Source organism: Empedobacter sedimenti, from assembly GCF_030005555.1.
In the GTDB taxonomy this organism is placed as follows: Bacteria; Bacteroidota; Bacteroidia; order Flavobacteriales; family Weeksellaceae; genus Empedobacter; species Empedobacter sedimenti.
On sequence record NZ_JASCQG010000012.1, the window covers coordinates 1 to 57,671 of the forward strand.

Annotated in this window: 51 protein-coding genes and 1 riboswitch (1 of these 52 running past the window's edge); of the genes, 21 read left to right on the plus strand and 30 right to left on the minus strand. The window is 32.1% G+C overall.

The window, feature by feature from the left end:
- Window positions 1-593: 593 nt before the first annotated feature.
- From QHG34_RS11690 to QHG34_RS11705, 4 genes are all read right to left on the minus strand, one after another.
- A complete protein-coding gene (locus QHG34_RS11690) occupies window positions 594-1,535 on the minus strand; it encodes a YihY/virulence factor BrkB family protein (protein WP_282630392.1) in 942 nt (313 codons plus the stop codon).
- A 92-nt stretch (window positions 1,536-1,627) separates the two neighbouring features.
- Window positions 1,628-3,232 carry a pyruvate dehydrogenase complex dihydrolipoamide acetyltransferase gene (locus tag QHG34_RS11695; protein WP_282630394.1) on the minus strand — a complete coding sequence of 535 codons (1,605 nt, stop codon included), beginning with the start codon at window positions 3,230-3,232 and terminating at the stop codon, window positions 1,628-1,630.
- A 5-nt stretch (window positions 3,233-3,237) separates the two neighbouring features.
- On the minus strand, window positions 3,238-4,242 hold the full coding sequence (gene pdhA / locus QHG34_RS11700) for a pyruvate dehydrogenase (acetyl-transferring) E1 component subunit alpha (protein WP_282630395.1): 1,005 nt from the start codon (window positions 4,240-4,242) through the stop codon (window positions 3,238-3,240).
- A gap of 56 nt (window positions 4,243-4,298) precedes the next feature.
- A complete protein-coding gene (locus QHG34_RS11705) occupies window positions 4,299-4,772 on the minus strand; it encodes a cytidine deaminase (protein WP_282630396.1) in 474 nt (157 codons plus the stop codon).
- 107 nt (window positions 4,773-4,879) lie between these two features.
- Between QHG34_RS11705 and QHG34_RS11710 the strand changes: the two genes are divergently transcribed.
- Window positions 4,880-6,406, plus strand: a complete 1,527-nt coding sequence (locus QHG34_RS11710; RefSeq protein ID WP_282630397.1) for a YifB family Mg chelatase-like AAA ATPase — start codon at window positions 4,880-4,882, stop codon at window positions 6,404-6,406.
- Between the two features lie 51 nt (window positions 6,407-6,457).
- Here the strand turns inward: QHG34_RS11710 and QHG34_RS11715 are convergent, their stop codons facing one another.
- Entirely contained in the window at window positions 6,458-9,370 is a 2,913-nt protein-coding gene (locus tag QHG34_RS11715; RefSeq protein WP_282630398.1) for a VIT domain-containing protein, read from the minus strand.
- 237 nt (window positions 9,371-9,607) lie between these two features.
- Between QHG34_RS11715 and QHG34_RS11720 the strand changes: the two genes are divergently transcribed.
- Window positions 9,608-9,781, plus strand: coding sequence for a hypothetical protein (locus QHG34_RS11720; protein ID WP_282630399.1), 174 nt, complete (start codon window positions 9,608-9,610; stop codon window positions 9,779-9,781).
- 67 nt (window positions 9,782-9,848) lie between these two features.
- Here QHG34_RS11720 and QHG34_RS11725 read toward each other — a convergent pair whose 3' ends face one another.
- Window positions 9,849-10,823, minus strand: a complete 975-nt coding sequence (locus QHG34_RS11725) for a PhoH family protein (RefSeq protein WP_282630400.1) — start codon at window positions 10,821-10,823, stop codon at window positions 9,849-9,851.
- 74 nt (window positions 10,824-10,897) lie between these two features.
- Here QHG34_RS11725 and QHG34_RS11730 point away from each other — a divergent pair, with 74 nt between their 5' ends.
- From QHG34_RS11730 to QHG34_RS11750, 5 genes are all read left to right on the plus strand, one after another.
- On the plus strand, window positions 10,898-11,749 hold the full coding sequence (locus QHG34_RS11730; RefSeq protein ID WP_282630401.1) for an SAM hydrolase/SAM-dependent halogenase family protein: 852 nt from the start codon (window positions 10,898-10,900) through the stop codon (window positions 11,747-11,749).
- A gap of 30 nt (window positions 11,750-11,779) precedes the next feature.
- Window positions 11,780-12,325, plus strand: coding sequence for a CopD family protein (locus QHG34_RS11735; RefSeq protein WP_282630402.1), 546 nt, complete (start codon window positions 11,780-11,782; stop codon window positions 12,323-12,325).
- 1 nt (window position 12,326) lies between these two features.
- On the plus strand, window positions 12,327-13,055 hold the full coding sequence (locus QHG34_RS11740; protein ID WP_282630403.1) for an ABC transporter permease subunit: 729 nt from the start codon (window positions 12,327-12,329) through the stop codon (window positions 13,053-13,055).
- Window positions 13,056-13,059: 4 nt separating this feature from the next.
- Entirely contained in the window at window positions 13,060-14,730 is a 1,671-nt protein-coding gene (gene gldG, locus QHG34_RS11745) for a gliding motility-associated ABC transporter substrate-binding protein GldG (RefSeq protein WP_282630404.1), read from the plus strand.
- Window positions 14,731-14,837: 107 nt separating this feature from the next.
- On the plus strand, window positions 14,838-17,465 hold the full coding sequence (locus tag QHG34_RS11750; protein ID WP_282630405.1) for a T9SS type B sorting domain-containing protein: 2,628 nt from the start codon (window positions 14,838-14,840) through the stop codon (window positions 17,463-17,465).
- A 54-nt stretch (window positions 17,466-17,519) separates the two neighbouring features.
- On the opposite strand, the gene QHG34_RS11755 is transcribed toward QHG34_RS11750, so the two are convergent.
- Window positions 17,520-17,870 (minus strand): 4Fe-4S dicluster domain-containing protein, encoded by a 351-nt coding sequence (locus tag QHG34_RS11755; RefSeq protein ID WP_282630406.1) that lies wholly within the window; start codon window positions 17,868-17,870, stop codon window positions 17,520-17,522.
- Between the two features lie 62 nt (window positions 17,871-17,932).
- Here QHG34_RS11755 and QHG34_RS11760 point away from each other — a divergent pair, with 62 nt between their 5' ends.
- Window positions 17,933-18,994, plus strand: coding sequence for an acyl-CoA reductase (locus QHG34_RS11760; protein ID WP_282630407.1), 1,062 nt, complete (start codon window positions 17,933-17,935; stop codon window positions 18,992-18,994).
- A 44-nt stretch (window positions 18,995-19,038) separates the two neighbouring features.
- Here the strand turns inward: QHG34_RS11760 and QHG34_RS11765 are convergent, their stop codons facing one another.
- On the minus strand, window positions 19,039-21,129 hold the full coding sequence (locus QHG34_RS11765; RefSeq protein WP_282630408.1) for a TonB-dependent receptor domain-containing protein: 2,091 nt from the start codon (window positions 21,127-21,129) through the stop codon (window positions 19,039-19,041).
- 113 nt (window positions 21,130-21,242) lie between these two features.
- On the opposite strand from QHG34_RS11765, the gene QHG34_RS11770 reads away from it, so the two are divergent.
- Both QHG34_RS11770 and QHG34_RS11775 read left to right on the plus strand, forming a co-directional pair.
- Window positions 21,243-21,674: a hypothetical protein gene (locus QHG34_RS11770; RefSeq protein ID WP_282630409.1), complete on the plus strand. Its 432-nt coding sequence runs from the start codon at window positions 21,243-21,245 to the stop codon at window positions 21,672-21,674.
- 14 nt (window positions 21,675-21,688) lie between these two features.
- Complete coding sequence (locus tag QHG34_RS11775; RefSeq protein WP_282630410.1) at window positions 21,689-22,165, plus strand: hypothetical protein; 477 nt, start codon at window positions 21,689-21,691, stop codon at window positions 22,163-22,165.
- Between the two features lie 54 nt (window positions 22,166-22,219).
- Here QHG34_RS11775 and ftsY read toward each other — a convergent pair whose 3' ends face one another.
- The 6 genes from ftsY to QHG34_RS11805 form a co-directional block, all read right to left on the minus strand.
- Window positions 22,220-23,182 (minus strand): signal recognition particle-docking protein FtsY, encoded by a 963-nt coding sequence (ftsY, locus tag QHG34_RS11780; protein ID WP_282630411.1) that lies wholly within the window; start codon window positions 23,180-23,182, stop codon window positions 22,220-22,222.
- Between the two features lie 118 nt (window positions 23,183-23,300).
- A complete protein-coding gene (locus QHG34_RS11785) occupies window positions 23,301-23,450 on the minus strand; it encodes a DUF4295 domain-containing protein (protein ID WP_135835248.1) in 150 nt (49 codons plus the stop codon).
- A 14-nt stretch (window positions 23,451-23,464) separates the two neighbouring features.
- A complete protein-coding gene (rpmG, locus tag QHG34_RS11790) occupies window positions 23,465-23,647 on the minus strand; it encodes a 50S ribosomal protein L33 (RefSeq protein ID WP_084018523.1) in 183 nt (60 codons plus the stop codon).
- A gap of 11 nt (window positions 23,648-23,658) precedes the next feature.
- Window positions 23,659-23,895, minus strand: a complete 237-nt coding sequence (gene rpmB, locus QHG34_RS11795; RefSeq protein WP_282630412.1) for a 50S ribosomal protein L28 — start codon at window positions 23,893-23,895, stop codon at window positions 23,659-23,661.
- 77 nt (window positions 23,896-23,972) lie between these two features.
- Window positions 23,973-25,634, minus strand: a complete 1,662-nt coding sequence (gene lnt / locus QHG34_RS11800; protein WP_282630413.1) for an apolipoprotein N-acyltransferase — start codon at window positions 25,632-25,634, stop codon at window positions 23,973-23,975.
- Between the two features lie 55 nt (window positions 25,635-25,689).
- Window positions 25,690-27,333 carry a M1 family metallopeptidase gene (locus QHG34_RS11805; RefSeq protein ID WP_282630414.1) on the minus strand — a complete coding sequence of 548 codons (1,644 nt, stop codon included), beginning with the start codon at window positions 27,331-27,333 and terminating at the stop codon, window positions 25,690-25,692.
- Between the two features lie 616 nt (window positions 27,334-27,949).
- On the opposite strand from QHG34_RS11805, the gene QHG34_RS11810 reads away from it, so the two are divergent.
- Together QHG34_RS11810 and dnaK are read left to right on the plus strand one after the other, a co-directional pair.
- Window positions 27,950-28,276, plus strand: a complete 327-nt coding sequence (locus QHG34_RS11810) for a tRNA-binding protein (RefSeq protein WP_282630518.1) — start codon at window positions 27,950-27,952, stop codon at window positions 28,274-28,276.
- A gap of 249 nt (window positions 28,277-28,525) precedes the next feature.
- Window positions 28,526-30,427, plus strand: coding sequence for a molecular chaperone DnaK (dnaK, locus tag QHG34_RS11815; protein ID WP_282630415.1), 1,902 nt, complete (start codon window positions 28,526-28,528; stop codon window positions 30,425-30,427).
- A gap of 141 nt (window positions 30,428-30,568) precedes the next feature.
- Here the strand turns inward: dnaK and QHG34_RS11820 are convergent, their stop codons facing one another.
- Entirely contained in the window at window positions 30,569-32,962 is a 2,394-nt protein-coding gene (locus QHG34_RS11820; protein ID WP_282630416.1) for a TonB-dependent receptor, read from the minus strand.
- 339 nt (window positions 32,963-33,301) lie between these two features.
- On the opposite strand from QHG34_RS11820, the gene QHG34_RS11825 reads away from it, so the two are divergent.
- The 5 genes from QHG34_RS11825 to QHG34_RS11845 all read left to right on the plus strand — a co-directional run bounded on the left by QHG34_RS11825 (window position 33,302) and on the right by QHG34_RS11845 (window position 44,672).
- The gene (locus tag QHG34_RS11825; protein ID WP_282630417.1) at window positions 33,302-39,301 is read left to right on the plus strand and encodes an alpha-2-macroglobulin family protein; all 6,000 of its coding nucleotides are present in this window, start codon (window positions 33,302-33,304) and stop codon (window positions 39,299-39,301) included.
- A 111-nt stretch (window positions 39,302-39,412) separates the two neighbouring features.
- The gene (locus QHG34_RS11830) at window positions 39,413-40,477 is read left to right on the plus strand and encodes a DUF6263 family protein (protein ID WP_282630418.1); all 1,065 of its coding nucleotides are present in this window, start codon (window positions 39,413-39,415) and stop codon (window positions 40,475-40,477) included.
- 2 nt (window positions 40,478-40,479) lie between these two features.
- On the plus strand, window positions 40,480-40,737 hold the full coding sequence (locus QHG34_RS11835) for a hypothetical protein (RefSeq protein ID WP_282630419.1): 258 nt from the start codon (window positions 40,480-40,482) through the stop codon (window positions 40,735-40,737).
- A complete protein-coding gene (locus QHG34_RS11840) occupies window positions 40,727-43,372 on the plus strand; it encodes a YfhO family protein (protein ID WP_282630420.1) in 2,646 nt (881 codons plus the stop codon). The genes QHG34_RS11835 and QHG34_RS11840 overlap by 11 nt, the downstream gene beginning before the upstream one ends.
- Window positions 43,373-43,379: 7 nt before the next feature.
- Window positions 43,380-44,672 (plus strand): glycosyltransferase family 4 protein, encoded by a 1,293-nt coding sequence (locus QHG34_RS11845; protein WP_282630421.1) that lies wholly within the window; start codon window positions 43,380-43,382, stop codon window positions 44,670-44,672.
- A 25-nt stretch (window positions 44,673-44,697) separates the two neighbouring features.
- Here the strand turns inward: QHG34_RS11845 and QHG34_RS11850 are convergent, their stop codons facing one another.
- Window positions 44,698-45,639: a S41 family peptidase gene (locus QHG34_RS11850; protein WP_282630422.1), complete on the minus strand. Its 942-nt coding sequence runs from the start codon at window positions 45,637-45,639 to the stop codon at window positions 44,698-44,700.
- Between the two features lie 224 nt (window positions 45,640-45,863).
- On the opposite strand from QHG34_RS11850, the gene QHG34_RS11855 reads away from it, so the two are divergent.
- Window positions 45,864-48,128, plus strand: coding sequence for an NADP-dependent malic enzyme (locus QHG34_RS11855; protein WP_282630423.1), 2,265 nt, complete (start codon window positions 45,864-45,866; stop codon window positions 48,126-48,128).
- Window positions 48,129-48,207: 79 nt separating this feature from the next.
- Window positions 48,208-48,903, plus strand: a complete 696-nt coding sequence (locus QHG34_RS11860; protein ID WP_282630424.1) for a hypothetical protein — start codon at window positions 48,208-48,210, stop codon at window positions 48,901-48,903.
- 46 nt (window positions 48,904-48,949) lie between these two features.
- On the opposite strand, the gene rplQ is transcribed toward QHG34_RS11860, so the two are convergent.
- The 14 genes from rplQ to rpsH all read right to left on the minus strand — a co-directional run bounded on the left by rplQ (window position 48,950) and on the right by rpsH (window position 56,253).
- A complete protein-coding gene (rplQ, locus tag QHG34_RS11865) occupies window positions 48,950-49,426 on the minus strand; it encodes a 50S ribosomal protein L17 (protein WP_282630425.1) in 477 nt (158 codons plus the stop codon).
- Window positions 49,427-49,437: 11 nt separating this feature from the next.
- On the minus strand, window positions 49,438-50,430 hold the full coding sequence (locus QHG34_RS11870) for a DNA-directed RNA polymerase subunit alpha (protein ID WP_282630426.1): 993 nt from the start codon (window positions 50,428-50,430) through the stop codon (window positions 49,438-49,440).
- 22 nt (window positions 50,431-50,452) lie between these two features.
- Complete coding sequence (gene rpsD / locus QHG34_RS11875) at window positions 50,453-51,055, minus strand: 30S ribosomal protein S4 (RefSeq protein ID WP_282630427.1); 603 nt, start codon at window positions 51,053-51,055, stop codon at window positions 50,453-50,455.
- A gap of 44 nt (window positions 51,056-51,099) precedes the next feature.
- On the minus strand, window positions 51,100-51,489 hold the full coding sequence (gene rpsK / locus QHG34_RS11880) for a 30S ribosomal protein S11 (RefSeq protein WP_072928707.1): 390 nt from the start codon (window positions 51,487-51,489) through the stop codon (window positions 51,100-51,102).
- Window positions 51,490-51,499: 10 nt separating this feature from the next.
- Window positions 51,500-51,877 (minus strand): 30S ribosomal protein S13, encoded by a 378-nt coding sequence (gene rpsM, locus QHG34_RS11885; RefSeq protein WP_282630428.1) that lies wholly within the window; start codon window positions 51,875-51,877, stop codon window positions 51,500-51,502.
- A gap of 12 nt (window positions 51,878-51,889) precedes the next feature.
- A complete protein-coding gene (ykgO, locus tag QHG34_RS11890; protein ID WP_013598490.1) occupies window positions 51,890-52,006 on the minus strand; it encodes a type B 50S ribosomal protein L36 in 117 nt (38 codons plus the stop codon).
- Window positions 52,007-52,081: 75 nt separating this feature from the next.
- Complete coding sequence (gene infA, locus QHG34_RS11895) at window positions 52,082-52,297, minus strand: translation initiation factor IF-1 (RefSeq protein WP_171623153.1); 216 nt, start codon at window positions 52,295-52,297, stop codon at window positions 52,082-52,084.
- A 22-nt stretch (window positions 52,298-52,319) separates the two neighbouring features.
- Window positions 52,320-53,690 carry a preprotein translocase subunit SecY gene (gene secY, locus QHG34_RS11900; protein WP_282630429.1) on the minus strand — a complete coding sequence of 457 codons (1,371 nt, stop codon included), beginning with the start codon at window positions 53,688-53,690 and terminating at the stop codon, window positions 52,320-52,322.
- A gap of 13 nt (window positions 53,691-53,703) precedes the next feature.
- On the minus strand, window positions 53,704-54,159 hold the full coding sequence (gene rplO / locus QHG34_RS11905) for a 50S ribosomal protein L15 (RefSeq protein ID WP_038335541.1): 456 nt from the start codon (window positions 54,157-54,159) through the stop codon (window positions 53,704-53,706).
- A 29-nt stretch (window positions 54,160-54,188) separates the two neighbouring features.
- Window positions 54,189-54,368, minus strand: a complete 180-nt coding sequence (gene rpmD / locus QHG34_RS11910; protein ID WP_019974183.1) for a 50S ribosomal protein L30 — start codon at window positions 54,366-54,368, stop codon at window positions 54,189-54,191.
- 11 nt (window positions 54,369-54,379) lie between these two features.
- A complete protein-coding gene (rpsE, locus tag QHG34_RS11915) occupies window positions 54,380-54,901 on the minus strand; it encodes a 30S ribosomal protein S5 (protein WP_407080913.1) in 522 nt (173 codons plus the stop codon).
- Between the two features lie 16 nt (window positions 54,902-54,917).
- Window positions 54,918-55,271: a 50S ribosomal protein L18 gene (rplR, locus tag QHG34_RS11920; protein WP_282630430.1), complete on the minus strand. Its 354-nt coding sequence runs from the start codon at window positions 55,269-55,271 to the stop codon at window positions 54,918-54,920.
- A 13-nt stretch (window positions 55,272-55,284) separates the two neighbouring features.
- Complete coding sequence (gene rplF / locus QHG34_RS11925) at window positions 55,285-55,830, minus strand: 50S ribosomal protein L6 (protein ID WP_282630431.1); 546 nt, start codon at window positions 55,828-55,830, stop codon at window positions 55,285-55,287.
- Between the two features lie 21 nt (window positions 55,831-55,851).
- Window positions 55,852-56,253 carry a 30S ribosomal protein S8 gene (gene rpsH / locus QHG34_RS11930; RefSeq protein ID WP_282630432.1) on the minus strand — a complete coding sequence of 134 codons (402 nt, stop codon included), beginning with the start codon at window positions 56,251-56,253 and terminating at the stop codon, window positions 55,852-55,854.
- A gap of 258 nt (window positions 56,254-56,511) precedes the next feature.
- Window positions 56,512-56,604, plus strand: a riboswitch (TPP riboswitch).
- 82 nt (window positions 56,605-56,686) lie between these two features.
- Between rpsH and thiM the strand changes: the two genes are divergently transcribed.
- Together thiM and thiE are read left to right on the plus strand one after the other, a co-directional pair.
- Entirely contained in the window at window positions 56,687-57,484 is a 798-nt protein-coding gene (thiM, locus tag QHG34_RS11935) for a hydroxyethylthiazole kinase (RefSeq protein ID WP_282630433.1), read from the plus strand.
- A protein-coding gene (gene thiE, locus QHG34_RS11940; protein WP_282630435.1) for a thiamine phosphate synthase crosses the window boundary here: on the plus strand, window positions 57,481-57,671 show its start. The gene runs 469 nt beyond the window's last position; only the first 191 of its 660 coding nucleotides appear in the window; its start codon is at window positions 57,481-57,483; its stop codon lies off the right edge, out of view. Before thiM ends, thiE begins: the two co-directional genes overlap by 4 nt.

The following is a 57,671-nucleotide window of genomic DNA, read 5'->3' on the forward strand; positions in this document are numbered from 1 at the left end:
GAACTTCTCAGTTTCAAACTTACTGCGTTTCTCTGTTTCTGTAAGCGGTTGCAAAGGTAAAACTTATTTTTTAACTAGCAAATTTTATTTTGAAAAATTTTGGCATTATTTTAAGTCCTTATGTCAACTTCAATACTACTCGTCTTTCGTATTGGGATTGCAAATATACAACCCTATTTTCCGTTTTTCCAAACCAACTTTACATTTATTTTACATTATTTCCTTAAGTAATTGGTAACATGGGAAATATTTTTTGATCTTTTTAGATTTTAGTCCTGAGAGAGGTGATTTTGGTATATAAATTCATCCGTAGTTTTGGTTTTTTGAGCAAGAAAGATTCTTCGAAAAGCTCAGAATGATAAAAAATTTTTCTTTTGTTTAGAATGAGATGCTGAAACGAGTTCAGCAGGACAAAATGAAAACACCCCTGTAGTCCCCTCGAGGGGACAGTTGTTTTTACTATATTATTTATACTGCGAGGAATGATTAGACGGTGATGGTTTGCTGTTTCAAGCTAACCAACAGCGGATACTTTGTGGTTAACGACTCGGGGAAGGGATTGAACGAAGTGAAAGGGATTACAATTAAAGATACTAATCTATATTCTCGTAATCGTGTTTTTCTGCAAGATGATCTATAAATGATACTTTTCGAAGTTTTGCATTTTTGGTCGGAATAATTGGATAACCTTTCATTTCGGCATATACTTTTGTGAATTTCGCTCCCAAATAAATAATCGTAGCAACATAATAAATCCACAAAAGCAGAATAACCAAAGATCCAGCAGATCCAAAAATTGTAGAGTATTTAGAATTTGCAATATAAATTCCGATAAAATACTTTGCTAAAAAAAATAGAATCGCCGTAAATATAGCACCTACAAAAGCCGGTTTCGTTTTGATACGTGCATCTGGTAAAACTTTAAAAAGTATATAAAATATCATTATCGAAATCGTGATACTTAATCCATTATTAAGAAGAACGACGGATGTTTTAGTTATAATAGTATCTAAATTAAAAAGACTAAAAATTTCTTCTCCAAAACTCATCAAAATACTATTCAAAATAACTGTCGCTATTAAAACCAATCCTAATGCAAGTATTATTAAAAACGATAAACCTCTATTAATAATAAACTTTAACCACGCTCTTCGCGGCACTGCTTCGACACGCCAAATGAGATTGAGACTATCTTGCATATCAGTAAACATTGTGGTAGAACCAAAAATCAACACTCCAATACCAATATAAAGCGCAACGGAACTATCTCCGGAAATGGTAGAATTCGTCACAAAATTTTGCACTGCAAGAGCTACATCTGGTCCGACGATATTTTTCAATTCATAATACATTCTATTCTCGATTGCATCTTTCTTAAAAAATAAACTAGCACTAGAAATTACAATAAGAATAAGAGGAGACAATGAAAACAAGGCATAATAAGTTAACGAAGCACTTAATTTCATAATTCGGTCTTCACCAAATTCGATTATCGTTTGTTTAATAATATTAAAGTAGAATTTAAAATACTTCATTCATTGAATTTATAAAATAAAGATACAAATGTTACTACAAAAAAAAGACCATTCGATGAATGGTCTTTTGAAAATTATATTAAATCTATTATTTAGACTAACATTGTTACTGGATTTTCGATGTACATTCTTAACGTTTGTAAGAATTGCGCACCTGTTGCTCCGTCTACAGTTCTGTGATCACAAGCTAAAGACAATTTCATTGTGTTACCAACTACAATTTGTCCGTCTTTTACAACTGGTTTTTGAATAATTGCACCAACTGATAAGATACAAGAGTTTGGTTGATTGATAATCGAAGTGAAAGATTCGATTCCAAACATTCCTAAGTTAGAAACTGAGAAAGTAGATTTATCCATTTCGTCAGCTTTTAATTTACGATCTCTTGCACGACCTGCATAATCTTTAACCTCAGCAGAAATTTGAGCAAATGATTTTTGATCTGTATTTTTAACTACAGGAACCAATAAACCATCTTCTACAGCAACTGCAACACCGATATTAATATCTCCATGTTGAATAATTTCTGCATCTGTCCAAGTAGAATTTACAGCTGGATGTTTGCGTAATGCCATAGCACATGCTTTAACAACCATATCGTTAAATGAAATCTTCGTATCTGGAACAGAGTTTAATTGTTTACGCGCTTCGATTGCGTTATCCATATCCAACTCAACATTTAAATAATAATGAGGAGCTGTAAATTTAGATTCTGCCAAACGTTTTGCAATCACTTTTCTCATTTGAGAATTTGGAATTACTTTATCTTCTCCTGAAACAAAAGTTTGAGCAGGTTTAACTGATTCAGATTTTGCTTCCGCTTTTGGTTGAGCAGATGGTTGATAATTTTCAATATCTTTTTTCACGATACGCCCATTATCACCAGAGCCTTTCACCTCAGCTAAATTAATTCCTTTATCTTTTGCAATTGTTTTTGCTAACGGTGATGCAAAAATACGATCAGAAGAAGAAGTTTCTTCAACCTTATTGTTTACATCTAACTGAACAACTACTGGTTTTTCGTCATCAACAACTTCTGTAGAAACTGCTGGAGCAGTAACTTTACCTCCGTTTGCTACAATTGCAGAAACGTCAGTACCAGCTTCACCAATAATTGCTAAAACAGAATCTACTGGCGCAGGCTCGTTTACTTTTGCACCTTGATATAATAAAACGCCGTCAAATTCTGATTCGAATTCTTGAACCGCTTTATCTGTTTCAATTTCTGCTAAAATATCACCTTCCGCAACTTGATCTCCAACATTTTTGTGCCAAACAACTACAGTTCCTTCCTCCATTGTATCAGAAAGACGAGGCATTGTAATTACTTCCACATTTGCAGGAATTTCTGCAGTAGGTTTTGCTTCTTCTGTTTTTGTTTCGCTGGGTGTTGATTTTTCTTCTTTAACTTCAGTAGTTGCTTTTGCTCCACCTCCAATTAAACCTGAAATATCTTCTCCTTCATTTCCGATGATTGCTAAAACTTCATCAACATTTGTTGATACACCTTCTGCAACACCTTGATATAATAATACTCCGTCAAATTCTGATTCAAATTCTTGGATCGCTTTATCTGTTTCGATTTCTGCTAAGATATCACCCTCAGCAATTTTATCTCCTACATTTTTGTGCCATTTTACAACAGTTCCTTCTTCCATTGTATCGCTTAAGCGAGGCATTGTAATAATTTCTGCCATGGTTTTTAGTTGTTTTCGATTTTATCTAAGAATGGATAATTTTCTTCAGAATAGATATAATCATACATTACATTCTCTTTTGGATAATCTGATTTTTCTGCAAATTCTGCACATTCTTCAACCATAACTTTTACTTCATCAACAATTGCATCTAATTGTTCTTTTGTTGCCCAGTTATTAATTAAGATGTGGTTTTCTACACTCAAAATTGGATCTTCTTGTTTGTATTCTTCTACCTCTTCTTTTGTACGATAAGGCTCTGCATCAGACATAGAGTGACCTCTATAACGATATGTACGCACATCTAAGAAAGTTGGTCCATCTCCACGACGAGCACGCTCGATAGCTTCGTAAGCAGCTTCTGCAACTTTTACAGGATCCATACCATCTACTGGCATACAAGGCATATCATATCCTAAACCTAATTTCCAAACATCTTCATGATTCGCTGTACGAGAAACTGATGTTCCCATTGCGTATTGATTGTTTTCACAAACAAAAACAACTGGTAATTTCCAGTTCATTGCCATGTTGAAAGTTTCGTGTAATGTTCCTTGGCGAGTAGCACCATCTCCCATTAAACAAATTGTAACACCATCGCGGTTGAAAAATTTATCACCAAAAGCAATTCCTGCTCCTAATGGAATTTGACCACCAACAATTCCGTGTCCACCATAAAATTTATGTTCTTTACTGAAAACGTGCATAGATCCTCCTAAACCATGAGAAGTACCCGTTTCTTTACCACATAATTCAGCCAAAATACTTTTCGGATCTACACCCAACGCCATTGGCCAAACGTGACAACGATAAGCTGTAATCACATGATCTACTCCAGGTTTCATTGCATGAATAAAACCAGCTGGTAAAGCCTCTTGACCATTGTATAAATGTAAGAAACCTCTAATTTTTTGTTTTAAATATAATGAACGACACTTGTCTTCGAAGCGACGCCAAAAAGTCATATCACGATACCATTGTAGGTACGTTTCTTGCGTTAATTTTTCCATAATTGCACAATTCCGTTGGAACAAATTTAAACTAATCTATTTAGTGTACAAAATTGCTACCCTAAAAATTCATCTGTAAAATGTAAAGGAAGCAAATCTTTAGCCGAATTTACTACCAAAACTTCTCCTTCTTTACCAGACAAAATCAACTCAATTGGATGCTCTTGTTTCTTTTCTATTTCCAAAATATATTGACGACACATTCCACATGGAGGCAATGGGTAATTAACATTAGGAGTTGAAACAGCTAATTTTTCAACTTTAATATTCGGGAAGTTTGCATTAACATATGCCAATAAACCTCTTTCGGCACAAGTACCTACTGGATAAGAAGCGTTCTCTTGATTAGAACTTGAATAAATTTCACCGTTCTCTAACTGAACTGATGCACCAACATGAAATTGAGAGTATGGAGCGTAAGCGTTTAATGAAATTTCATAAGCTTGATCAACTACTTTTTTTTGATCCGCTGCAAGCTCAGATTTGCTTTCGAATCGATCAAATTCAAAAGAGTATTTTTCTTTTTTCATATAGAATTAACACCGAAGTGTATTATTTAATTAATTATTAAATACTTAAGTCCTTTCAGCTATTTTATTCAATAGAAAAAGGAAGTAAATTTATAAAAAAACATTTTATGTTGGTAAAAATTTTTGCAAGTGCTATTTTCGGAGTTTCTGCACAAACCATTATTGTAGAAGTTAATATTGATCAAGGTGTCGGCTATCATTTGGTGGGTTTGCCCGATAGCGCGATAAAAGAAAGTAATTTTAGGATAAACGCAGCCTTAAAAAATTCGAATCTCAAGCTACCTGGCAAAAAAATCACGATTAACATGGCGCCAGCCGATTTACAAAAAGAAGGTTCTGCTTACGATTTGCCCATCGCAATTGGAATTTTAGCCGCTTCGGAACAAGTAAATTCTGAACAACTGAACAAATATATAATGATGGGCGAATTATCGCTTGATGGCTCTCTTCGTCCAATAAAAGGTGCTTTACCCATAACAATACAAGCCAAAGAAGAAGGTTTTGAAGGAATTATTTTACCTAAACAAAATGCAGATGAAGCGGCTGTTGTAGAAGGAGTCAATGTTTTTGCGGTTGATAATATCAGAGAAGTTGTTGATTATTTTAACGGAGAAATTATTTTGCAACCTCATCAAGTCAATTTAGATGATTATTTTTTTAGTGAAATGAATAATTATCCTTTCGATTTTGCTGATGTAAAAGGTCAAGAAAATGTAAAACGTGCGATGGAAATCGCAGCAGCAGGCGGACATAACATTATTTTGATTGGTCCTCCTGGAAGCGGAAAAACAATGTTAGCCAAACGAATTGCTTCTATCCTTCCGAAAATGACTATTCAAGAAGCGCTCGAAACAACAAAAATTCATAGCGTTGCTGGAAAATTATCTAACAAATCACTCATTGTAAGTCGTCCTTATTCTAGTCCGCATCATTCTATTTCTGACGTGGCCTTAGTCGGCGGCGGTTCTTATCCACAACCTGGCGAAATTTCTTTGGCACATAATGGTGTTTTATTTTTGGATGAATTACCTGAATTTAAACGAACGGTTTTAGAAGTAATGCGTCAACCTTTGGAAGATCGAGAAGTTACAATTTCGAGGGCAAAATTCACAGTGAATTATCCTGCGAGTTTTATGTTGGTCGCTTCTATGAATCCAAGTCCGAGCGGTTATTTTATGGATGATCCAAACAACACATCTTCTTTAGCGGAAATGCAACGTTATATGAACAAAATTTCTGGACCACTTTTGGACCGAATTGATTTGCATATCGAAGTGAATCCTGTTCCGTTTGATGATTTATCGCAAGAACGTCGTGGCGAAAAAAGTGCTGTGATTCGTGAACGTGTGATTAATGCCCGAAATATTCAGACCAAACGATTTGAAAATACAAAAGTTCATTATAACTCTCAAATGGGACCAAAAGAATTGGATGCTTTTTGTGATTTAGATGATCATTCGAAGAATTTAATCAAAGTTGTTATGGAAAAATTAAATCTTTCGGCACGAGCGTATGACCGAATTATTAGGGTTGGACGAACAATTGCTGATTTAGATAATTCTGAAACTATTCTTTCGAAGCATATTAGCGAAGCGATTCAGTACAGAAGTTTGGATAGAAATCAGTGGATGTGATTATGCGTTATGCAAAAAAAGGAATCTCTTTCAAGATTCCTTTTTCATTTACTAAAATTCAAATTCACCAACCAAAATTCCTTCTCCTCCAGAATTTGGCTTATTATTTTGGAATGTAATCATTTTCTTTACTTGTTTTCCTGAGCTATACATCAAGTAAATCTCTACCGAAATAGTTGTTGGTCCCGAAATACTCATTTGTCTTTCTCCATAAAAATTCGTTTCTATTTTATATTTTCCTTTAATCGCTTTTTTCAACATAAATTGTTCTGGTCCGAAACCTTGCGTTACATCTTCGCTCATTCTTCCTCCAATCGCAGTTGTACGATGTCCATAGAAACATTTCTCTCCATTTGGATCCGTCACCCACAAATCAATATCCGTCATATCTTTGTTCCAATTCATCACCACACGAATATCAACTGGAATATCCGCAATAATGTCTTTATTAATTTTTGATAAATTCAATTCTTTGCGATGTAGCGAAACTAAATTGTTAATTTCAGGCACAATAATCTCCGTAATATCGCGATCTCGTGTTGCAATTTCTATCGAATAATCGTTTGTCAATACTTTGTATAAATGATCTAAAGCAGATTGATATTGTTCGTTATCTTGTAACGCCAACGCATAATCTCGGTAACTTTGTGCATCAAAAGGTCGCCAATCCAAGACTTTTTTCGTGATAAATAATTCGGTTTGATATTCCTCAATTTCTTTCAATTTGTACGCTAACATTTTATACAATTCAGCATCTTCTAAACCTAAATCTGCAATAGAACTTAAAATTCTTAAACCTGTTATTTTATCTTTTTTCTGAAAGAAAAATGTTGCTACATCAAAATAAAATGCTGGTGTTTCGGCATAATCTTTTCTCAAATCCAAATAAGTTTGATATGGATTTTTAGACGCTTCTATCAACTTCATGTATTCTTTGTCTGATTTAATATCGACCATTTTAATTTCTGGAACCGAAACTGATGATTCTTCCTTCATTTTTTTATCTGCAACAAGCATATTTGCACTACTATTCGCTCTACTTTCTCTTCTTGCTCCGTATGCTGTAACAGAAACAGCTTGTATATCTGCTGAAACTTCTCTTTCTTCAATTGCAATACCTTGCGCTCTTCCTTCTAACGCAACTGGAACTGGAACAGTATCCGAAACAGGTTTTGGATATTTTGGTTTTACATATTTAAAATCTTTCTTCCACCACTCTCTCAATTCTTTTGCTTTCGCAATTGCATTTTTCAATAAATCAGCTTGTCGGCGCTCTTTTTGTTCAAAACCTTGTTTAGATAATTTATTGAATTCTGATTGCAATTCCGCTGGTGGATTGATTTTATATTTTACATAATCCGAAACATTTTCCAAGACAATTAAACTTGTGTTCGACGTTACAATCGAAAATTGTTTCCCAATTTCTTCTATTTCTGTTTTATTTTGCTCTGGATTTAACTCTAAATAATTCACTTTATTTTGCGCCCAAACTTTACTAATTTCAAAAGTTTGCGCAGCTTTACCTAAATCCAACTCTTTATTAAACTCAACTTTTCCGTTTCTTCCAAACATCATTGTCAATTTTGCATTTGGATATTGCGAAATTCCAGCAATCGAAAAATCCTGATTTGCATCGTAACTTATCGGATAAACTTCTCCAGCTGTATTATTGATAATTCCCATAAATTGTAAGGAGCTTTGATTAATTTGTTCAAAAGCTTTATCAACAGAAGTATCGTTTAGATTAATGAATTTACCACCATTGCGCTGAGAAATCATTTTCAAAACTCCAAAATTTGAAGTAGCTGAAGATGAAACTGCATAAATTGGTTGCTGAAATTCAAATCGATTTGATCCAAAAGAAGAAATTCCATCCGAAAACAATAAATATTCATCTGATTTTAATGTAGTCGAGATAATTTTAGAATAATTTGTTCCACCATCATAGATCATCGTTTCTAAATACTTTTTCAACTCAGACCAATCACCATTTTTGATTTGAAAAGACCTTCCTTTCTCCAAGTTAATATTCAACAAAGCAACTTCAATATTTAGATTTTGTTGTTTTTCTATTATTTTACCAAGAAATTCAATCTCTTTTTTATGATCACGTTTCAAACCACTCAATGAATTATCCCAAATGATTCCAATATTTTTTGACCAAACTTTAGCAATCGGTTTATCATCAATCACAGAGTTTGCGTAGAAATAAACTGATCCATCTAAATTTTTCTGAATAAAAGACTCAATTTTATTCGTTGCTTTTGGCAAATTAATCGTCAATGATTTAGTTGGAGCAAAATCTGTTTTAGACATACTTGCTTCAAAAACATTGCTATTTTCTGAGAAATTAAACGTTCCATCTGGCGACTCTGTTAGTTGCGGTTTTTCCGTTGAGTTATAAACCTTAGTTGTTAAGCTAAATTTCGCAATTTTCTTTGACGAATCTAAAGGTAAATGATATTGATATGCCGATTTATCATACTTTAAAACTTGATAATACGACAACTGAATAGTGCGCAAACCATTTGCAGGAATAGGTGAAATTCGCGTACGGAAATTATTTCCTTCGACTTTTTCGATAATTCCAGGATCGATATTTTGTTTCTGAATACTTTCAAAAACCTCCACAGCACGCGCCTTCGCTACAGGAACTGCATTGCGCATTTTTCCATTAATATCTATCGCATAACCGCTAACCGTCGTATTTTCGGGCATAGGAAACACTAAATTCCCTTCAAGATTACGAGATGATGAATTACTAAAAACTAAAGTCGTTGTTGTTTTGGCTAAATTTCCAAAAATTTCGACTTGTGTCGACATTTCTTGTAGCGTTACAGATTTTTCGTCAGGACGAGAACCTATTTCTATTCTCGGAATTCCGATACGAATATCTTGCGCTACTATTTTTGTAGTCCATAAAAAGGCTACAAAAAAGACTAGAAGTGGAAAATACTTTTTCATATAGTTTGATTTATAGGTAAGATGCAACAATTTACAAAAAGGTTGGTTTGATTATGAAAAAGTTTTAAGTGTTGAGTTGTGAGTTATAGGTTTATTTTAGATTCCTCCTTTCGTCGGAATGACATTTACTCAATTCGCATTAATAAAATCATCATTTTGAACTTGATTTTAGAAACAAGTTTTTAAAAGAAATAAAAAAAAATAATTATATTTGACTGAATTACAATTTATAATAAAATGAAAAACATATTATATATAACAGGATTAGCTTTAATATTAACTTCAATTTTATTAGTCTTAGAATTTTCTGATTCTAATAGAATGAGCTTGATTGCAGGAATGATACTTCCTATAGGTTTAGCCTTTAATATACTTGGTTTTATCTTAAAACCTAAAGCAATAAAAAATTAAATTAATATTCTGCCATAAATGTTAAATTAAAAAGCCAATTGTTTTTACAAACAATTGGCTTTTTAATTTATTTCTTAATATCTATTTTCTCTCTTTCTTTATCTTCACTCTTCTTATAAGCTTTCAATACTTCTCGAACAATTTTGTGTCGAACAACATCTTTATCATCTAAAAAGATAAAACCAATATCTTTTACATCTCTTAATATTGTAATTGCTTCACGTAAACCCGATTTTTGTTTTGGTGGTAAATCAACCTGATCTGGATCTCCAGTAATAATAAACTTAGAGTTTTTACCCATACGTGTCAAAAACATTTTCATCTGAGCATACGTTGTATTCTGCGCTTCATCCAAAATAACAAATGCATCATCTAAAGTTCTACCACGCATAAAAGCTAAAGGTGCAACTTCAATCACTCCTTTTTCTGTGTAAGCAGAAAGCTTTTCGAACGGAATCATATCTTTCAACGCATCATATAATGGTTGTAAATATGGATCTAGTTTATCCTTCATATCTCCTGGTAAAAAACCTAGATTCTCTCCTGCTTCAACAGCTGGGCGCGTCATAATAATACGACGAACTTCTTTGTTTTTTAACGCTTGTACAGCCAATGCAACAGCTGTATACGTTTTTCCAGTACCAGCAGGTCCTATAGCGAAAACCATATCTTTATCATACACCTTTTGCACCAAACTTGATTGTCCTGGTGTTTGTGGCTTGATAATTTTTCCATTAACACCATGCACAATAATTGAATCTTCTTTTTTCATTTGAAGCATTTCGTTATTGTCTTCGGTCATAATGATTTCGAGTTCGCGATCAGAAAGTCGGTTGTATTTGTGAATGTGTTGAATAATTTTCTGAATTTTCTGGTCAAAAACTTTCAGAACATCCTCATTTCCAAATACTGTAAGATCTCTACCTCGAGCAATAATTTTCAATTTGGGATAATACTCTTTAATGCGTTTTAGATGTTCGTTATTAGCGCCGTAGAAATCTTGGGCGTTAATTTCAGCTAATTCGATATTAATTTCTGTCAAATGGGGTAGTTTTTTAGTTCACTTAAACAAAAATAAAGAATAATAAACAATATATTTGCAATTATTACAGAATAATGGCAATTATTACATTAACATCGGATTTTGGTACAAAAGATTATTTTGTATCCAGCGTTAAAGGCGCAATTCTAAAGGAATTGGCTGATGTTACAATTGTAGATATTTCACACTTTGTTAATCCTTACGATTTATCTGAAGCGGCTTATATTATTCGAAATTCTTACGAAGAGTTTCCTGAAGGAACTATCCATATTATTGGTGTTAATGCATTAAGTACTCCTTTGCAAAAACCAATTTGTGCCTTAATCAACGGACATTATTTTATTTGTGCAGATAATGGAATTTTATCTTTAATCTGTCAAAAAAATGAACCTGAAGAAATTTACGAAATCACAGCTTATCCGGAAGGAATAGATAGTTTATTTCCGATGAAAAATTGTTTTGTACCTGTTGCTTGCCATTTGGCGCGTGGTGGTGTACAATCTCTTTTAGGAAATAAGCGCACAGAAATGAAACAACTAAATGAGCTAAAACCTATTTACCGTGATGATAAATTTATCATAGGAAATGTGGTTTATATTGATCATTTTGGAAATGTGGTAACTAATATTTCAAGAGACTTTTTTGAAGAACTCGTTCAAGATCGAAAATATAAAATTTTACTTCGTCAGAAAGATTTTTCGATGACAGATATTACAATCATATACAACCATTACAACGAAGTTGTACAAGATTTCAGTAAAGAAGTGCAAGCTTTTGGTCGTACGCTTTGTTTGTTTAATTCGGCTGATTTTTTAGAAGTTACTTTATACAAAAGTAATCCTTCAATTTCTGGTGGAGCAAATCAGTTAATGGGACTTAAAAAAGGTGATACAATTACAATTGAATTTGAAAATAACGTTGAATAAAATTTAATTGAGAGATTTTTAATAAACTATATGACTTATAATTATCTAATATACAAAGCAATACACGTAATTTTTGTAGTTAGTTACTTTGCTGGATTATTTTACATTGTTCGTTTGATGATTTATCATACCGAAACACAACAAATGGACGAGCCTAAAAAGACTATTCTACAGGATCAATACACTTTCATGGAGAAAAAACTCTGGAATGTAATTACCGTCCCTGCTTTGATCATTTTAGTTACAATGGGACTAAACATGCTTTACAAAAATCAAGCATTATTAGAAATGCCTTGGATGAAGAGTAAACTTGGTATGGTGAGTGTTCTATTGATTTATCATTATTGGTGTTGGCGAACATTGAAACAAATACAGAACAAAGTTTTCAAATACACTTCTGTTCAACTCCGAATGATGAACGAATTGGCAACAATTCTACTTTTTTCTATTGTATTTGCTGTGATACAGAAAGCTATGTTTGGTGAATATTGGTATTGGTCAATCATAAGTTTCTTTGGTTCTGGTGTAATACTTATGCTTATTGTGCGTTTAATTAATCGTAATAATAAAAAATAACATGTGGACAATCTTCAAAAAAGAGTTTTCCAATTTCTATTTAGGCTTCACAGCTTATCTGGCAACCGCAACATTTGTTATTGTTTCGGTTTTATTCCTTTGGTTTTTTGATAACGAATTCAATGTTTTCAATACAGGAAATGCATCTTTAAGTAGCTTTTTCTTTATTGGACCTTGGATTTTTCTATTCATGATTCCTGCATTAACCATGAAATTAATTGCGGAAGAGCAAGCAAATGGCACATTATTGTGGTTATTCACACTACCTATAAAAAATAACCAAATTATTTGGGGCAAATATTTAGCAGTCGTTTCAGTTGTCATTTTTTGTCTACTTTCAACTTTCTTGTTCACAATTACATTACAAGAGTTCTTGGTATCTGAACAAGAGTTAGATTACGGAACAATTTTTTCTGGTTATTTAGGACTTTTCTTTTTAGGAAGTTTATTCGCTGCAATTGGTTTATTTACCTCATCTATTACCAAAAATCAAGTAATGGCTTATGTTTTGGCAGTTTTCTTTTGCTTCATTATTTTTTATGGATTCGAAAGTTTAGCGTCGTACAATTTACTTGGTTCGATGGATTTCTATGTTCAAAAAATTGGAAGTTTTACACATTACAACCAGTTTTTGAAAGGAATTATTGACACACGAGATTTACTTTACTTTTTGATTTTGATTGGAATTCTGAATCAAATTTCAATTGTTAATCTTGAAAATAAAAAATAGTGCCATGAAAAAATTAAACAAAAAACATCTAATTACTTTCATCGCATTTATCGCGCTTTTTATCATCGCTCAATTTGTTTACATTCGAATTGACATGACGAAAGACAAACGTTTTACCTTAACTTCTACAACCGAAAAGTTAGTAGAAAATGTAAAACAACCGCTTAAAATTGAAATTCTTTTGGGTGGAGATTTAACAGGCGATTACAGAATTTTGAAGAACGAAATTCAGTTTTTATTAGACGAACTTCGCGAAAAAAACAGCAATATTTCTTATTCTTTTGTTGATCCTGTCGATTTAGGACAAGCCGAATTAGAGCAAAATAAATTGGCTCCAGTTCCGATTAAAACCGACAAAGGAATTTTGAATGTTTATCCGTACGCAAAATTAACTTACGGCGACAAATCCACTTATATGGAGCTTTTGGTCAATGATCCTTCTACTCCATTCGAAAAGTTAGCGTTGGCTTCAACAGAAAAATTAGAATATTTATTTGCCGAAAAAATTCAGAAAGCAACCAATTTTGAGCGCAAACGAGTTGGTTTTATCGTTCATCATGACGAATTACCAGAAGCAAATATTCAAGGATTAGGTTCTGCTTTGTCAGAAAAATATGATGTTGAGATCTACCTTAATCCAATTGCAAACAAATCGTTTACTTTACAACCTGCGGATTTGGATAGTTTGAAACGTTTTGATGCCTTAATTGTCGCAAAACCTACATTACCTTTTTCTGATATGGATAAATTGGTTTTGGATCAATATATCATGAATGGCGGAAAAATGATGATGGCTGTGGAAACTGTGGATGCTGAAATGGATTCTATTTTCCGAAGTGGTAAAATCGTTGCCTTTCCAAGAGATTTGAAATTAAATGATTTCTTATTCAATTATGGTGTTCGTATTCATCCGGCTGTTATCAAAGATATGAACGGTGCGCAAATTGTTTTGGCAGATGGCGAAACAGCAGGAAATACAAGTTACAATTATTACAATTGGCCTTATTTTGAATTAGGAATTAAAGGTGAAGAAAACCCAATTACAAGTTCAATCGATCCAGTTTTATTTCAATTTGCAAATCCAATCGAATTACTAAAAAATCCAAATATCAAGCAAACTGTTTTATTGAGTTCTTCTGAACAAAGCTCAATGAAACCTGCTTTAAATTATATTCAATTAAACGAAGTTGAAATCGAAAATCCTGAAGAATATAAAATGGGAAAAATTCCGATGGCAGTTTTGTTAGAAGGTAATTTCAATTCGGCTTATGCTTCGCGTTACGAACGTAAAGAATTTCCTAATTTCAAACCGAAAACTACCGATGGAAAAATGATCGTTATTTCGGATGGAGATGTTCTAAAGAATGCATTGTGGAGAGGAATTCCAATGCAATTAGGAGAAAATAAATTTTCTGTTCGCCCAGATAATCCGGATGGAAAACCGAAAACTTACGCCAACCAAACATTTATAATGAATGCAATGGATTATTTGTTAGGCGATGCAGATTTCTTGGCTTTACGCAATCGTAAATTAGAAATTCCTTTATTGAATGAAACCACTGTTATCCAAGAAAAGTCAACTTGGCAAATGATTAATCTACTTGTTCCTGTTGCAATGATTAGTTTATTAGCCGGAATTGGTTACTTTATTAGGAAGAAAAAATATTCTAAATAAAATTTATATTCATATCTATTTTTAGCTCAAGTAAATACTTGAGCTTTTTTTGTTTTAAATAAAAAGATTTAACTATTTTTAATTCACACTATTTGAATTAAAACTTAATGAATAATCTATATAAATTTATTTTAACCTTATTCCTAACACTTCCTGCTCTTATATTTGGTCAAATTCATGTAAGAGAAACCGCTACTGGAAATGCTTCTGGAGCAAACTGGGACAACGCCATGTCTTATGCTAGCATGGTTAATCAAGTAAATTCTATAACAAATAGAAATTCTAATATTTTGATAAAATTATACCAAGGAAATTATTTGGCTACAAATGCTATCGATTTTCGCGGTTTTTTTAAAGTTGAAATAACAGGTGGTTATATATATGAAATTGATCCAGAAACAGGTGGTTGGTTAGAAAGAAGTGGTGATGAAACAACATCGGTTATTGATGGTCAAAATGCAACAAAGCTATTTAAGTTTGAAAATAATTTAGACGTAACATTAAAAAATTTCACTTCGAGAAATGCTAATCCAACATCTCCAACAGAAAATGGTTCTTTGATCTCCTTTATCAATTCCCCTAATCTAAAATTAAAATTTGAGCACATTGTTTTTAACAACAATAATCTATCAAATACCAGTGCAGTTTATATTGACAATATACAAAGTTTTGAAACTGATTTCACTCAATTTCATAACAATAGAGCTACAATTAATTCTCCGAATAATGGAAGTGCTTTGTATATCACTAATACAGGAACAGTAAAAATTAATAACACTACTTTCAAAGATAATTATTCGTCATCAAAAGGAGCTGCTTTATATCTAAAAGACCTTGCTGATGTAAAAATGGAGCAAATTGTTGGTAATAATACAAATACAGGATACGTCTACAATTTTGAGAATAATATAAGTTTAGAAAATGGAGGGGCTATTTACAATGACAATAGTAATCTAAGTTTAACGGCTGTTTATTTTAAAAATAATGAAAGCAGAAAAAATGGAGGAGCCATTTACAGTACACCAAACTCAAAAAATGATTTAAGTAGAATTCATTTTGAAGAAAATAAAGCTCAGATTGGTGGTGCTATTTACAACGAAAGTAATAATGATTACAGAATTCAAAGTTCTTTGTTCAATCGAAATGTAGCAACTAATTATGCAGGTGGTATTTACAATAAAAAACAACTTTTGATAACGAATGCAACTTTTGTAAATAACACAAATTCAGCCATTGTTTATGCTACAAATTCTAGAAACACCATTTATAATAGTATTTTTTATCTTAATCGTGGAAATGCGGGGAGTTTAAAGAAAGATCTTTCTTCAGAAATTCAAAATAATCAATCTGCAATAAACGATATCCAATATAATATTGTTGAAGAGTACTCTACAGCGAATCACAATATTGTTGCAGATCCTTTGTTTGTTGACAATAATAATAATTTCACTTTAAAAATTACCAATAATAATTCAATGATGCAAGTTCTTAGCCCTGCATTTAATGCAGGAAAAGAAGAATTGTTTAGCAATATTACAGGTAGGGCTACAACAGGATCATTTGATTTGGACAAAAGAAATAGAAACTATGGAAATTCGTTAGATTTAGGAGCTTACGAATTAACCTTTGATTCAAATTTTCTTTTCCCAGATTGCCCTTCTATCATAACGCCTTACGATAATGAAGAAAATGTAGCATTGCGTCCTAATATTTCTTGGAATAATATTAATAATGCAAATCAATATCAATTAATAGTTCAAGAACAAGGTTTTGCAGATCCAACAATCAATCTACCTGTTCTCGCTACTACTATAAATAATACAAACTTTAATAATTACACAACCGACTTAAAACCTAATACCTTTTATCATGTGCAGATCCATCCAGAAAATACGCTTATCGGTGTAAAACGTGAAACCTGTCCTGTTTTTAAATTCAAAACAATGGATATTCCTACAATTCCAACTTGTACAACAGCTATTATACCTGCAAACGGAGAGCAAGGAGTATCATTAACACCGACAATAAAATGGAATAAAATCTCTAATGCAACTTCTTATCAATTAATTATAGGTACAGCCCAAGATGGAAATGATATTTTAGATAGAAATGTAGGAAACGTTGATTCGTTCACTCTTTCTACTTTAACTCACAACACAACGTATTTTGTCAAAATAATTGCGATCAATGCAGTTGGTCCAGCAGTATCTTGTGTATCTACTACATTTACTACATTACTTCCACCAGATCCGTGCGAACAAGTCAAAGTATCTGTAAATGTTTCAAAAAAAGATGTTACAGTAAATGTTGTAAATGGTCAAAAACCTTACGAATACAGAATTAATGAAGGAACGTGGCAAACAACAAATCTCTTTCCTGATGTAGCTGTTGGTCGTCATACAATTGAAATTAAAACAGCAGAAGGTTGTCAAAAAAGTGTCATTTTTGAAATCCCAAGTTTTTATAATTTAATCTCTCCTAATAATGACGGAAAAAATGATGAACTAGATTTTTCTTTTCTTAAATTTAAACAAAACGCCTCTATCCTAATAGTAGATCGCTTTGGCAAAACTGTTTTTAAAGACAATGGAGAAAATAATTTTATTTGGAAAGGTAAACAAGCTAACGGAATGGTTTTACCAACCAATACATATTGGTATTTTTTGGAGTGGAATGAACAAAATTCTGAAACAAAAAATAAACTACAAGGATGGGTATTACTCAAAAATAAATAACAAAAAAACCTCTCAAAATTTGAGAGGTTTTTATATGTAAAGTTGTGACGATTTTTACTCTAAGTGCATAAACGCTTTTTTACTCAAAAGACGTTCCTCGCTTTCTACGTGGTTATCATCAGGCACACAACAATCCACTGGGCAAACTGCCGCACATTGTGGTTCTTCGTGGAAACCTTTACATTCAGTACATTTATCAGGAACAATGTAATAAACCTCATCACTCACAGGATCTTGTACCGCATCAGCATCAAAAGTAACACCATCTACGTTTACAATAGTCCCTGAAAGAGAAGTTCCTTCAGAATATTTCCAATCAACAGCCGCTTCATAAATCGCGTTGTTTGGACATTCTGGCTCACATGCTCCACAATTTATACATTCATCTGTAATAATTATAGCCATTGTATCTGTTTTTTTATTTCCTACATTTGTAACCACAAAATTACATTTAATTTTCAGAAAAAATGACATTTGAACAAAGGATTTCAGCATTTAACGAATTAGGACAGTTTTTTAATTTTATTTTAAATAACGATTCTATTTCGGATGTAGACTTGAAACATAAATTTGAGAATTGGAAAGAAGAAGCTACTTACGCAATTAGCGATGCAGAAGCATACAACAATTGGTTTACAAAAGAGAATATTACGTTAGCTTTAAAAAGCTGGTCTGAAGCTTTAACGACGGATAATTTATTCGCTTGGACAAAAGATTATCCTTTTGCTAAAAAACCAAAAAATGTCGGAATCATCATGGCTGGAAATTTACCTTTGGTTGGTTTTCATGATTTACTTTCTGTTGTTATTTCTGGAAATAATGCGTTAATTAAAACATCGTCAAAAGATGATAAATTAATCAGACTAGCTATAAAATATTTGTATTCTATTGATGAAGAATTCAAAACGATTATTCAAACAATTGAACGATTAGAAAATTTTGATGCCGTTATTGCAACAGGAAGTAACAACACCGCTCGTTATTTTGAGCAATATTTTGGTAAAGTTCCTAACATTATTCGTAAAAATAGAACTTCGGTTGCTGTATTGAATGGTTCGGAAACTGAAGAAGAGTTGAAAAAACTGGGTGATGATTTATTTATTTACTTTGGATTAGGTTGCCGAAATGTGACAAAGCTTTATGTAAAAAATGAGGCACAATTACCTAAAATTTTCGAAGCTATTTTTCCTTGGGGCGATGTAATTAATCATCCAAAATATGCAAATAATTACGATTACAATCGTGCAATATTTTTGTTAGGAAAAGATGAGTTTTTAGATAACAATTTTGTTCTAATGAAAAAAGACACCGCTTTACATTCTCCAATTGCAGTTGTAAACTTTGAAGTTTATGAAGATGTAAATGATGTAAAAAATTATTTGATCGAAAATGAAAATCAAATACAATGCGTGGTTGGAAACGATATGAAAGATAATCCGAACAATGTTGAATTTGGACAAACTCAATTCCCGAAATTAACTGATTACGCTGATAATATTGATACGCTGAAATTTTTGGCGGAGTTGTAAAACTAAAAAAACCTTCACAAATTTGTGAAGGTTTTTTTTTATGTTTAAAACGTTGCTGCTCCTGCAGTTTGATTTTCTAATTTACGATTAATATTTGTTTTCTTACCCGTTGCAAAATCAAAGCTTAATCCAAGTACAAACATTGATTTGTTGTCCCAAATTTTTCCTACGCGCGAATAATCTACATATTGTTTATCCATTGTTTTTTGCTTGTAAGTTGACGGCATTCCAACCCAATACATTCCTGTTGTAAACGTCCAATTGTTGTGTTTATAACTCGCAAAAGCGTGACTCATATTTTCTTGCGTATACAACAAAGCGCCACCCAATGTATAATACGGAATATTAAATTGATAATTGATATTAAAGTTTTTGTAAACAGACGAAATCAAGAAATAATTTCCGATATAATCATTCTTCAAAATTCTTCCATCTTTTGTTTTGAAGCGCTCTGTTGCCGGAGCCACATTTACTTTTAACGTTAAAATATCTGTTCCAAAAGGCTTGATAGAACCTGTAATCTGAACGCCGTAACGTTGCGAATTTTGAGCATTCTCGTACGTTAGTTTATACCCTTCTATTTTTCCATTCACTATATTCTGTAAGTACAATTGATTGATAGGATCTTTTGTATAATGATAAAACGCGTTTGTATTTAAATCAAAATACTTTGAATTGAACGAATAAATCAAATTATTCCCAAACGATTTCTGAATCGATAAATACGGATTTCCTTCTTGTGTAATATTCTCTACAACTTGCATTACGTTTTTACTCAAAGCAGAATTCCACGGACTAGTCGGTTTGTAAGAACTTGTAAATCGTAGATTCTGATTCTTTGCCAATTCATAACCCAATACTAGTTTCGGGGTAAAAGTCCACGTATCTGTTTTTGTATCTTCGTTTTTGTTGTGAACATTCGTCAAACCAACACCCAAACGATACGATAACTTTTTCGCTTTTCCAGAATATTCAGAATAGACATATTGTTCTAAATAATTTACTTTATTACTTGATGGTCCATTCAAATTAACTAAATTATTATCTATCGAATTATTCGAAATTCGGTAACCCGAATTTAATTTTCCTTTCTCAAAACTATGCGTATGCGCAATTTCTCCAACAATTCCTTTTTGATCAGCTTCTAAATTTGTCAAATAATTGTACTGCTCATCTCCTGAAGCTGTCACCCATTCACGCGTTTCGTCCATAGATTTCGTCGTATACATTGATCCTACAAAATTTAGACTTAATTCGTCTTTTGTTCCTAATTTTCTCGAATAATAAAGATCTAAAGTTGGTTTAGAATAGTTAGAATTTGAATGTTTATATGTTGAATGATCAGTTAATAAATTATTTTGGTAAAACAAACTTGTTCCGTTTGCATAAACAAACCCTGAATTAATATTCATATCAAATTTGGCTTGAAAAGCATATCTATCCGAATCTGAATTGGTATATCTTAATAAAATTGATTGATCAGTGTAACCAAAATATTCGTTGCGTTGATTTTCTGTACGGTAATGAACATTATTTAGATTATAATCATAAATATTCATCGAAGTTCTATCTTTATAATCTCTTAAATAAATATTATACTCTAATCCAAAATTATTTTTCCCTTTTGTGATATTTGCATAAGCTGAGCCGTTAATAAAACCTGTAGTCAATGCTCCTGTAAGATCTGCACCATAAACATAACCATTCTCGGGATTTCGCGTAATCAAATTCACCACCTGATCCGCACGATTTGCATAACGAGCTGGCGGAATATCAAAATACTCAACTCGTACCACGTCTTTTGGTTTCACAGCACGAATCTGCATATCTGTTGCTTCAATTCCATTTATCAACAGTAGTGTTGTTCCTCCTTTTGTACTTTGAATTGAATTAGAAATTGGATCAACTATTAATTCTGGTAAGGTATTTAATAAATCTTTCGCATAACGAGCTTTTTCTAACGCTTCTTTATCAAATGTATAAACAGCTTTGTCAGCAAACATTTTTTTACGTTGCGCAACTACCAAAACTTCTTTAATTTCGATTGGATTATAATCTAAAGAATCTGTTTTTTCTTCTTGTGCAAAGGATAAAATACCGACCAAAGATGCGGCAAGGATAATTATTTTCTTCATGGTTAATTCTACAATTAAGTATTCGTGTTACAATAATGACGTACGAATAACCAAGATGTTACACATTATATGCAATTATTTTTGATAACTTTACACGGAACAATATTTTTGATTTGAAAAAAATAATTCCTTTTATCGCTCTATTTTTAAGTTTCAATGTCCTTTTTGCGCAAGAAGCGAATCAATCGCCAACTGAATATCGTATAGAAAGTTTCCAAACTCCTTTGGTTGCAAAAAAAATGATGTACGATTGGTTTGGAAAATGGAACAAAGTAATCTACACAGAAGACAATAAGGCTTTGTTAGTCTGGACAAATAGAGCTGTTATTAATGAATCTCCCGAGGTTTTTACAATTATTACCTCGAGTATAGAGAATGAAGAAGAAATGTTTGGGACAGTTCAAATCCTAACATCAAATGGTCATGATGCTTTAGCTAAAAATTCGCCCTATCGTGAATATTTGAATGAATTTATCAAGACACTTTCTAAGCAAAAAAATACAAATAAAAAGTTTTTTAAGGAATATCTAAAAGTTGAATATTAGTTAAAATTAATATCATGAAATATAAATTTCTTTATTTTCTGTTCCTATTTTCTATTTATTCTTTTGGACAGGATAGAATTACATCAATGACTATTGAAAATTATGCAAGTCATATCATACCAAGTGGAGTTAAAATTGATTTTACGAATACAACTTCTATGTTTCATCCAAAAAACACAGATAAAGTAATTGTGCTTTACACTAAAAGTATGTTGAAAGGGAAAAATCAAGAAAAGGAAATCCTTCTTAGTAAGAATGATTTTTCAGAAATTGAAGATAAAATTCTTGATTTAAATTTTTCAGATTTTATTAAAGATCGAAAAACAATTTCTCTTGATGGATACACTACTAAGCTAAGTATAAATGCTAGTTATGAAGATAATAATACGATTGTTTTAGAAACATCAGATTCTCAATCTAACAAATTATATGCAGTTATAACATTAATTTTAGCAAAACTAAATCTCAAAGAAAAAGATTTTTATAGATAAAAAATCCTTCAAGTAGAACTTGAAGGATTTAGTTTTTATAGAAATTAAATTCTCTTAATTATTTCGTTTAAAGAAAGAATCGACAAACTCCATTTTATTGAAAGCTTGTAAATCATTGATTCCTTCACCAACACCAATGTATTTTACGGGAATCTGAAATTGATCCGAAATTCCGATTACAACTCCACCTTTCGCTGTTCCGTCTAATTTGGTCACAGCTAAAGAAGAAACTTCTGTTGCTTGTGTAAATTGTTTGGCTTGTTCAAAAGCATTTTGACCAGTAGAACCATCTAACACTAATAAAACTTCATGTGGAGCATCTGGAATTACCTTTTGCATCACGCGTTTTATTTTTGTCAACTCGTTCATCAAATTAACCTTATTGTGCAAACGTCCTGCAGTATCAATTAACACAACATCTGCATTTTGTGCAACTGCTGACTGAATGGTATCAAATGCAACCGAAGCAGGATCAGAACCCATTGCTTGTTTCACAATTGGCACACCAGCTCTTTCTGACCAAATCACTAATTGATCAACTGCCGCAGCACGAAACGTATCAGCTGCTCCAAGAACAACTTTTAAGCCTTGCGATTTGAACTGAGAAGCTAACTTCCCTATTGTAGTTGTTTTTCCAACTCCATTTACTCCAACTACCATAATTACGTATGGTACATCTTTCTTTGGAATGGCAAAACCATTTGTATCTTCTATATTATTTTCTGAAAGTAAAGCAGCAATTTCTTCACGAAGAATTAAATCTAACTCAGAAGTCGAAACATATTTATCACGCTCAACACGTTCTTCTATTCTACGAATAATTTTAATTGTTGTTTCAACACCAACATCAGATGAAATTAACACTTCTTCTAAATCATCTAAAACCTCATCGTCTACTTTAGATTTTCCTACAACAGCACGACTGATTTTATCAAACAAAGATGTTTTAGATTTCTCTAAACCTTCATCTAATTTTTCTTTGCTTTCTTTTCCTAATATTTTCTTGAACCAACTCATTAAAAGTTAATTTATCTTAAAAATTTTGTACGAAGATACATAAACTCAAGGAAATAAAAAAGCCGCCCAAAGAGGCAGCTCAATTAACCTTAAATATTTTTTTAGCTATGCTAACAGATTATTTCGCGAAGAAAGAATCAGCTTCGTCAGCGTTAACTACTTTTTCAACAAATACGTAAGCTCCAGATTTAGGAGACTTTACCATTTTGATTACTTTGGTCATTTTTTTAGACCCTGTTTGTAGGGTTGCTACTGTCTTTTTTGCCATCGTCTAAAATTTTATTATTTGATCTCCTTGTGAACTGTATACTTTTTCAATACTGGGTTGAATTTTTTCAACTCAATACGATCTGGAGTATTTTTTTTGTTTTTTGTAGTGATGTAGCGAGACATTCCTGGCATACCACTCTCTTTGTGCTCAGTACATTCTAAAATAACTTGTACTCTATTTCCTTTTTTTGCCATGGTGAATTAAATTATTTGATTAAACCTTCTTTACGTCCACGTCTAACAGCCTCATCAACTCCTAATTTGTTGATAGTTTTTAAACCGTGTGCAGAAACTCTTAGTGTAATCCACTCACCAGCTTCTGGCATAAAAAATTTCTTAGTAAACAAATTCACTTCAAAAGTGCGTTTTGTTTTATTATTAGCATGAGAAACATTGTTTCCCACTAATCTCTTCTTACCTGTAATTTGACAAACTTTTGACATCTTATTTTCTATTGTCTTATTTTAAACGGAGTGCAAAGTAACAAATTATATATTACTTATACAACAGTTTAAGGTTATTATTTTATACTTTTTTTCTTAACTTGCTTGTATAGTAACTTCTGAGCGAGTGTATAAGCCATAATAATTCCCATTACCATTAATGCTATACGCGCCAAAACATCACCATACTTTGTGTAAAACGTTAACTCGCTGTTCATTAAGACTGTACCATTTAAGGCACCCTGCTCTCCATATGGTAAAGACTTCATTATATCTCCTCGCTGATTAACGAAAGCCGAAATACCTGAATTTGCAGATCTTACGATAGCGCGTCTATTTTCAATAGCTCTCAAATTACCATATAATAGTAATTGACGATGACCATCGGTAGAGCCCCACCAAGAATCGTTGGTCATTGTGAATAAAACATTTGCACCTTCTCTCACATATTCTGTTGTATACTCTCCGTAAATAGATTCGTAACATATAACCGGAGCAACAGCAGCAGTGTTTGTTTTATTTTTGAAAACAGAACGATGAGGTTGAATCCCCAACGTTTTTGTTGTGCCGCCAAAGTTAAGCATAAATTCTCCAATAATTGGTATTAAATAGTTACGATATGGAAAAATTTCTACTCCAGGTACTAATTTACTCTTATGATAGATCTGAATAGAATCGTTTCCACTTAACTGTAAAGCCGAGTTATAAGCGTCGTACCACGTAATTCCGTCTTTCATAACAGAGGCCGTTTCACTCGCTAAAGATTGCATCGGATAAATTCTCATTACAGATGCTCCTGTTACAAAATGTAAATCTTTCTTCGATTTTGTCCATTGTTGAATGTCTTGAACAATCAAATCATCGTACAAATGATCAAAAATTAAAGCGGACGAACCCGGAACTGCAGTTTCTGGAGCTACAACAAATTGTGTTTTTGGTTGAATATTTTTCAAAGCCAATTGTTTCAACTCATCATAAATCTGCAAACCGTCTTTCATATACTTTTCATTATATGGATCTAGATCGGGCTGAAGAACTAACACATCAAGTGCTTTTCCTTTTTCTTCGTAGTTTGCATAAATAATATAAGAAATACCAATTGGAACGGCAATTAACAATCCTGCATAGATTCCTAATTTGTTTAAATATTTGTTTTCTTTCTTATTGATGTAAGCCGTTAAATAATAGAAAACGACAATATTGACTAACCATATCCACAATGTTCCTCCAAAAGTTCCTGTGTATTCATACCATTGTACCCATTCGTAGAATTTCGCAAAACCATTTCCTAAGTTAAACCAAGGCCAAGTAAACTCCCAATTAAGTGTAAGTTTATCAAAACTCATCCAAATTGCAGGCAGAAAAACAAGTCCATATAAATTTCCTGCTTTTGTCTTAACGAAATGAAACAACTGAAAAACAATCGACATAAACAATGCATTAGCCACAACGGGAATGAAATAAGCCATCCACGAGTTTTGTAAATCTCCGTTTGCATCGGTTTCTTTGGCATAATGCAACCACCAAATTACAATTGCATTCCAAATAAAGAATGTTAAATAGGAAAGTCCAAAAATCTTGCGTCCTTTCTTTTTATATTCTGCACGTTGCGTTATTTGATGCTCGGCTAACATAAGCGGAACAAACCCTATAAATAATAACAAAGGAAAACCGTACGACGGCCAACCTGCTGTTAACAATAATCCTGAAGCTATTGCGTATGCAATGTATTTTTTCATGTGACAAATTTATGCTATCATCATTCAATAATTGATGATATTTGTTTGGATTAATTTATTTTACAATTTTAGTTTTGATATAATAATTTGGATTAATTGTAACATCTTTTGCATTTTTAATTGCTGTATTATTCAATATTTGCCAATCTTTTGTTGGATTGATTGTTTGATTTGAATTTTTCAACGTCAAAGGCATTACAAATCCATCAACAATAGTTGTGTAACGATATTTTATTTGATTTCCTTCTTGCTTAACTTCTAAAGTTGGAATTTCAATTGTTCTTAAATATTGATTGAAAAAAGCATTTAAATCTAAACCTGAAAATTTCGCAATATAATTTTCGATTTGTTCTGTTGTAACTGTTTGATGATAAAATTCTTTGTTCAAACCTCTTAACATCTGTCTAAATTTTTCATCATCATTCATCCAAGTTCTAAGTGTATGAATCATATTTGCACCTTTGTAGTACATATCACCACTACCCTCTTGATTTACACCATAAACACCGATAATTGGAATATCATTCGCTATTGCTCTTCGCGTTCCTCTCACATATTCACCTGCTGCTTCTTTTCCATAATAAGTTTCCGTAAATAATGTTTCCGAATACGCTGTAAACGATTCGTGGATCCACATATCAGCGACATCTTTCTCCGTAATATTATTTCCGAACCATTCGTGACCAGCTTCGTGAACAATGATAAAATCCCATTTAAGTCCCCAACCAGAACCAGATAAATCGCGACCTAAATAGCCGTTCGCAAATTTATTTCCATACGCAATTCCAGATTGATGCTCCATTCCTAGATGTGGCGCATCAATAATCTTAAACGAATCTTCGTAGAATGGATATGGACCAAACCAATGTTCGAAACTTTTCAGCATCAATTTAGCTTGTTCAAATTGTGTTTTTGCTTTCTCTAAATTATAATCTAACACATAATAATCTAAATCCAATTTACCTTTCTCGCCATCATAAGTGTCTTTGAAGTTGACATAATGTCCGATATAAGGAATAATATTATAATTATTGATTGGATTGACAACTTTCCATGTAGAAATTGTCTTACCATTTTTCTCTTTCTTAGAAATTAATCGTCCATTACCAACTCCAACCAAATCTTTTGGAGCTATAATTTCTAATTCCATTCCATTATCTGGCTCATCACCCAAATAATCTTTGTTCGGAAACCAAGCACTTGCGCCCAAACCTTGTACCGCAACAGACATCCAATCTCTACCTTTTTCATCTTTTGTAAAAATCCAACCGCCATCCCAAGGGGCTTTTTTAGCTACAATAGGATTACCTTGGTATTGCAGCTCAAGTGTATTATCTTTTTTCTTTAGATTTTTTCCTACTTTAATAAAGTAAACATTTCCGTCGCGTTTAAAATCAGAAACATTCTTCCCATTTAACTTTACTGCAGCAACATTCATTGGTTCTTGCAAATCAATTTGCAACAAATCAGATGATTGTTTAGCAGATAAATCAAACTTGATTGTAGAAATTCCTTTTATCGTTTTTGATTGAGAATTTGGTTCTACCGTAACTTTATAATGTTTTACATCCCACCAATTTCGGAACTCGTTATTGGTACCGCGAAGCGAGTCTTGTCGCGAAAACTCTTGTTTATGATTTAAAACTTGGGCATTTGTTGTTATCGATATCAAACCAAGTAATAGTACTAATTTCTTCATAGTCATTTTTAAAACATATCAAAAATAAGATTATATATTTGATAAATAAGCGCAAAAAACTATGATTACAGAAAATTTTAAAGAAAGAATAAATTATTTAAAAAATAATCACCTTATAGTAGAAGCTTTGTATGAAATTTTAGATGAATTGAAATTAAAACATAGTGCTTTTACAGGATTTACTTTTAGAGAAGACATTGATCCAAATGGTTTATTACTAACTGCTGAAGGTGACGAATCAACAGGAATTACCATTCGTGTTCCGAGAAATGTCTTAGACTTTGATCTTGTTTTGCTTTCTAATATTTTAATGCACGAAATGTATCATGTTCACCAACGTTCTGGTGATCATCAAATTGAATTGAGAGAAGAACGCGAATGGCAAGCTTATACAGAAATGATTTTTCATAAAAAGTTTCCAGAAATTCCAGTCTTAAGTAATTTTTACATCAAACAATTTGGCGAAAAAGCATTAACTTATTACAATCGAATGCCCGATGACATGAAAACAAAATACGCAGATGAAAAGACCGATTTAGAAAAAATTCTGCAAACGATTTACGACAAAGAAAATAAACCAAAAGAAGAACCAAAATCTGAAAGTAATTCTGAAACAATCTCTTGGCAAGATTTCGAGAAAATTGATATGCGAATTGGTACAATTATAAAAGCAGATGATTTTCCGAAAGCGAAAAATCCAGCTTATCAATTACAAATTGATTTTGGTCCATTAGGAATCAAAAAAAGTTCAGCGCAGATAACTTCACTATATACCAAAGACGAATTGATTGGTAAACAAATAATGGCAGTTGTTAACTTTCCGAAAAAGCAAATTGCCACTTTTATGAGCGAATGCCTTGTAATGGGTGTTTACGGAAACAATAAAGACGTTATTCTCCTAAACCCTGAACGAAAAGTAGAAAATGGAAGTAAGATTGGGTAAGATTGAGTTTAAGGCAGAAATTAAGTTTAATCTTAATTTAACGCTGACAATTTATCAACTAGTCAACTGACTTTTTTATCAACAAATAATCAAATAATTCGTCATAATCTGACAACCTGACATCTAAAATCTATTGGATGTCATTTTTTTTATGTTGGCACAAAGATTGACTATTTGTTGTAGCATCATTTTTGATGATGTGTGAACAATTAGATAAATCATTATTAATATAAAAAATAACAAAATAATATGAGCAAAATAATCGGAATCGACTTAGGTACAACGAACTCTTGTGTTTCTGTAATGGAAGGTAGCGAGCCAGTTGTAATCCCAAATGCAGAAGGAAAAAGAACAACTCCTTCAATTGTAGCTTTCGTAGAAGGTGGAGAAATTAAAGTTGGTGATTCAGCAAAACGTCAAGCTGTTACTAACCCACAAAAAACGATTTATTCTATCAAACGTTTTATGGGGACTAAGTTTAATAACGATGCAGACGAAATCGGACGCGTTCCTTACAAAGTGGTAAAAGGTAATAACGATACACCAGCAGTAGATATTGATGGTCGTAACTATACTCCACAAGAAATCTCAGCAATGATTTTACAAAAAATGAAAAAAACTGCTGAAGATTATTTAGGACAAGAAGTATCAAGAGCCGTAATTACAGTTCCTGCTTACTTTAACGATGCTCAACGTCAAGCAACAAAAGAAGCTGGTGAAATTGCAGGTCTTAAAGTAGAGCGTATTATCAACGAGCCTACTGCAGCTGCATTAGCATACGGATTAGATAAAGCACATTCAGATAAAAAAATCGCTGTTTACGATTTAGGTGGTGGTACATTTGATATCTCTATCTTAGAATTAGGTGACGGCGTATTCGAAGTATTATCTACGAACGGTGATACTCACTTAGGAGGTGATGATTTTGATGATGCAATCATCAATTGGTTAGCTTCTGAATTCCAAGCGAAAGAAGGTGTTGATTTGAAAAAAGACCCAATGGCTTTACAACGTTTACGTGAAGCTGCTGAGAAAGCTAAAATCGAATTATCTTCTTCTGCACAAACAGAAATTAATTTACCATACGTTACAGCAAACGAAACAGGACCAAAACACTTAGTAGAAACTTTAACTCGTTCTAAATTTGATCAGTTAACAGAAGACTTAGTACGTCGTTCTATGGAGCCTTGTAAAAAAGCTTTAAATGACGCAGGTTTATCAATCAACGATATCGACGAAGTGATTTTAGTTGGTGGATCTACACGTATGCCAAAAATCCAAGAAGAAGTAGAAAAATTCTTCGGTAAAAAACCATCTAAAGGAGTTAATCCTGACGAGGTTGTTGCTGTAGGAGCTGCTATCCAAGGAGGTGTATTAACAGGTGATGTAAAAGACGTATTATTATTAGACGTTACGCCATTATCTTTAGGTATTGAAACTTTAGGAGGAGTATTCACAAAATTAATTGAAGCGAATACAACAATTCCAACTAAAAAATCTGAAACTTTCTCTACTGCAGTTGACAATCAACCAGCAGTAACATTAAGAATTGGTCAAGGAGAGCGCCCATTATTCAATGATAATAAAGAAATTGGACGTTTTGACTTAGTAGATATTCCACCAGCACAAAGAGGTGTACCTCAAATCGAAGTAACATTTGATATTGATGCGAATGGTATCTTAAGTGTATCTGCAAAAGATAAAGGAACTGGAAAAGAGCAATCAATCAAAATTGAAGCTTCATCTGGATTATCTGATGCTGATATCGAAAGAATGAAAAAAGAAGCGCAAGAAAATGCTGCGAAAGATGAAGAAGCAAAAAACAAAATTGAAAAAGTAAATGCTGCTGACTCTTTAATTTTCCAAACAGAAAAACAATTGACTGAGTACGGAGATAAAATTCCTGCTGACAAAAAACAACCAATTGAAGAAGCTTTAGCTGAGGTTAAATCTGCTCACGCTGCTCAAGACGTTACTGCAATTGATGCTTCTATGGAGAAATTAAACACAGCTTGGAATGCTGCATCTCAAGAAATTTATGCTGCAATGAACGAAGGTCAACAAGGAGGAGCGCAAGCTCAACCAGGTGCTGATCAAGGTCAAGCAAATAATGATGGTGTAGAAGACGTAGACTTCGAAGAAGTTAAATAATCTATTTCATATTTTAAACAGAAAAACCACTCAAATTGAGTGGTTTTTTTATATCCAAATCTTTATAAAAAAACAAAAGCCACAGATCGAAATCTGTGACTTTTGAATATTAAACTTAAAATATATAATCTGATATTCTTCTTAAAATTTGTATTTCAAAGTTGCCATTAATTGACGAGGTGCAATTGGATTTACACTATAGTTTTCGTGTACTGTATAGTTTAACTCATTTGTAATATTAGATAAACGAGCTAATAACGAAAACTTGTTCCAAGAATAACCAGCAGAAACATCAATTGTTGTATAAGCTGATAATGGAATCTCTCTATCAACAATTCCGTTAGGTTGAGAAGCATCAATTTGATTGTTCCATCCTCCTACTCTTTTTCCGATATAATTAGCTAAAGCACCTAAAGAAAAACCTTTTAATGTACCTTGTTGTACTGTATAAAAGAAACTCATATTGGCAGTATTAGCAGGAGTTCTTGTTAAACGATCTCCTTCAATAAAACTACCTTTTAATCCAGATGTTTTTGTATAACGCATATCATTGTAGCTATAACCTGCCATAATGCTTAATCCAGCGATAGGACGAGCTGTTACATCAACCTCAACACCTTTACTTTTTGTAGCGCCTGATAAAACTTTTAGGTTAGAATCTGTATTTGGTGTACCATCCGCTTTAAATTCTGCAGTTTGTGCTAAATTATTATTTCTGATTTCGTAGTATGTAACATTTGTACTTAATAGTCCTTTAAAGAAATCATTTTTAACACCTACTTCATATTGATCAATAATCGATGGTTTAATCACTTGTAAGTCGACTGTTGTACCAGAATTTGGCGTAAACGAGTTAGAATAACTTGCAAAAATTGCCATATCTTTTATTGGTTGATAAACTAAACCAACTTTAGGAGAAAAAGCTTGATCTACTCGTTTTTGATCTTGCTTTACAACAACTGGATTTTTTGTTAAATCTAAATTTGTTGCTTGCGCTTCTTGCCAAGACCAACGTAAACCAGCCAAAACTTTAAACTTTTCTGTAACAGAAATTAAATCTTGAAAATAAACTCCAAAACGATTTGTTTTCGTTTTTACAATTTTTGTATTCGTTGCATTCGGAATTCCTGTTCCTTGATCAAAATGTTCGAAATCATAAACATTTCCACTTCCGTACGTTTTAGGTTCAAAAGCAAATGTATAAGATTTTGCTGCAGAATTATCAAAATCTACCCCTGTAAATAATTGATGTTTGATTTTTCCTGTCTTAAAATTTCCTTGTAAATTAAGTTGCTCAGCATATAATTGTTCAGAGTTTTTATTCTGTCCCAAAGCTCTAGCCCAATTTCCTTTTGCATCAGGAGAAATACGTTCTGTTCCTTTAGACTCGCGATCAAATTGTTGAAAAGAGCTATTAAAGTTTAACTTCCAGTTTTCATTAAACTCATGTTTTACTAAAGCACTTGCACTTGCTTGCTGTGTAAGACCATTCGACCAAACCGCTCCCATATATAGGTTTCTTGGCAAATCAAGAATCTGTTTACCAATAATAGCTGTACCAAAATCTGGTGTCCAATCATCATGTAAATAATCAGCTTGCAATACCAACTCTGTGCGATCTGTAATCTTAAACAATAAAGATGGATTTACATAGTAACGCTCTCTTTTTACAACATCACGAAAACTCTCAGAATTTTCATAAGATCCTGTGAAGCGATAAGCAATTGTATTATTTAAAGGTCCGTAAACATCTACAGAAGGTTTGTAAAAATTATTACTTCCAGCCTGCATGCTTACTTCACCTCCGAAATTAAATTTAGGTTTTTTTGTCACCATATTCAAGATTCCTCCAGGAGCTACATTTCCAAAAAGTAAAGCAGAACCACCTTTCAACACCTCCACTTTTTCTAAAGAAGAAACTTCTGGGATTGATCCATTATTGAAACGGAAACCATTTTTGAACATATTGTTTGACGACATATCATAACCACGCGACCAAAAAGATTCCGTAGCAGCACCACGAGCCGAACCTACGTAAACTCCGTTCACATTTTTTACAACTTCGCTCAATTTAATAGCTTGTTGTTGTTCTATTGTACGGTTTCCGATAATCTGAAAACTTTGTGGTAAATCCATTGGTTTTACATCTAATCCAGATAATATGGTCTCTTTCTTTTTGTTTGGAGAATCATTGATTTTGATTACAACCTCGCTCAAAGACGTGATATCTTCGTTCAACACAAAAGTAATTGTACTTACTTCATCTGCTGTAACATCAATCGATTTTGATTGTTTCTTTAATCCTTCACCTTCTAATGTTAACGTGTGATGCCCTTCAGGAAAATTAGAGAAATGAAATTCACCTTTTTCATTTGTAATTGTTGAAGAATGAGATTTTCCCATTTTAATGGTTACTCCAGATACAGGAAAACCGTCTGATGATATAATTTTTCCTTCAATCACTCCAGTACTTTGAGCAAGTGCCATAACTGAAGAGAAAAGAAATACTAAAAATAATTTGATTTGATAATTCATATTCTGTTTATTTGGAATAGATAAAAATAATGTCGCAAATGTAAAAACTTGAATTAAATCTCACAACGTTTATTTAGATTAATTAATAATAATTTTTAAACAAATGAATCTCAATAGATTAATATTGATTTCATTAACTTCGAACGTGGAAATTAAGGTCTGAATTAAGCAATATAGCATATCAAAAACATCAAAATTTTGCATTTTTTTGCGTAAATGTTAATGATTTCTAAAAATTAAGTATTCTATTGTAAAGACGAGTATCTATTATTGAATTAATAAAAAGAAAAATCAATTTTCAATTTGATTATTTCATATTTTTAAGTGATAATTAACTCTATGAAATTCAAACTTCTACTTTTTCTTTTTACGGCTATTTTTGGCTTTGGTCAAAATTATAATTTTAAAAATTCATTTGATTCGATTAAAGTCAATCAATCAAAACTAAAATATACACGTGTTACATATTACATCAATGATATAAAATCGCATGCTTTAAAGGAGAATAAGCGTCCAGAATATTTATTGGCTACTATTTTGGATTTTGAAAATCAAAGTAAACAACATACAAAAAGAGAAGAAATTGTAAATAAAATTTTGCCTTTAATCGAAAAAGAAATTGCGAGAAGTAAACCGGTTGATAAAGCATTTCTACATATGTTTTATGCAAATTTATTGTATGCCAATATAAATGTAGAAACGACAACTAAAAACGATTTGTCTACTAATTTTGTTGATTGGTCTTTTGAAAAACGATTTAAAACTATTGATTCTTTGCTAACAGAATCGATAAAAAATAAGGAATTACTGCAAAACGAACCAACTGAAAAATGGAAAATTCTGTTGAATGCCGAAACTATAAATCAGGCATTAGAAAAGGAAGTTAAGACTTCTGCAAAAGAGTACAATCAGTTTACTTTAATTCCTACACTTTATCATTTGTTGGGGAATTTATATATCAATGGAATTAATCAACTTTATCAAAATAATCGCTTTACACAAAAAGATAAATTTCAAATTATAGCCAATAAAGTTAATCGTGTTCTAAATAACATTGAGCAATTAAACAAAGAGAAAAATTATAATGAAGCAAGATCTTATCAATATTATTTAGCTCATAACAATAGAGATTTTGAGGGTTATAATCAATTGAAAAATGATTTAAATAGCATTTCTGCTGATTTTAATGCACAAATTTTTTATCACAATTTAACTGAATCATTTTCGAGAAATGGTAAACCACAAAAAATTATTGATTGTTTAAATGATGTTATAAAGCTTTACCCAAATACAATTTGGACTAAAAATTTGATTGATTTTAGAAATGAAATCTCCAAACCAGAATTAAGTATAGGACATTCAGAAATTTATCCAAGTAATGAATATATTCCTGTCACAATTAATCACAAAAAAGTAAAGGAACTTTATATCAAAGTTTTCAAGATAAATTATTCGCCAAAACACGACGAAGATTTTGCTAAATATGATTCGATTACCAAAAGTTTTCAATTGAAAGGAGAATTAATTTATTCCGAGAAAATAGACTTGAAAAATTTTGAAGATTACGACTTTCATAATGTTTTATACAAAATTAATCCTTTAGCAAATGGATATTACGAGATTTTTGTAAGTAATAACAAAGATTTTATTGACGATTATTATTTCAATGTTGTGGAGAATAATACAATTCAAATTTCGGATTATTTTATTTCTGCTTTCGAAACCGAAGAATTAGAAGATGGTTATAAATACAAAGGTCAATTAATTAATAGAAAAAATGGTTTGCCATTTTCTAATCAAACGATAAAACTTTATGGAGAGGCAAAAAATAAATTTCATCATGTAAAAAATATTCGTACAAATGCAAATGGCGAATTCGTTTATAAATCGGATGACGACTTGGATAAACGAGAAGATTTAGATGATTTGTATTTATATATTCCGTCAACGAAAGATTTTTTTGATTTATCAAATAATAATATTGGTGATATTTTGGATTATTCTGGAAATGATTCTGACGTAGAAACAGATGCGACCATTTTGTTAGATAGAAGAATTTATAGACCAAATCAAGAGGTGTTTTTCAAGGCAATTTTACATGAACGAACTTCGATAAAAGGAAAAATTCTTCCGAATATAGAGCTCGATGTTTTATTAAAAAATGTAAATGGAGAAAAGATTGACAGTTTAAGTTTAACGACAAATGATTTCGGATCAATAAATGGAAAATTTAGACTTCCCGCAGAAACCTTGAACGGAGATTTTAAAATTGAAATTCGTTTTTCGAAGATTAATAATAAGAAATTTATCAACGCAACAAATTTTGATGTAGAGGAATACAAACGTCCAACTTTTAGAGTTGTTTTGGAGAAGAACAAAGAAACCTTGCAAGTAGGTGATAAAGCTACTTTCAAAGGGTATGTTGAGTCGCTTTCGGGAGCAAGACTAAATGATGCAATCATACATTATCATTTCGAAAGAAATTATGGTACAATACAAGAAGATTTTGATACGATAAAAACAGATCAGAATGGCGAATTTGTAATTGAAAAATTATTAAAAGGAAAAGAAAATATAGAGAGTGTATTTTTATATGTCACAGCAATTTTGCAAACTGGAGAATCGCAAGAAACTTCGAGAAATTTTTATTATGGCAAAAATCCTTATGATATCAAGATAATTTCAGATGAAGTAACCATCAATAAAGATTGGAACAAAATTGTGCTGGAGACGGAGAATACAAATAATGTTTTTGTTCCTCTAAAAGGTAAAGTTACTCTTTATAAACTTCCCGAACCGAAAGGAATTTATGGACTTAATGGTTTAAATTTTAATTCAGATTACGATTTATTATCAACAAAAGAAAAGCAAATCTATTTCAGAAATTACAACCTTGATAAAAAGAATAAAGATAATTGGAACAAAGAAAATATTATTCAACAAACTGATTTTGATACCAATATTGATAAAACAATTCTTACAAAACAACCACAAAATTTGAAGAAAGGTTATTATTTGGTTGAAGCGATTTCTATTATCCAAAATGATACAATTTCAAATTCGAGAATTATCAAAGTTGCAGAGGATATTTCGTATCGTTTTTCGGATAAAGAATTTTTGATGACGAGTACAGAAAAAGCAAATTATTCAATCGGCGATATTTACAAAGTAGATTTCGAAACAGATTTTGAAGAAGATGGAGTGGTTTATATTTATACACAAGACCAAAATAAATTTTTAAAATCTGAAAAAATAAATTTCGTAAATAGAAAAGCATCTTATTCGGTAAAAGTGACTGAAGAAATGATTACAAACAAATTTAGAATTGATTATTTATTTGTTCGAAATAATCAATATCAAAGTTCATTTATTACAATTCCGACAGAAGATGTAAATCATCAATTAATTGTAAAAACAGAAGTGTTTCGAGATAAAATTCGACCAAATCAACAAGAAACTTGGTCGCTAAAAATCACAAATTCTTCTAATAAATCTGCGAATGCAGAAGTTTTGACAACAATGTATGATGCATCTTTGGATCAATTCCGAAGTAATAATTATTTTAAACAAATCGATTGGAATTATTTTCCTTATTATCCCTTTTCGACAAGAGAACTGATGAATCATTTTTATTCTTCGACAAATTCAGCAAGATTATTTCGTCCAAAAGATAAGTATCCAATTGTATTCAACTTTCCACAGATTAATACGTCATTATTTGATAGTTTTAGAAAAGCAGATATTGATGAAATTACAAGAAAAGCGTCACTTTCGTATGAAGTTAATCAAGAAGAAAGTGAGGATTTTCTTTATGAGTTAAATGGAAATGTTAGTGGAGTTGAATTAGAATCGGTTGTAACGTTGGGATATGGACAGACAGGTGCTTCAAATAATCTGGTTATTAGAGGTGTTGGAAGTGTAAATTCACAAAAAGAGGCATTGGTGATTATAGATGGAGAAATCAAGAAAATAACAGATATATTGAAAGATGATATTGCTGAAATGACGGTTTTGAAAAATGATGAAGCAACTGCATTATATGGAAGTCGTGGAGCAAATGGTGCTATTATTATTCAAACCAAAAATAAAAAAACAGAAGAAAAACCAATTGATTTATCTACGATAAAAGCGCGAACAAATCTTAACGAAACAGCTTTCTTTTATCCTAATTTGCGAACAGATGCTAATGGAAATGTTTCTTTTGAATTTACAACGCCAGAAGCATTAACAGAATGGAAATTGTTGGTTTTTGCTCATGATAAAGAGTTGAATTCTGGAGACGGAACGTTTATTACAAAAACACAAAAAGATTTGATGGTTTCACCTCATTTACCACGCTATTTTAGAGAAAATGATGAGATGATAATTTCAACTCAAATTCAAAATATTTCGGATAAAAATCAGAACGGAATTGCAAAAATTGAGTTTATTAATCCTAAGAATAATCAAATCATTAACTCTGATTTTGCTGTACAAAATGAAACACAAAATTTTGAGGTAAATGCTAAACAAACGTCAACTATTGAATGGAAAATTAAAATTCCTGAAAACTATGAAGATGTTATCGTTAAAATTGTTGCGGGAACAGAACTTTTTTCTGATGGCGAACAACAAGTTCTGTCTATTTTGTCAAATAAAGTTACAGTAGCAGAAAACCAAACAATAGCGATTTTGCCAAACGAAGCAAAACAATTTAAACTGGATATTTCGGCTAATCAATTTGAACGTTTCAAATTAAAGATCGAAACAAATCCTTTGTTTACCGTTCTTAGCTCGTTACAGCAACTCGCAGTTTATCCGTACGATTGTAGCGAACAAACGACAAGTAAATGGTTTGCGTATAAAATGTTGGATGTTTTACAAAAAAAATACCCAGAAGTTGCAAAATATTTTAGAACAATAAATGAAAAAAATGTCTCTAAAACAGCTTTAGAATATGAAATTTCGAATAAACTGACATCTTGGAATAATCAAGCAAAATCACAAAACCAAATAATAGAAGAAATTGCTAAAACGATGGATGAAAAATATATTCAAAAACAGTTGGCAATTTTGGAAAATAAATTAGTGAAGATGCAATCCAAAAATGGAGGTTTCCCGTGGTTTGTTGGTGGTAAAGTAGATAATTCTATCACAAAACAGAATTTAATTTACATAGGTCGTTTAATCAAATTTTATCCAGAAAATGTTTCAAACGAACTTAAAGAAGCCTATATAAAAGGAGTGGATTATTTAATAGATTATAATTTAGATTTTCAGAAAAATAATCCTAAAAAGAAATTTAATTTATCAGAATATGTTGATTTAATATATATCGAACAATTTTATCCTTCTAAGAATAAAAAAATAGAAGAAGTAAATAAAATGTACGAGAATGATTGGAGAAATATTGAAAAATTTGCAGGAGAAAATGATTTAGAATTTAGAGCAAAAGCTGCAATAGTTGCAAATTATTTGAATGCAAAATCTTATGGTGCTACAATCATAAAAAGTATAGAATCTGAAATGATAATTGATAAAATAAATGGTAATCAATGGAATACAAATAATAATCAATATTTGTCAAATTCTATTTCTACACAATCTTTGATTATCGAAGCTTTTAAGGAATATAAAATCGAAACAACTAATTTAGTTCAATGGATTTTGCAACAATTCAAACACAATAATTGGCACAATACATTGAATACAAATTATGCTTTACACTCTATTATTTCAACTTCAGATTTCAATACTAATTCATCAAAAATATTGATAGAAGGAATTGATCAGACTAAGATTAATCATTTGTTTGGACAAAATATTTTCGAAACTACTAATTTAAACGAGATTCCAAAATCAATTAAAATCAAAAATAATTTTTCAACAATTTTGAATGGAAGTTTTGTGACTTATAAATCGGTTCCGATAAATGAAGTAAAAGCAAGTCAAAATAAACTACGCGTAGAAAAAGAATTGTTTGTGAACGAAAATAACAAATGGATTCTATTGAATAGAAAAATAAAATTAGGAGAAATAATACGCATTAGATTAACATTAATTGCAGAAGAAAATATAAGTTATGTACAATTAAAAGATTACCGTGCTACTGGTTTTGAGCCTATTTTTGTTCCTTCTGGATACAAATGGAATAGGAATGCACCGCATTATTTTGAGATAAAAGATGAGGAAACAAATTTCTTTATAGACTATTTACCAAAAGGAAAAAATCAATTTGAGTATGAAGTAAAAGCAAATGTGCAAGGAAAATTCAATAATGGAATTTCTCAAGCTGAAAGTATGTACAACCAAAATTTCAAAACACATAGTGACAATAAAATTGTCGAAATAGAAAAATAAACGTAGTGCTTTCATTCACAATACATTTCAATCTTAATGTTAAAAAACCAACTAAAATCCTTATTTTTGGATTGATTTTGGCAATAAACCAACTGTCAAACAAAATTGATTATGAAAAAAGTATTATTCATGATGGCTGTCGCTGTGGCAGTTGCTTCATGTAAAAAAGACGATAAAGTTGTAGGTAAAGATAAAGACGGAAAAGAATTAGTTGTAAACGAAAAAGGAGATACGGTTGCAAAAACTGAAACTGTAGATTCGTTGAAAACTGAAACTACTGCACCGAAAGTTATGGCTGTAGCAAAAGGAACTGACGGAAAATATTCTTACAAATATAATTTAGAGATTGGTAAAACTTACCCAATGACTTTAGGAATCAAAACTAGTCATTCGGCAAGTGATGGAAAACAATCTCAAAAAATGTCTAGCGAAAGTAAAAAACAAATTGATTATACAGTTAAGGATTTCAAAGATGGTGTTTATACGTTAGAAGTTCACTCAAAACAATATAGTGAAAAGATGACAGATCCTTCAGGAAAATCTATCTCGTATGATACAAATTCTGCAAAACCTTCTAACAAAGATATTGCAGTTTCTTGGTCTATTTACAAAGCAATGACTGGACAAAAATATACGATGAAAGTCGATCAAAATGGAAAAGTAATCAGTGTTGATGGCTTATCTGCTATTAAAACTTCAATCTTGAACTCTGTTAAGAAACAGGTTTCAGCAGAAGAATTTAAATTCTTTACTCAAATAATAGATAATTCATTGAACAAGGAAGCCATTTCGTCTCAATTTGAGGAAACAATGAATATTTTTCCTAAGAAAACTTTAGATTTGAACGAATCTTGGTCAGATTCTCAAAAAATTGATAAAGGTCCAATGAAAGGAAGTATTTCTTTAAAAAGAACGCTTGCTAACATTGATGATACTAACACAACGATCACTGTTTCTGGTACTCAAAACTTAAAAGGAACTGAGTCGCAACAAGGCGTGTCTATGTCTGCAAACAACAATGCAACAGTTGATGGTAAAATTTTAGTTGATACACAGTCTGGTTGGATCAATAAAGTGACTTTAACAAAAAAGGAAACATTAAAACGTACAGTAGAGGCACAAGGTCAAAAACAAACAGTAACTGAGTCGGTTACTACTGTCACAACAGTTAATTAAAAATGAAAACAATTCTTTGGATTTTAATTTTATGCGTTATTTTCTTATTTATTTATAGATTTTTAAGAAAGGTCTTTGTGATTAAAAAAGTTTTTAAAGAAGCGATTAATCAACAAAGAGAAGCTTATAATCAGAGTCAAAACTCAAACGATTCTTACAGAGAATCGCAACAAAATACATCTTTCGAGAAACCAAAATACAACATAGACGCCGAAACGGTGGATTACGAAATAATCGAAGAAAAAAAGGATGAAAAATAAAAAGAATTTACTCTACGTTCTTATCTCATTGCTACTGTTTGCGGTGATTGCATTGGTGTATTGTTCACCAGTTTTATCGGGAAAATCTGTTATTCAGCCCGATATTATCAACTACAAAGGTAGTGCGCAAGAAATGTTGACGTATCAAGACAAAACAGGCGAAAATGTCTATTGGTCTGATGCGATGTTTGGTGGAATGCCAACGTATCAAACGGGTGCGAAATATAGTTTTGATATTATCAAAACGATTGACGGTGCATTCAGATTTTTACCACGTCCAGCAGATTACATTTTCTTGTTGTTTACAGGATTTTTCATTCTTGGAATAACACTTTTCAAAAAATGGCAATATGCTTTAGTCGGTGCAATTTTCTTTGCATTTGGTTCCTATTATTTCGAATTGATTGCAGCAGGACATAACGGAAAACTACATACAATTGGTTATTTTGCGCCATTAGTTGCTGGAATTCTTCTATTGTATCGCAAAAAATACATTGCAGGTTTTGTACTCACAACATTGTTTATGGGATTACAATTACAAGCCAATCACATCCAAATGACGTTCTATTTGTTTTTGGCAATGTTGGTTTTTGCAATAGTTCAATTTATTGATAGTTTAAAGAAAAAAGAATTACCTGATTTCTTAAAATCATCTGCATTAGTCGTTGTCGCAGTAATTATTGCAGCAGGATTGAATGCAAATCGATTATTGTCAACTTACGAATACAGTAAAGAAACGACGCGTGGAAAGTCTGAAATGACGTTGTTGAAAAAGAATTCGAATGGATTAGATCACGATTATATCACACAATGGAGTTATGGAAAATTAGAAACATTAAATCTTTTTATTCCAAATTTGATGGGTGGTGGTTCACAAACCAATCCAGAAGATTTAAAAAATTATACATCCGAATTACAAAATACACAATATAGCCTTGGTGAAGACGAGTTCAATCAACAAGTTTTTCAAGCGGTGGCAAGTCAGCCGAGAAGTGCATATTGGGGAGATCAACCAGGAACTTCTGGACCAGCTTATCAGGGAGCTGTAGTTGTTTTCTTGTTTATTATCGGAATGTTTATGGTTCGTGGAAAATACGCGACCTATAAAAAATGGTTAGTTGGAGCAACGATCTTAAGTTTCATTTTGGCATGGGGTAAAAATTTACCTTTTGTAACCAATTTATTCATCGATTATTTTCCGATGTATGATAAGTTCCGTGCAGTATCATCAATCTTGGTGATTGCCGAATTTACAATGCCTTTCTTAGCAATTTTGACTTTATATTATTTCTTTAATTCTGACGAATCAGAAGAGTTCAAAAAGAAAGTACTTTATATAGCTGGTGGTTCTACAGTAGGGATTTTAATTATTTTCTTCTTATTTGGTGGAATGATTTTTCCATTTACATCAGAAAATGAAAAATTAATGACAGAACAATTAATCGGACAAATTCAGCAAGCAAATCCTAATGCAATCGGACTTTGGGATGGATTAATAAAACGATTAGATGAAGCATTAATTCAAGATAGAATTGCAATGTTTAAAGCGGATACAGTTCGCACATTGATTTTTGTTTTATTCACAATGGCTTTGTTGCTGGCATATTTATTCAAGTTTATCAAAAAACCAATTATCGTTATTTTAGCGATTGGTGCGTTGGCTTTTATTGATGGATTTACGGTGAATAAAAGATATTTGAACGAAGATAATTTTGTGTCTAAATACATTGTTGACAATCCTTTCCCAACAGAAATGTCGCCTCGTTTACAAACCGAAGCAGAGAACAACAATAATGTTGCGCAAATTGCTTACAAAGTTCCGTTGAATAATTTGTTGTCAAATATTTCAAAACAAGATAAATCACATTTCCGTGTATACAACACAGTTTTAAGTACATTTAACGAAGCTGGAACTTCATATTTTGTTCCTTCTATTGGTGGTTATCATGCAGCGAAATTAGGGAAATACCAAGATGTTGTGGATATCTATTTTTCTCAAGATCCGCAATTAAAAAAATACGGAATCAAAGATGAAACAGGTTTGATTAATGTATTGAATATGATGAATACGAAATACATTATTCATGGAAGTCCAACTGAGCCGCAAGTGCAGCAAAATCCTACAGCTTTGGGAAGTGCTTGGTTAGCGTCGAATATTAAATGGACAGAAAATGCCAATGACGAAATCTTAGCGATAAATTCTACTCCAATTGATCATACGGTTATTTTACGTAAAGATTTGGTTGAGAATAAAAACTTGAATGTTTCGGCAGATGCTAATTCTAAAATTGAATTGGTTGATTATTCGCCAATGAAAATGACGTACAAATCTTCTTCTAACACAGATCAAATTGCTGTTTTCTCAGAAGTTTATTATCCTCATGGATGGACTGCAACGGTTGATGGAAAAGAAGTTCCGATCGAAAAAGCGAATTACGTTTTGCGTGCAGTTCCTGTACAAAAAGGAAATCACACAATCGTGATGGAATTTAAACCACAAGTTATTTCTACTGGAAATATGATTGTGATTGTTTCGAATATTTTACTTTTAATCGTTGTGGCTGGAGGTATTTATTTGGGATATAAAAAATGTTCTACAAAAGAGAATTTAAACTTAGCCGCTGAAAAGGCTTAATTTTAGAATGAAAAAAATATTAATCATCACCTATTACTGGCCTCCTGCGGGAGGTCCTGGTGTTCAAAGATGGTTGAAATTCACAAAATATCTTCCTGAATTTGGATATGAAACCTACGTTTATATTCCAGAAAATCCTTCTTATCCAATTCTAGACGAAACCTTAGCGAAGGATATCAATCCAAAAGTTAAAATCGTCAAGAATAAAATTTGGGAACCTTATCAGTTGGCAGAAAAACTGAATCCAAAAAATAAAGCTTACAAAGGAGGACATTTCGAAAAGAAAGAAAATCAATCTTTCATGTCGAGATTGTCGGTTTTTGTTCGTGGAAATTTCTTTATTCCAGATGCGCGCAAGTTTTGGGTAAATCCTTCTGTAGAATATTTAAAAGACTTTTTACAGAAAGAAAATATCGATACGATTGTAACTTCTGGTCCACCTCATAGCTTACATTTAATCGGGTTGAAATTGAAAAAACAATTACCAAATCTAAAATGGTTAGCAGATTTTCGTGATCCTTGGACGCAAATTAGTTATCATAAAGAATTGAAATTAACTTCTTGGGCAGCTAAAAAACACGAAGATTTGGAGCGTGAAGTGATGCAAAAAGCAGATGTTATTTTAGCAACTAGTTACGCTGATGGAGAAAATTTCAAGAAGATTGGTGCAAAACATGTAGAAGTAATTACAAATGGTTTTGAAGAAGTAAAACAGCAAACAGAAAAAGATCAAAATCACTTTCATTTGACGTATTCTGGAGGTTTGGAAATGCTTCGAAATCCAATCGCTTTGTGGAAAGCTTTAGCTGAAATTAGCAACGAAAATCAATCGTTTCGAGAAGATTTTAAACTTGATTTTTATGGCTCTTTGGCTGATGATGTCAAACAAACAATTCTTGAACAAGGTTTACAAAATAATTTGATTGTTCACGGATATGTTTCGCATCAAGAGTCGTTAAATGCGATCAACTCTGCGAATATATTGTTGTTAACAAACTTTGATAATGTTGCTTCGAAAGGAATTATTCCAGGTAAATTATTCGAATATATGGCAACTGGAAATCCAATTTTAGCAGTTGGTCCAGCAGATGCTGATGTCGAAAAAATACTTCAAAAAACAAAAGCAGGTGATTATTTTTCTCATCAACAAGTCAATGAAATCAAAACATACATCCTTTCGATTTACAATCAATGGTTAAAAAATCCTAACCAAAAATTTGAAACTAATGAAGCGGAAGTTCAACAATTCAACCGAAAAAACTTAACGAAGAAATTGGTTGAAGTTGTGGATGATCTGTAGTTTTTAATAAAAATAATTTCAACTATTATTCAGAAAGCCATTTAATTGCTGTATTAACTACTTGATCATTTTTAGTGTTCGATAAATCTGACACTATTACATCGGGCGTTAATTCATCTTTGTAGCTCTTGCCATTTCTATCCATAATATAGGCACTTGCTAACAACAACTGTCCTCCATTTGATAGAAAATAAGTATTATTAGCTGTAGTGTATCCTGCAGATTTTTGTCCAAAGGATTTCACATTAGGTAAACCAAAAAATGATACAGCAGTCATTTCACCACTACTCCCTGTATTACCATCAAATAATACAGCTATTTTCGTTTTCTTATTTTTAATTTTATATGTATTTACATTTTTATTGTCATTTAACCATGGTATTTTAATTTTACCATATAAGAAATAACCTGTCGTTCCATCTTCAAGCAAAGCATTTAAACCCGCCAACATAGGCCACATACTTCCGCCTCCATTGCCACGTAAATCGACAATCCAACCAATTATCGTATTTTCTGTATCTATTTTTTTGATAATTGAACGAATTGTATTAGCAAATTCCACATCTTTCTTTTCATCAAAATTAGCGCATCTTGGTACTTTTATCCATCCAACACCATTTCCCAAATATTCCCCTTGAGGATATTCAGCCAAAGGAGACTCCTTTATTTTATTTATTTTTTTTGAAGAATAAAAATGAGAATGTTTATCTCCTACTTCCTTCAGTTTATTTGTATAGAAATCAAAAATAATTTGCTCGTTATTAGAATCATTTTTTACTAATGCCAACGTTTTACTTTCAGTCTCAATATTCTTCCAATTTAGCTCATTCGTAAAAAGAGAATTGTTCTTGATGATTTTAAAAATTTCATTGTTTAAAGCAATCGCTTGTTTGTCTGATTGTACATTTTGTGCCTGTATTTTAGAAGCAAACAGTATTGTTAATGCAATAAATATTATTTTTCTCATAATTAATTTTTAAGATAATAGACTTGTCCTTGAAAATAGTAAAACTGATATTATTATAACTGAAATTTATAAATAAAATTATCAACCTCACAATTTTGAATAGTCAAAATATGTAAGTTGACAAAAAAACTTTACAAAAAATATCAAAATCTAACATTCATCATAAGTAGGTTGTATATTTTATCCTTAAATTTATCTTGGAAAAAAAATAAATCACAGAAAAAATGAATGACAATCGTAAAAAAGACGCATTGAATTACCATTCTATGGGTAAACCAGGGAAAATTGAGGTAATTCCGACAAAACCTACAAATACACAACGCGATTTGTCGCTTGCTTATTCTCCAGGAGTAGCTGAGCCTTGTTTAGAAATTGAAAAAGATCCTGAAAATGCTTACAAATACACAGCTAAAGGAAATTTAGTTGCCGTAATTAGTAACGGAACTGCTGTTTTAGGATTAGGTGATATTGGTGCGCAAGCTTCTAAACCTGTAATGGAAGGAAAAGGATTACTTTTTAAAATATTTGCTGATATTGACGTTTTTGATATTGAGTTAGACACAAAAAATGTAGACGAATTTATCAATACAGTAAAGGCTTTAGAACCTACTTTTGGTGGAATTAACCTTGAAGATATTAAAGCGCCAGAATGTTTCGAGATTGAGAAACGTTTAAAAGCTGAAATGAATATTCCTGTGATGCACGATGATCAGCACGGAACTGCAATTATTTCTGGAGCAGCATTAATTAATGCTTGTGAGTTACAAGGAAAGGATATTTCTAAAGTAAAAATCGTTGTAAACGGAGCTGGTGCTGCCGCAATTTCGTGTACCGGAATGTATATTTCTGTTGGTGCTACGAAAGAAAACATCGTAATGTTAGATAGTAAAGGTGTTATTCGTTCAGATCGCGATAATTTAGATCCTTCTAAAGCAGAATGGGCGACAGATCGTGACATTTCTACTTTAGCAGATGCGGTAAAAGGTGCTGATGTTTTTATTGGTTTATCTGCTGCTGATGTTTTAACTGCCGAAATGTTGAACACAATGGCAGAAAATCCGATTGTTTTGGCAATGGCTAATCCTAATCCAGAAATTGCTTATGAATTAGCTATCGCAACTCGTACTGACATTATTATGGGTACAGGACGTTCAGATTATCCAAATCAAGTAAACAATGTATTAGGTTTCCCTTATATCTTCCGTGGAGCTTTAGATGTACGTTCTACAACGATTAATGAGGAAATGAAAATTGCAGCTGTACGTGCTATTGCAGAATTAGCAAAACAACCCGTTCCTGAAGTTGTAACGCAAGCCTATAACAATCATTCTTTAAAATTTGGAAAAGATTACATCATTCCAAAACCGAATGATCCACGTTTATTACCAGAAGTTTCTGCTGCTGTTGCGAAAGCCGCAATTGAAACTGGTGTTGCAAAAAATACAATCACTGACTTTGAAGAATACAAATTATCCTTAATCAAACGTATCGGAAACGAGAGTACGATTATGCGTAATTTGACACAAACAGCAAAATCAAATCCAAAACGTGTTGTTTTTGCAGAAGGAGATCGTTTCGAAATTCTTCGTGCAGCGCAAATCGTAAAAGAAGAAAAAATTGCTATTCCGATCATTTTAGGAAAGAAAAATAAAATTCAACAAATGATCAAGGATTATGCGTTGGATTTAGATGATGTTGAAATCATCGATCCAAGCGCTGAAGAAGATACTGATCGCTACAATCAGTTTGTTGAGTTTATTTACACAAAACGTCAACGCAAAGGTGTTTCGATATCTGATGCAAAGAAAATGTTACGTGACAGAAACTATTTTGGTTCTTGTATGATTGAGTTTGGTTATGCTGATGCAATGATTTCTGGTATGACGAAAAACTACTCGCAAGCGATTCGTCCAGCTTTAGAATTAATTGGAGCGGAAGAAAACCAAAAAGTTGCAAGTATGTATATGATGTTAACAGAAAAAGGTCCTATTTTCTTAGGAGATACAACCGTTAACTTAGACCCAACTTCAGAAGATTTGGTCAATATTACTTTACAATTCAACGAAACGATTAAGAAATTCCAAATAGAGCCTAAAATAGCTTTATTGTCTTATTCTAATTTTGGATCAAATAAAGGAACAACAGTGTCTAAAGTACAAGATGCTGTAAACTATTTACACCAAAATCATCCAGATATTAAAGTAGATGGTGACATACAAGCTAATTTTGCGGTAAACAAAGAAAAATTACAAAGTAATTTCCCTTTCTCTAAATTGGCAGGAACTTATGCCAACACATTAGTTTTCCCTAATTTGGAGTCTGCAAATATTTCGTACAAATTATTACAAGAATTAGGAAATATAGAAGCGGTTGGACCAATTTTAATTGGTATGAAAAAACCAATTCACTTATTACAATTGGATAGTACTGTTCGCGAAATAGTGAATATGGTTACAATTGCTGTAATTGATGCGCAACAACATCGTTAAGAAATAGCAATTATTTATAAGAATTTAAAACTCTCTGACTTTTCAGGGAGTTTTTTTTATCTTTATAAAAACCAACTAGATGAAAAAAATAAACAATATAATCGTATATCTGTTACTTTTATTACCTGCATGTACTTTTTCCCAAAAAATCATTCAAAATGATTGGTACAAAGTAGACATAAGTCCTTATAAAGGGTACATGAACTATCAAGTTCTGCAAATAAATGATACGTTAATTACTAAGGCTACCTTACAAATAAAAAAAGAGAACGATAAAATTAATTACGAAATCAAACTGACAAATCTAAATGACTCAATACTCACCCCAATAGATTATGATATAAAACTATTTGAAGATGGAAAGCATTATGAAATAAATGGTAAAGTAAATCGTACAAATTATGAGTTTGAATGGTTAAATAATATCAATGAAGAAGTTTTAAAAACGAGTAATAATACATTTACAAGTATTAATTTATTTTACTTTGTAACCAAACAAAATTATAAGAAGAAAGGAATTATTAAACGATTTGATTCGCTCGAAATTGAGGAATTACATTATAAACCGATACATCAGATAGAATATATCAAAGATGAAGTGATACAAGTTGGAAAGAATAAGATAAATACAAAACGCATTAAACATACTGGAGAAAGGATAATGGGAGATACATTTTGGTTAGATCAAAACAATCAAATAATAAAATTTGCAATGGACGATTATAAGATGTATATTAAAACAACAGAGCGTATAGCAAAAGCAAATTACAACTAAAAAAGCCTCCCAATTTGGGAGGCTTTTCATATTATAATCGAATTGATTATGCTTGTTCTTCAGTACCTTCAGTTTCAGCAGCAGGAGCAGCTTCTTCTGTTTTAGTACTTTTTTTACTACGACGTGTCGTTGCTTTTTTCTCAACTTTCGCGTTAGTGTAGATATCATTGAAATCTACTAACTCGATCATTGCCATATCAGCACTGTCACCTAAACGGAAACCAGTTTTGATGATACGAGTGTATCCACCTGGACGGTTAGCAATTTTAGGAGCTACAGTTCTGAATAATTCAGTTACCGCTTCCTTATCTTGTAAGTAAGAGAAAACAACGCGACGGTTGTTTGTATCGTCTGTTTTAGACTTTGTCAATAAAGGCTCAACGTATGTTTGTAATGCCTTTGCCTTCGCTACTGTTGTGTTGATTCTTTTGTGCGTAATCAACGCTATAGCTAAGTTAGATAATAAAGCTCTTCTATGAGAGGCAGTTCTACCTAAATGGTTAAATTTTTTTCCGTGTCTCATTTTTAATAAAATTATTCTACGTCTAACTTATATTTTACGATGTCCATACCAAAGTTTAAACCTTTGCTATCAACTAATTCTTCTAATTCTGTAAGAGATTTCTTACCAAAATTTCTGAACTTCATTAAGTCAGACTTAGCGAAAGAAACTAATTCGCCTAATGTTTCAACTTCAGCTGCTTTTAAACAATTTAATGCTCTCACTGATAAATCCATATCAACCAATTTAGTTTTCAATAATTGGCGCATATGTAAAGCTTCTTCGTCATAAGTTTCACCAGATGCTACTTCTTCTGCTTCAAGAGTAATTCTTTCGTCAGAGAATAACATAAAGTGGTGAATTAAGATTTTAGCTGCTTCAGTTAATGCATCTTGTGGAGTTATAGAACCATCAGTAGTAATCTCAAAAACTAATTTTTCATAATCCGTTTTTTGCTCTACACGATAGTTTTCAATTGCATATTTTACATTCTTAATCGGAGTGTAAATCGAATCAATTGCTATAGTACCAATTGGCGCAGAAGCCTTTTTATTCTCTTCAGCTGGTACGTATCCTCTACCTTTCTCAATTGTAAATGTAATTGTAACGTTTACTTTTGAGTCTAAGTTAGCGATAACTAATTCAGGGTTTAAAACTTGAAATCCAGAAATAAATTTCCCTAAATCACCCGCTGTTAATTGATCTTGCCCTGAGATAGTAGCAGTTACAGTTTCAGCATCTGATTCATCAATTTGTTTCTTAAAACGAACCTTTTTCAGATTTAAAATGATCTCTGTAACATCTTCCACTACTCCTGGAATAGTTGAAAATTCGTGCTCAACTCCTTCAATTTTGATTGAAGTGATCGCATATCCTTCTAATGAAGAAAGTAACACTCTACGTAGAGCATTTCCAACTGTAATCCCGTATCCTGGTTCTAATGGACGGAACTCGAATTGTCCGAATTTAGAGTCAGACTCTACTAAGATTACTTTGTCAGGTTTGATGAAATTTAAAATAGTCATTTTATTAGTCTGATTTTAAGGTTTATTTAGAATATAACTCGACGATTAATTGCTCTTTAATATCTTCTGGGATTTGAACTCTTTCTGGAGCTTTTGTGAAAGTTCCTGATAATTGCTCATCATTCCACACTAACCAATCATACTCGCGACGTGCGTGTAATGAATTAGTAATTGGTGTTAATGATTTAGATTTAGTTCTTACTCCTACAACGTCACCAGCTTTAAGTTGGTATGAAGGGATGTTTACTAATTCACCATTAACAGTGATGTGTTTGTGAGATACTAATTGACGAGCAGCGCTACGTGAGTTTGCGATACCTAATCTGTAAACTACGTTATCTAAACGAGATTCACATAATTGTAATAATACTTCACCTGTAATTCCTTTAGATGCATTTGCTTTCTTGTATAAGTTAGCAAATTGTTTCTCTAAGATACCGTAAGTATATTTCGCTTTTTGTTTTTCAGTTAACTGAATAGCGTATTCTGATTTTTTAGCTCTTCTTTTGTTAGGTCCGTGTTGCCCTGGAGGATATTTCTTTTTCTCAAAAGATTTATCGTCACCGAAAATTGGTTGTCCAAATTTTCTTGCAATTTTAGTTTTTGGTCCTGTATATCTTGCCATGATTTGTACTATTAAATATTAAATAATTAAATTGAGAAAAATGATTATACTCTTCTCTTTTTAGGAGGGCGACATCCATTATGTGGTAATGGAGTAACATCAACGATTTCAGAAACCTCGATTCCACCGTTATGAATTGTTCTAATAGCAGACTCACGACCTTGACCTGGTCCTTTCACGAATACCTTAACTCTTCTTAATCCAGCTTCGTATGCAACTGTTGCTGCATCTTGAGCGGCTACTTGAGCAGCGTAAGGCGTGTTCTTTTTAGATCCACGGAATCCCATTTTACCTGCTGAAGACCAAGAGATAACTTCACCGTTTTTGTTCGTTAAAGTAACGATAACGTTATTAAACGATGCTTGAATATGAGCTTGTCCAGTAGCTTCTACAACTACTTTTCTTTTCTTTACTACTTTCTGATTTTTTGCCATGATCTACTTATTATTTAGTGGCTTTTTTCTTGTTAGCAACTGTTTTCTTTTTACCTTTTCTTGTACGTGAGTTATTTTTTGTTCTTTGACCACGTAATGGTAAACCTAATCTGTGACGAATACCTCTTTGACATCCGATATCCATTAAACGTTTAATGTTTAATTGGATTTCTGATCTTAATTCACCTTCTACTTTGAAAGCTTCATTGATCGATGCACGGATTGCATTGATTTCTTCATCACTCCACTCGCTAACTTTTTTATCTTCTGAAATGTTATTTTCAGCTAAGATAGTTGAAGCACTACTTCTTCCGATACCGTAAATGTATGTAAGTCCGATTACCCCTCTTTTGTTTTTAGGTAAATCTACACCTGAAATTCTTGCCATAATTCTAAATAATTAACCTTGTCTTTGTTTAAACTTAGGATTCTTTTTGTTGATCACATACAAACGTCCTTTACGACGTACAATTTTACAGTCAGCACTTCTCTTTTTAATGGATGCTCTAATTTTCATCTTTGTAAATTTATTTATAATCCGATAGAGTTAACGTTTCCACATTAACTCTATCACCAGTCGTTATTATTTCTTTTAGTATCTATAAGATATTCTTCCTTTTGATAAATCGTAAGGAGACATCTCTATTTTAACTCTATCACCTGGTAATAATTTGATATAGTGCATACGCATTTTACCAGATATGTTACATGTTACAACATGTCCATTTTCTAATTCGACACGGAACATTGCATTAGATAATGCTTCTGTAATCGTACCGTCTTGTTCAATATGTTTTTGTTTAGCCATAAATCTTTTTAAAATAATCTTATTAGATATCTCTTGATGTTCTACCTGAAGACATTAAACCATCGTAACGGTGATTTAATAAATATGTATTAATTTGTTGTACAGTATCTAAGATAACTCCCACCATAATTAACATTGATGTACCTCCAAAGAACATTGCTAAGCTTTGTTCTACACCTAATAATTTTACAATCGCTGGCAAAACAGCAAGCAAAGTTAGTAAAATTGCTCCAGGTAACGTAATTTTTGATAAAATATCGTCTAAAAAATTTGCAGTATCTTTTCCAGGACGGATTCCAGGTATAATTCCTCCGTTACGTTTTAAGTCTTCAGCCATCTGATTTACTGGAATTGTAATCGCAGTATAGAAGTATGTGAAGATAATAATTAGTAATCCGAAGATCAAATTGTATTCCCACGTAAATGGATCTGCCATTTTTGTAAAGAATGCTTTGATTGAACTTGTATCGTCTAAGAAATAGTTTGCTAATGTTCCTGGTAAAAACATAATTGCTTGCGCGAAGATAATTGGCATTACACCAGCTGCATTCACTTTAAGAGGAATATAAGAACGGACAGAATCTGTTACAGATCTCATATAAGAACTACTTGAAGTTTGTGCTCTTCTTACATATTGTACAGGTACTTTACGTACTGCTGCAACAATCATAATACACATTGCAATAACTAGGATTAACCCTAACATTTCTATCAAGAAGAAAATACCATTTGAAGGGTCAACCTCAAAGGCATTAAATATTGCTTTTGGTAAGTCAGCTAAGATACCAACCATAATTAAGATTGAAATACCGTTACCGATACCTTTGTCAGTAATTTTTTCTCCCATCCACATAGCAAAGATTGTCCCAGTAATTAAAATTACTGTTGATGGAAACCAGAACCAGAAGTTGGTTGGAGGAATTACATAAATAGCATACGACGAAGTTGGATCGTAAGGTAAAATCTGAGATGTTACCAATGTAAGGTATGCTGGTGCTTGCACCAAACAAATCCCGATTGTTAACCATCTTGTGATTTGGTTTACTTTGTTTCGTCCGCTTTCTCCTTCTTTTTGTAGTTTTTGGATGTAAGGTACTGCTAATCCCATCAATTGTACAACAATTGAAGCAGAGATATAAGGCATAATTCCTAACGCAAATACGGAAGCTCTCTTAAAAGAACCTCCGGTAAAAGAGTTTAATAATCCTAAAATTCCTGAATTTGCATTTTCTTGGTCTGCAACAAAACGATTAACCTCGTTAATATCGACACCTGGAAGTGGAATATGAGAACCGAATCTATAAACCAACAATAGAAGGATAGTTACAAGTAACTTATCCTTCAATTCTTTTATGCTCCAGATATTTTTTATGGTCTGTATAAACCCTTTCATCTATAAAATATGCTTAAGCGTTAACTAATTCTACTTTACCTCCTGCTTTCTCAATAGCTTCTTGAGCTGTTTGAGTGAATTTATCAGCAGTTACATTAACAGTAGCTTTTAACTCTCCACGACCTAAAATTTTCACTAAGTCGTTTTTGTGAGCTAATCCTAACTGTACTAATGTTTCTTTGTTTAAAGTATCTGTAATTTTATTGTTATCAACTAATTGTTGAATTGTATCTAAATTGATTCCAGTGTACTCAACTCTGTTGATGTTTTTGAAACCAAATTTAGGTAAACGTCTTTGTAAAGGCATTTGTCCACCTTCGAATCCGATTTTTCTTGAATAACCAGAACGAGATTTAGCACCTTTGTGTCCACGACCTGCTGTCAAACCGTTTCCACTACCTTCACCTCTACCTTTACGGAATTTATTTTGTACTGAACCAGCAGCTGGTTTTAAATTACTTAAATTCATTTTAATAATTTTTTAAAGGTTAAAAGCGATTAAGCTCTTTCTACTACTACTAAGTGTGAAACTTTACGAATCATTCCTTCGATTTGAGGAGTTGATTCGTGCTCAACAACTTGATTCAACTTTTTTAAACCTAAAGCAACTAATGTAGCTTTTTGAGATTTATCACGGTTGATTGCACTACGTGTTTGTTTTACTCTTACTTTGCTCATTTTACTTTTTTTTAACCGTTGAATACTTTAGTTACAGAAATACCTCTTTGACGAGCAATAGTTTCTACAGAACGTAAGCTTAATAAAGCACGGAATGTAGCTTTTACTGCATTGTGAGGGTTAGAAGAACCTTTTGATTTAGATAATACATCATGTACACCAACTGATTCTAATACCGCACGTACTGTACCACCTGCAATTACCCCTGTACCTTTAGATGCTGGACGGATGAATACTTGCGCACCACCGAAACGAGCTTCTTGTTCGTGAGGAATTGTATTGTCAAATAATGGAATACGTACTAAGTTTTTCTTAGCATCTTCGATAGCTTTTGCAATAGCAGAAGCAACGTCTTTAGATTTCCCTAATCCGTAACCTACTACACCATTTCCATCTCCAACGACTACGATAGCAGAGAAACCAAATGCTCTACCTCCTTTTGTTACTTTAGTAACACGTTGTACTCCAACTAAACGATCTTTTAAATCTAAACCTGTTGGTTTTACTCTTTCTACGTTTTTAAATCCTAACATAATTTCTTTCTCTTTTTTAGAATTTTAATCCACCTTCTCTAGCTCCTTCAGCTAAAGCTTTGATTCTACCATGATACACGAAACCGTTACGGTCAAAAACTACAGTTTCAATTCCTTTTGCAACAGCTTTTGCAGCTAATGCTTTACCAACAGATGCAGAAACATCAGATTTTGTACCTTCTACAGAAACACCTTTTTCACGAGATGATGCAGAAGCTAAAGTTACTCCACTGTTATCGTCAATAATTTGAGCGTAAATTTCTTTGTTAGAACGGTAAACTGATAAACGAGGTTTAGTTTCTGTTCCAAAAATATTTCGACGCACGCGTCTTTTTATTTTTTGTCTTTTTTCTACTTTAGATAATGCCATTTTTCAATGATTTTTATGCAGATTTACCTGCTTTTCTTCTAATAATTTCTCCTACGAATTTAATTCCTTTTCCTTTGTAAGGCTCTGGCTTACGGTAAGAACGAATTTTCGCTACAATCATTCCTAATAATTGATTATCATGAGATGATAATGTAATAATAGGGTTTTTACCTTTTTCTGTTAAAGTTTCTACTTTAATTTCTGTAGGTAATTCGATCACGATATTGTGAGAGAAACCTAATGACAAATCTAATTTTTGTCCGTTGTTAGATGCTCTATAACCAACACCAACTAACTCTAATTGTTTTTTGAAACCTTCTGTTACACCAGTAATCATATTATTGATTAAAGAACGGTATAAACCATGTAAAGCTTTATTTTCTTTAGAATCGTTTGGACGTACTACAGTTAAAACTCCGTCTTCGATAGTGATATCAAAACCTTCGTTCAACTCTCTTGTCATTGTAATGTTGTTACCTTTTACTGTAACTACGTTGTCTTTAAACTCAACAGTTGCTGCTGCAGGAACGTTGATAAGTGCTTGTCCTATTCTTGACATAATTTCTTAATTTTTAAAAGATTAATAAACTAAACATAAAACTTCACCACCTACATTCTCTTGACGAGCTTGTTTGTCTGTCATTACACCTCTTGAAGTAGAGATAATAGCAACACCTAAACCGTTTAATACACGAGGTAATTCTTTAGATCCTGCGTATTGACGTAAACCTGGAGTAGATGCTCTTTTGATTTTACGGATAGCTGGCTCTTTAGTAACTTTGTCGTACTTTAAAGCGATTTTGATTGTTCCTTGAGGTTGATCTTGTCCTTCGAATTTGTAGTTCAAGATATAACCTTGTTCAAATAAGATCTTAGTGATCTCTTTTTTAATTTTAGATGCAGGGATTTCCACAACTTTGTGTCCCGCCATCATCGCATTTCTAACACGCGTTAGAAAATCTGAAATAGGATCTGTATACATAATAATTCTACAGTATAGTACCGAAGCACTACTTTTAAAATTAAACTTAATCTAAATGCACTATGCATTTGGGTTGCAAATATATTGCATATTTTTTAATTACAAACTATTAATCTCAATAATTTATTTTTAATCGTTTTAGAATTAATGAATAAGCTCAAACCTTAATTTAAGAAGAATAAAAAAACACAAGAAAACGAAGTATTTTGTTTATTTATAGTATTCGTAGTAGAAATTAAGACAAATTGTATAAATTTGATTTGGCTTTAGGGGTATTCTGAAAAGAATTGAGACAGTCCCTTTGAACCTGATACGGTTAACACCGACGTAGGGAAAAGCAATATTTATACAATTGTTTTGAGCAATTGTATGCTTTTTTTTCAAAGAAAAAATCCTCTTAAGCCATTAATTGTTTTATCAAAATTATCAATTAATGGAAAATCAAATTATTCAAAATTTACAAACTGTACGAGAAAAAAATCCACTTGTACATAACATCACCAATTTTGTTGTGATGAACAACACCGCCAATGCTCTTTTAGCAATTGGAGCATCTCCTGTTATGATACATGCGCACAAAGAAGTGGAGTCTGTTGTGGAAATCTCTAATTCTATTGTCATTAATGTAGGAACTATTGATGATTATTGGGCAGAAAGCATGTTAATCGCAACTAAAAAAGCAAATCTACTTAAGAAACCTTGGATTTTAGATCCTGTTGGAGCTGGCATTTCTACTTTCAGGAATAATCTTCTGAAAGAACTTCTTACTTACAATCCGACTGTGATTCGTGGCAATGCTTCAGAAATACTAGCGCTAGATTCTTTTAGTAATATTCAAGGAAAAGGTGTTGATAGTTCGCATCAAAGTAATCAAGCTATAAAAGCTGCACAAAATCTTAATCAAAAACACAGTTCTATTGTTTGTATTTCGGGAGTTTCAGATTTTATTATTTCAGATGACAACATTATAGAAATTAAAAATGGACATGAAATGATGACAAAAGTAACTGGATTGGGCTGCTCTGCTACAGCTGTCATCGGTGCATTTCTAGGTCTTAATGAAAATCCTTATAATGAAACCATTAGTGGAATGGCTGTTTTTAGTTTAGCAGGAGATTTAGCTGAGAAAAAAAGTAATGGACCGGGAAGTTTACAAATGAATTTATATGATACTTTATATCATTTATCAGAAAAAGATATTCGCTCGTATTTGAAAATTTCTAAAATATGAAAGTTAATCCAAAATTTCCTTATCCATTATATTTAGTAATATCAGAAAAAGATTGCATTCATTATCATTGGCTGGACGTTGCTGAACAAGCAATTTTAGGAGGAGTTGACATAATCCAACTCAGAGAAAAAGATTGTACAACAGAAGAATACATCGAAAAAGCAAAGGCATTGAAAAAAATCACTGA

Coding starts and splice junctions, on each gene's coding strand:
- rpmG (WP_084018523.1), bottom strand. CDS start 23,647: ATGGCAAAAAAAGGAAATAGAGTACAAGTTATTTTAGAATGTACTGAG.
- QHG34_RS11835 (WP_282630419.1), top strand. CDS start 40,480: ATGAAAACAATTCTTTGGATTTTAATTTTATGCGTTATTTTCTTATTT.
- QHG34_RS11840 (WP_282630420.1), top strand. CDS start 40,727: ATGAAAAATAAAAAGAATTTACTCTACGTTCTTATCTCATTGCTACTG.
- QHG34_RS11690 (WP_282630392.1), bottom strand. CDS start 1,535: ATGAAGTATTTTAAATTCTACTTTAATATTATTAAACAAACGATAATC.
- rplF (WP_282630431.1), bottom strand. CDS start 55,830: ATGTCAAGAATAGGACAAGCACTTATCAACGTTCCTGCAGCAGCAACT.
- QHG34_RS11820 (WP_282630416.1), bottom strand. CDS start 32,962: ATGAATTATCAAATCAAATTATTTTTAGTATTTCTTTTCTCTTCAGTT.
- rpsM (WP_282630428.1), bottom strand. CDS start 51,877: ATGGCAAGAATTTCAGGTGTAGATTTACCTAAAAACAAAAGAGGGGTA.
- QHG34_RS11730 (WP_282630401.1), top strand. CDS start 10,898: ATGGCAATTATTACATTAACATCGGATTTTGGTACAAAAGATTATTTT.
- pdhA (WP_282630395.1), bottom strand. CDS start 4,242: ATGGAAAAATTAACGCAAGAAACGTACCTACAATGGTATCGTGATATG.
- ftsY (WP_282630411.1), bottom strand. CDS start 23,182: ATGAGTTGGTTCAAGAAAATATTAGGAAAAGAAAGCAAAGAAAAATTA.
- rpsD (WP_282630427.1), bottom strand. CDS start 51,055: ATGGCAAGATATACAGGACCAAAAACTAAAATTGCAAGAAAATTTGGA.
- QHG34_RS11850 (WP_282630422.1), bottom strand. CDS start 45,639: ATGAGAAAAATAATATTTATTGCATTAACAATACTGTTTGCTTCTAAA.
- QHG34_RS11765 (WP_282630408.1), bottom strand. CDS start 21,129: ATGAAGAAAATAATTATCCTTGCCGCATCTTTGGTCGGTATTTTATCC.
- QHG34_RS11715 (WP_282630398.1), bottom strand. CDS start 9,370: ATGAAAAAGTATTTTCCACTTCTAGTCTTTTTTGTAGCCTTTTTATGG.
- rpsE (WP_407080913.1), bottom strand. CDS start 54,901: ATGTTAGGATTTAAAAACGTAGAAAGAGTAAAACCAACAGGTTTAGAT.
- QHG34_RS11710 (WP_282630397.1), top strand. CDS start 4,880: ATGTTGGTAAAAATTTTTGCAAGTGCTATTTTCGGAGTTTCTGCACAA.
- QHG34_RS11785 (WP_135835248.1), bottom strand. CDS start 23,450: ATGGCAAAAAAGACAGTAGCAACCCTACAAACAGGGTCTAAAAAAATG.
- dnaK (WP_282630415.1), top strand. CDS start 28,526: ATGAGCAAAATAATCGGAATCGACTTAGGTACAACGAACTCTTGTGTT.
- thiM (WP_282630433.1), top strand. CDS start 56,687: ATGGAAAATCAAATTATTCAAAATTTACAAACTGTACGAGAAAAAAAT.
- QHG34_RS11855 (WP_282630423.1), top strand. CDS start 45,864: ATGAATGACAATCGTAAAAAAGACGCATTGAATTACCATTCTATGGGT.
- rpsK (WP_072928707.1), bottom strand. CDS start 51,489: ATGGCAAAAAATCAGAAAGTAGTAAAGAAAAGAAAAGTAGTTGTAGAA.
- QHG34_RS11825 (WP_282630417.1), top strand. CDS start 33,302: ATGAAATTCAAACTTCTACTTTTTCTTTTTACGGCTATTTTTGGCTTT.
- rpmB (WP_282630412.1), bottom strand. CDS start 23,895: ATGTCAAAAGTTTGTCAAATTACAGGTAAGAAGAGATTAGTGGGAAAC.
- rpmD (WP_019974183.1), bottom strand. CDS start 54,368: ATGAGCAAAGTAAGAGTAAAACAAACACGTAGTGCAATCAACCGTGAT.
- rplQ (WP_282630425.1), bottom strand. CDS start 49,426: ATGAGACACGGAAAAAAATTTAACCATTTAGGTAGAACTGCCTCTCAT.
- QHG34_RS11830 (WP_282630418.1), top strand. CDS start 39,413: ATGAAAAAAGTATTATTCATGATGGCTGTCGCTGTGGCAGTTGCTTCA.
- QHG34_RS11845 (WP_282630421.1), top strand. CDS start 43,380: ATGAAAAAAATATTAATCATCACCTATTACTGGCCTCCTGCGGGAGGT.
- rplO (WP_038335541.1), bottom strand. CDS start 54,159: ATGAATTTAAGTAATTTAAAACCAGCTGCTGGTTCAGTACAAAATAAA.
- QHG34_RS11755 (WP_282630406.1), bottom strand. CDS start 17,870: ATGGCTATAATTATTACAGATGAATGTATAAATTGTGGAGCATGTGAG.
- lnt (WP_282630413.1), bottom strand. CDS start 25,634: ATGAAAAAATACATTGCATACGCAATAGCTTCAGGATTATTGTTAACA.
- QHG34_RS11735 (WP_282630402.1), top strand. CDS start 11,780: ATGACTTATAATTATCTAATATACAAAGCAATACACGTAATTTTTGTA.
- QHG34_RS11695 (WP_282630394.1), bottom strand. CDS start 3,232: ATGGCAGAAATTATTACAATGCCTCGCTTAAGCGATACAATGGAAGAA.
- QHG34_RS11760 (WP_282630407.1), top strand. CDS start 17,933: ATGACATTTGAACAAAGGATTTCAGCATTTAACGAATTAGGACAGTTT.
- infA (WP_171623153.1), bottom strand. CDS start 52,297: ATGGCTAAACAAAAACATATTGAACAAGACGGTACGATTACAGAAGCA.
- QHG34_RS11705 (WP_282630396.1), bottom strand. CDS start 4,772: ATGAAAAAAGAAAAATACTCTTTTGAATTTGATCGATTCGAAAGCAAA.
- ykgO (WP_013598490.1), bottom strand. CDS start 52,006: ATGAAAATTAGAGCATCCATTAAAAAGAGAAGTGCTGACTGTAAAATT.
- rplR (WP_282630430.1), bottom strand. CDS start 55,271: ATGGCATTATCTAAAGTAGAAAAAAGACAAAAAATAAAAAGACGCGTG.
- QHG34_RS11750 (WP_282630405.1), top strand. CDS start 14,838: ATGAATAATCTATATAAATTTATTTTAACCTTATTCCTAACACTTCCT.
- QHG34_RS11805 (WP_282630414.1), bottom strand. CDS start 27,333: ATGAAGAAATTAGTACTATTACTTGGTTTGATATCGATAACAACAAAT.
- secY (WP_282630429.1), bottom strand. CDS start 53,690: ATGAAAGGGTTTATACAGACCATAAAAAATATCTGGAGCATAAAAGAA.
- gldG (WP_282630404.1), top strand. CDS start 13,060: ATGAAAAAATTAAACAAAAAACATCTAATTACTTTCATCGCATTTATC.
- QHG34_RS11720 (WP_282630399.1), top strand. CDS start 9,608: ATGAAAAACATATTATATATAACAGGATTAGCTTTAATATTAACTTCA.
- QHG34_RS11740 (WP_282630403.1), top strand. CDS start 12,327: ATGTGGACAATCTTCAAAAAAGAGTTTTCCAATTTCTATTTAGGCTTC.
- QHG34_RS11860 (WP_282630424.1), top strand. CDS start 48,208: ATGAAAAAAATAAACAATATAATCGTATATCTGTTACTTTTATTACCT.
- QHG34_RS11775 (WP_282630410.1), top strand. CDS start 21,689: ATGAAATATAAATTTCTTTATTTTCTGTTCCTATTTTCTATTTATTCT.
- rpsH (WP_282630432.1), bottom strand. CDS start 56,253: ATGTATACAGATCCTATTTCAGATTTTCTAACGCGTGTTAGAAATGCG.
- QHG34_RS11870 (WP_282630426.1), bottom strand. CDS start 50,430: ATGACTATTTTAAATTTCATCAAACCTGACAAAGTAATCTTAGTAGAG.